The sequence below is a fragment of the Desulfovibrio sp. JY genome (assembly GCA_021730285.1).
Classification (GTDB): Bacteria; Desulfobacterota; Desulfovibrionia; order Desulfovibrionales; family Desulfovibrionaceae; genus Solidesulfovibrio.
Map to the genome: position 1 here is coordinate 4616286 of CP082962.1, position 56100 is coordinate 4672385.

At 61.7% G+C, this 56100-nt stretch carries 56 protein-coding genes and 1 tRNA gene (2 of these 57 running past the window's edge); 19 read left to right on the plus strand and 38 right to left on the minus strand.

What is annotated here, in order from left to right; translation table 11 throughout:
* The 15 genes from ftsZ to mraZ form a co-directional block, all read right to left on the minus strand.
* Positions 1–1126, minus strand: the 5' portion of a protein-coding gene (gene ftsZ / locus K9F62_20685; GenBank protein ID UJX41064.1) for a cell division protein FtsZ. 176 nt of this gene lie to the left of the window's left edge; only the first 1126 of its 1302 coding nucleotides appear in the window; the start codon lies at positions 1124–1126; the stop codon falls past the left edge of the window.
* 59 nt (positions 1127–1185) lie between these two features.
* Positions 1186–2412: a cell division protein FtsA gene (gene ftsA / locus K9F62_20690; protein UJX41065.1), complete on the minus strand. Its 1227-nt coding sequence runs from the start codon at positions 2410–2412 to the stop codon at positions 1186–1188.
* A gap of 213 nt (positions 2413–2625) precedes the next feature.
* On the minus strand, positions 2626–3567 hold the full coding sequence (locus tag K9F62_20695; GenBank protein ID UJX41066.1) for an FtsQ-type POTRA domain-containing protein: 942 nt from the start codon (positions 3565–3567) through the stop codon (positions 2626–2628).
* A complete protein-coding gene (murB, locus tag K9F62_20700; protein ID UJX41067.1) occupies positions 3564–4451 on the minus strand; it encodes a UDP-N-acetylmuramate dehydrogenase in 888 nt (295 codons plus the stop codon). Before murB ends, K9F62_20695 begins: the two co-directional genes overlap by 4 nt.
* Positions 4441–5814, minus strand: a complete 1374-nt coding sequence (gene murC, locus K9F62_20705) for a UDP-N-acetylmuramate--L-alanine ligase (protein UJX43272.1) — start codon at positions 5812–5814, stop codon at positions 4441–4443. The genes murB and murC overlap by 11 nt, the downstream gene beginning before the upstream one ends.
* Before the next feature lie 35 nt (positions 5815–5849).
* A complete protein-coding gene (gene murG / locus K9F62_20710; protein UJX41068.1) occupies positions 5850–6959 on the minus strand; it encodes an undecaprenyldiphospho-muramoylpentapeptide beta-N-acetylglucosaminyltransferase in 1110 nt (369 codons plus the stop codon).
* Positions 6956–8083: a putative lipid II flippase FtsW gene (gene ftsW / locus K9F62_20715; GenBank protein UJX41069.1), complete on the minus strand. Its 1128-nt coding sequence runs from the start codon at positions 8081–8083 to the stop codon at positions 6956–6958. Before ftsW ends, murG begins: the two co-directional genes overlap by 4 nt.
* Positions 8080–9405: a UDP-N-acetylmuramoyl-L-alanine--D-glutamate ligase gene (gene murD / locus K9F62_20720; GenBank protein UJX41070.1), complete on the minus strand. Its 1326-nt coding sequence runs from the start codon at positions 9403–9405 to the stop codon at positions 8080–8082. Before murD ends, ftsW begins: the two co-directional genes overlap by 4 nt.
* A gap of 10 nt (positions 9406–9415) precedes the next feature.
* Positions 9416–10492 carry a phospho-N-acetylmuramoyl-pentapeptide-transferase gene (gene mraY, locus K9F62_20725; GenBank protein UJX41071.1) on the minus strand — a complete coding sequence of 359 codons (1077 nt, stop codon included), beginning with the start codon at positions 10490–10492 and terminating at the stop codon, positions 9416–9418.
* Entirely contained in the window at positions 10489–11901 is a 1413-nt protein-coding gene (locus K9F62_20730; GenBank protein UJX41072.1) for a UDP-N-acetylmuramoyl-tripeptide--D-alanyl-D-alanine ligase, read from the minus strand. Before K9F62_20730 ends, mraY begins: the two co-directional genes overlap by 4 nt.
* Complete coding sequence (locus K9F62_20735) at positions 11892–13355, minus strand: UDP-N-acetylmuramoyl-L-alanyl-D-glutamate--2,6-diaminopimelate ligase (GenBank protein UJX41073.1); 1464 nt, start codon at positions 13353–13355, stop codon at positions 11892–11894. The genes K9F62_20730 and K9F62_20735 overlap by 10 nt, the downstream gene beginning before the upstream one ends.
* A 13-nt stretch (positions 13356–13368) precedes the next feature.
* A complete protein-coding gene (locus K9F62_20740; GenBank protein ID UJX41074.1) occupies positions 13369–15450 on the minus strand; it encodes a PASTA domain-containing protein in 2082 nt (693 codons plus the stop codon).
* A gap of 17 nt (positions 15451–15467) precedes the next feature.
* Positions 15468–15884 (minus strand): hypothetical protein, encoded by a 417-nt coding sequence (locus K9F62_20745; protein ID UJX41075.1) that lies wholly within the window; start codon positions 15882–15884, stop codon positions 15468–15470.
* Positions 15885–15894: 10 nt separating this feature from the next.
* On the minus strand, positions 15895–16875 hold the full coding sequence (gene rsmH / locus K9F62_20750; protein ID UJX41076.1) for a 16S rRNA (cytosine(1402)-N(4))-methyltransferase RsmH: 981 nt from the start codon (positions 16873–16875) through the stop codon (positions 15895–15897).
* Between the two features lie 9 nt (positions 16876–16884).
* A complete protein-coding gene (mraZ, locus tag K9F62_20755; protein UJX41077.1) occupies positions 16885–17343 on the minus strand; it encodes a division/cell wall cluster transcriptional repressor MraZ in 459 nt (152 codons plus the stop codon).
* A 392-nt stretch (positions 17344–17735) separates the two neighbouring features.
* Between mraZ and K9F62_20760 the strand changes: the two genes are divergently transcribed.
* Positions 17736–18749 (plus strand): HD domain-containing protein, encoded by a 1014-nt coding sequence (locus tag K9F62_20760; protein UJX41078.1) that lies wholly within the window; start codon positions 17736–17738, stop codon positions 18747–18749.
* Positions 18750–18951: 202 nt separating this feature from the next.
* Here K9F62_20760 and K9F62_20765 read toward each other — a convergent pair whose 3' ends face one another.
* Positions 18952–19428, minus strand: coding sequence for a CBS domain-containing protein (locus K9F62_20765; GenBank protein UJX41079.1), 477 nt, complete (start codon positions 19426–19428; stop codon positions 18952–18954).
* 169 nt (positions 19429–19597) lie between these two features.
* On the opposite strand from K9F62_20765, the gene K9F62_20770 reads away from it, so the two are divergent.
* Positions 19598–20617 (plus strand): class I SAM-dependent methyltransferase, encoded by a 1020-nt coding sequence (locus tag K9F62_20770; protein ID UJX41080.1) that lies wholly within the window; start codon positions 19598–19600, stop codon positions 20615–20617.
* Positions 20618–20700: 83 nt separating this feature from the next.
* Here the strand turns inward: K9F62_20770 and K9F62_20775 are convergent, their stop codons facing one another.
* A complete protein-coding gene (locus K9F62_20775) occupies positions 20701–21960 on the minus strand; it encodes an HD domain-containing protein (GenBank protein UJX41081.1) in 1260 nt (419 codons plus the stop codon).
* Between the two features lie 158 nt (positions 21961–22118).
* On the opposite strand from K9F62_20775, the gene rplM reads away from it, so the two are divergent.
* The 3 genes from rplM (at position 22119) to K9F62_20790 (ending at position 23575) form a co-directional block, all read left to right on the plus strand.
* Positions 22119–22547 carry a 50S ribosomal protein L13 gene (rplM, locus tag K9F62_20780; protein UJX41082.1) on the plus strand — a complete coding sequence of 143 codons (429 nt, stop codon included), beginning with the start codon at positions 22119–22121 and terminating at the stop codon, positions 22545–22547.
* Positions 22548–22568: 21 nt separating this feature from the next.
* The gene (rpsI, locus tag K9F62_20785) at positions 22569–22961 is read left to right on the plus strand and encodes a 30S ribosomal protein S9 (GenBank protein ID UJX41083.1); all 393 of its coding nucleotides are present in this window, start codon (positions 22569–22571) and stop codon (positions 22959–22961) included.
* 182 nt (positions 22962–23143) lie between these two features.
* Entirely contained in the window at positions 23144–23575 is a 432-nt protein-coding gene (locus tag K9F62_20790) for a C-GCAxxG-C-C family protein (protein ID UJX41084.1), read from the plus strand.
* 59 nt (positions 23576–23634) lie between these two features.
* On the opposite strand, the gene K9F62_20795 is transcribed toward K9F62_20790, so the two are convergent.
* On the minus strand, positions 23635–24522 hold the full coding sequence (locus K9F62_20795) for a LysR family transcriptional regulator (GenBank protein ID UJX41085.1): 888 nt from the start codon (positions 24520–24522) through the stop codon (positions 23635–23637).
* Between the two features lie 90 nt (positions 24523–24612).
* Here K9F62_20795 and K9F62_20800 point away from each other — a divergent pair, with 90 nt between their 5' ends.
* Both K9F62_20800 and K9F62_20805 read left to right on the plus strand, forming a co-directional pair.
* Complete coding sequence (locus K9F62_20800) at positions 24613–25170, plus strand: C-GCAxxG-C-C family protein (GenBank protein UJX41086.1); 558 nt, start codon at positions 24613–24615, stop codon at positions 25168–25170.
* Between the two features lie 82 nt (positions 25171–25252).
* The gene (locus tag K9F62_20805; protein UJX41087.1) at positions 25253–26554 is read left to right on the plus strand and encodes a radical SAM protein; all 1302 of its coding nucleotides are present in this window, start codon (positions 25253–25255) and stop codon (positions 26552–26554) included.
* Positions 26555–26933: 379 nt separating this feature from the next.
* On the opposite strand, the gene purM is transcribed toward K9F62_20805, so the two are convergent.
* Complete coding sequence (gene purM / locus K9F62_20810) at positions 26934–27998, minus strand: phosphoribosylformylglycinamidine cyclo-ligase (protein UJX41088.1); 1065 nt, start codon at positions 27996–27998, stop codon at positions 26934–26936.
* A gap of 102 nt (positions 27999–28100) precedes the next feature.
* On the opposite strand from purM, the gene K9F62_20815 reads away from it, so the two are divergent.
* From K9F62_20815 to K9F62_20830, 4 genes are all read left to right on the plus strand, one after another.
* Positions 28101–28604: a hypothetical protein gene (locus tag K9F62_20815; GenBank protein UJX41089.1), complete on the plus strand. Its 504-nt coding sequence runs from the start codon at positions 28101–28103 to the stop codon at positions 28602–28604.
* 23 nt (positions 28605–28627) lie between these two features.
* Positions 28628–29644, plus strand: coding sequence for an AmmeMemoRadiSam system radical SAM enzyme (gene amrS / locus K9F62_20820; protein UJX41090.1), 1017 nt, complete (start codon positions 28628–28630; stop codon positions 29642–29644).
* Positions 29645–29697: 53 nt separating this feature from the next.
* Positions 29698–29774 (plus strand) — tRNA-Pro (locus K9F62_20825).
* 1039 nt (positions 29775–30813) lie between these two features.
* Complete coding sequence (locus tag K9F62_20830) at positions 30814–31155, plus strand: hypothetical protein (GenBank protein ID UJX41091.1); 342 nt, start codon at positions 30814–30816, stop codon at positions 31153–31155.
* Between the two features lie 230 nt (positions 31156–31385).
* On the opposite strand, the gene K9F62_20835 is transcribed toward K9F62_20830, so the two are convergent.
* The 3 genes from K9F62_20835 to K9F62_20845 are packed head-to-tail and all read right to left on the minus strand — an operon-like array spanning position 31386 to position 32585.
* Positions 31386–31682 carry a hypothetical protein gene (locus tag K9F62_20835; GenBank protein UJX41092.1) on the minus strand — a complete coding sequence of 99 codons (297 nt, stop codon included), beginning with the start codon at positions 31680–31682 and terminating at the stop codon, positions 31386–31388.
* Complete coding sequence (locus tag K9F62_20840; GenBank protein UJX41093.1) at positions 31675–32385, minus strand: hypothetical protein; 711 nt, start codon at positions 32383–32385, stop codon at positions 31675–31677. Before K9F62_20840 ends, K9F62_20835 begins: the two co-directional genes overlap by 8 nt.
* Positions 32382–32585: a hypothetical protein gene (locus K9F62_20845; protein ID UJX41094.1), complete on the minus strand. Its 204-nt coding sequence runs from the start codon at positions 32583–32585 to the stop codon at positions 32382–32384. Before K9F62_20845 ends, K9F62_20840 begins: the two co-directional genes overlap by 4 nt.
* Positions 32586–32740: 155 nt before the next feature.
* On the opposite strand from K9F62_20845, the gene K9F62_20850 reads away from it, so the two are divergent.
* The 3 genes from K9F62_20850 to K9F62_20860 all read left to right on the plus strand — a co-directional run bounded on the left by K9F62_20850 (position 32741) and on the right by K9F62_20860 (position 35379).
* Positions 32741–32938, plus strand: a complete 198-nt coding sequence (locus K9F62_20850; protein UJX41095.1) for a helix-turn-helix transcriptional regulator — start codon at positions 32741–32743, stop codon at positions 32936–32938.
* Between the two features lie 537 nt (positions 32939–33475).
* Positions 33476–34591, plus strand: a complete 1116-nt coding sequence (locus K9F62_20855; protein UJX41096.1) for a site-specific integrase — start codon at positions 33476–33478, stop codon at positions 34589–34591.
* Complete coding sequence (locus K9F62_20860) at positions 34588–35379, plus strand: hypothetical protein (GenBank protein ID UJX41097.1); 792 nt, start codon at positions 34588–34590, stop codon at positions 35377–35379. The genes K9F62_20855 and K9F62_20860 overlap by 4 nt, the downstream gene beginning before the upstream one ends.
* 706 nt (positions 35380–36085) lie before the next feature.
* Here K9F62_20860 and K9F62_20865 read toward each other — a convergent pair.
* The 14 genes from K9F62_20865 to K9F62_20930 all read right to left on the minus strand — a co-directional run bounded on the left by K9F62_20865 (position 36086) and on the right by K9F62_20930 (position 45500).
* Positions 36086–36901, minus strand: a complete 816-nt coding sequence (locus K9F62_20865; protein UJX41098.1) for a Rha family transcriptional regulator — start codon at positions 36899–36901, stop codon at positions 36086–36088.
* A gap of 84 nt (positions 36902–36985) precedes the next feature.
* A complete protein-coding gene (locus K9F62_20870) occupies positions 36986–37186 on the minus strand; it encodes a hypothetical protein (protein UJX41099.1) in 201 nt (66 codons plus the stop codon).
* Complete coding sequence (locus K9F62_20875) at positions 37179–37319, minus strand: hypothetical protein (GenBank protein UJX41100.1); 141 nt, start codon at positions 37317–37319, stop codon at positions 37179–37181. Before K9F62_20875 ends, K9F62_20870 begins: the two co-directional genes overlap by 8 nt.
* Before the next feature lie 244 nt (positions 37320–37563).
* The gene (locus K9F62_20880) at positions 37564–38019 is read right to left on the minus strand and encodes a DUF5681 domain-containing protein (protein UJX43273.1); all 456 of its coding nucleotides are present in this window, start codon (positions 38017–38019) and stop codon (positions 37564–37566) included.
* Positions 38020–38027: 8 nt separating this feature from the next.
* On the minus strand, positions 38028–38504 hold the full coding sequence (locus K9F62_20885) for an ERCC4 domain-containing protein (protein ID UJX41101.1): 477 nt from the start codon (positions 38502–38504) through the stop codon (positions 38028–38030).
* Positions 38485–38664 (minus strand): hypothetical protein, encoded by a 180-nt coding sequence (locus K9F62_20890; GenBank protein ID UJX41102.1) that lies wholly within the window; start codon positions 38662–38664, stop codon positions 38485–38487. Before K9F62_20890 ends, K9F62_20885 begins: the two co-directional genes overlap by 20 nt.
* Entirely contained in the window at positions 38651–38884 is a 234-nt protein-coding gene (locus K9F62_20895) for a hypothetical protein (protein ID UJX41103.1), read from the minus strand. The genes K9F62_20890 and K9F62_20895 overlap by 14 nt, the downstream gene beginning before the upstream one ends.
* A complete protein-coding gene (locus K9F62_20900; GenBank protein ID UJX41104.1) occupies positions 38877–40157 on the minus strand; it encodes a zinc-binding protein in 1281 nt (426 codons plus the stop codon). The genes K9F62_20895 and K9F62_20900 overlap by 8 nt, the downstream gene beginning before the upstream one ends.
* Positions 40154–41761 carry a helicase RepA family protein gene (locus tag K9F62_20905; GenBank protein ID UJX41105.1) on the minus strand — a complete coding sequence of 536 codons (1608 nt, stop codon included), beginning with the start codon at positions 41759–41761 and terminating at the stop codon, positions 40154–40156. Before K9F62_20905 ends, K9F62_20900 begins: the two co-directional genes overlap by 4 nt.
* Before the next feature lie 389 nt (positions 41762–42150).
* Positions 42151–42351 (minus strand): AlpA family phage regulatory protein, encoded by a 201-nt coding sequence (locus K9F62_20910; GenBank protein ID UJX41106.1) that lies wholly within the window; start codon positions 42349–42351, stop codon positions 42151–42153.
* 173 nt (positions 42352–42524) lie between these two features.
* The gene (locus K9F62_20915; GenBank protein ID UJX41107.1) at positions 42525–43481 is read right to left on the minus strand and encodes a hypothetical protein; all 957 of its coding nucleotides are present in this window, start codon (positions 43479–43481) and stop codon (positions 42525–42527) included.
* Positions 43482–43558: 77 nt separating this feature from the next.
* On the minus strand, positions 43559–44035 hold the full coding sequence (locus tag K9F62_20920; protein UJX41108.1) for a type II toxin-antitoxin system HicB family antitoxin: 477 nt from the start codon (positions 44033–44035) through the stop codon (positions 43559–43561).
* A gap of 1 nt (position 44036) precedes the next feature.
* On the minus strand, positions 44037–44216 hold the full coding sequence (locus tag K9F62_20925; GenBank protein UJX41109.1) for a type II toxin-antitoxin system HicA family toxin: 180 nt from the start codon (positions 44214–44216) through the stop codon (positions 44037–44039).
* A gap of 63 nt (positions 44217–44279) precedes the next feature.
* Positions 44280–45500 (minus strand): tyrosine-type recombinase/integrase, encoded by a 1221-nt coding sequence (locus tag K9F62_20930; GenBank protein ID UJX41110.1) that lies wholly within the window; start codon positions 45498–45500, stop codon positions 44280–44282.
* A gap of 822 nt (positions 45501–46322) precedes the next feature.
* Here K9F62_20930 and K9F62_20935 point away from each other — a divergent pair.
* The 3 genes from K9F62_20935 to K9F62_20945 all read left to right on the plus strand — a co-directional run bounded on the left by K9F62_20935 (position 46323) and on the right by K9F62_20945 (position 50708).
* The gene (locus K9F62_20935; GenBank protein ID UJX41111.1) at positions 46323–46988 is read left to right on the plus strand and encodes a 4Fe-4S dicluster domain-containing protein; all 666 of its coding nucleotides are present in this window, start codon (positions 46323–46325) and stop codon (positions 46986–46988) included.
* A 25-nt stretch (positions 46989–47013) separates the two neighbouring features.
* Positions 47014–49161: an aldehyde:ferredoxin oxidoreductase gene (locus tag K9F62_20940; GenBank protein ID UJX41112.1), complete on the plus strand. Its 2148-nt coding sequence runs from the start codon at positions 47014–47016 to the stop codon at positions 49159–49161.
* 143 nt (positions 49162–49304) lie between these two features.
* A complete protein-coding gene (locus tag K9F62_20945) occupies positions 49305–50708 on the plus strand; it encodes a B12-binding domain-containing radical SAM protein (protein UJX41113.1) in 1404 nt (467 codons plus the stop codon).
* 102 nt (positions 50709–50810) lie between these two features.
* Here K9F62_20945 and K9F62_20950 read toward each other — a convergent pair whose 3' ends face one another.
* Entirely contained in the window at positions 50811–52955 is a 2145-nt protein-coding gene (locus K9F62_20950; GenBank protein ID UJX41114.1) for an aldehyde:ferredoxin oxidoreductase, read from the minus strand.
* A gap of 25 nt (positions 52956–52980) precedes the next feature.
* Positions 52981–53628 carry a 4Fe-4S dicluster domain-containing protein gene (locus K9F62_20955; protein UJX43274.1) on the minus strand — a complete coding sequence of 216 codons (648 nt, stop codon included), beginning with the start codon at positions 53626–53628 and terminating at the stop codon, positions 52981–52983.
* Between the two features lie 448 nt (positions 53629–54076).
* Here K9F62_20955 and K9F62_20960 point away from each other — a divergent pair, with 448 nt between their 5' ends.
* Complete coding sequence (locus tag K9F62_20960; GenBank protein UJX41115.1) at positions 54077–55219, plus strand: iron-containing alcohol dehydrogenase; 1143 nt, start codon at positions 54077–54079, stop codon at positions 55217–55219.
* On the plus strand, positions 55219–56100 hold the 5' portion of the coding sequence (locus tag K9F62_20965; protein ID UJX41116.1) for a PAS domain-containing protein. Its footprint extends 330 nt past the window's final position; the window shows 882 of its 1212 coding nt (coding positions 1–882); it begins with the start codon at positions 55219–55221; the stop codon falls past the right edge of the window. The genes K9F62_20960 and K9F62_20965 overlap by 1 nt, the downstream gene beginning before the upstream one ends.

The following is a 56100-nucleotide window of genomic DNA, read 5'->3' on the forward strand; positions in this document are numbered from 1 at the left end:
GGGTGGACAGCACGCGCACGCTGCGCGGGCTCTGGACGCCGCCGCCACCGCCGCCGCTGCCGGGGTTGGTGGGCGCGCCGCCGGAGGACTTTTGCCGCGCCAGCTGGGTGATGACCTCCACGGACTTTTGCTCGACGACCTTCTGCTGCGGCGTCGCGTCGCGCTGCATGGCGGACTCGATGCCGGTGGCGATGACGGTGATGCGCATCTCGTCGGTGGCGTCGGGATCGAAGACCGTGCCGAAAAAGACCTTGGCGTCCTCGTGGACGGCCTCGGTGACGGTGGAGGCGGCTTCGTCCACTTCCTCGATGGTCAGGTCCGGGCCGCAGGTGATGTTCATGAGCACGCCGCGGGCGCCGTCGATAGTGACGTCTTCCAAAAGCGGGCTGGTGATGGCCTTGAGCGCCGCCTCGCGGGCGCGGGATTCGCCGCGCGCGGTGCCGAATCCCATCATGGCCAGTCCCATTTCGCTCATAACGGCCTTGACGTCGGCGAAGTCGAGGTTGATCAACCCCGGGACCATGATGAGGTCGGAAATGCCCTTGACCGCGAAGTAGAGGATCTCGTCGGCCTTTTTGAGCATCTCGATGAAGGTGGCTTTTTTCGAGGCCAGCGAAAGCAGGCGGTCGTTGGGGATGGTGATGATGGAGTCCACCACGTCCCGAAGCGACTGAACGCCTTTTTCGGCCGAAAGCAGCCGTTTCTTGCCCTCGAAATAAAAAGGTTTGGTCACGACGGCCACGGTGAGCGCGCCGGCCTCCTTGGCCACCTGGGCCACGACCGGAGCCGCGCCGGTGCCGGTGCCGCCGCCCATGCCGGCGGTGACGAAGACCATGTCGCAATCGCCGATGGCCTCGCGAATGGCGTCGATGCTTTCCAGCGCCGCGTCGCGGCCGACGTCGGGGTTGGCTCCCGCGCCAAGACCCTTGGTCAGCTTCTCGCCGAGCTGGATGCGGTACTCCGCCTGGGACTTCTGCAAGGCCTGGATATCGGTGTTGGCCGTGATGAAGGTCACACCGGACATGGCCGAGCAGATCATGTTTTCAACGGCGTTGCCGCCGCCGCCGCCGCATCCGACGACCTTGATGCGGGCGTTCGACCCTTGTTCCAGTTCCAAGTATTCCATATCGATCTCCCCCTATCGAACTCCCTGGTTATCCCCCAGCATTACTTGCGCGGACGCGACTATTTCACGTCCACGAACCATTTCCGCATCCTCCCCAGAATGCGGTTGAACACATTCTCGTCGCGGATGCGGAAGCGCTGTTCCACGCCCTCCTTTTCCGCGCCGTACATGAGGAGCCCCACCGCCGTGGCGTACATGGGGCTGTTGACCACGTCCTTGAGGCCCCCGACCTTGTCGGGATAGCCGATGCGCGTGGGCAGGTTGAAAATCTGTTCTCCAAGCTCCTGGATGCCTTCGATCAGGGCCGTGCCGCCGGTCAGGACAACGCCCGCGCCGATCTGGCTCTTCATGCCCGAGCGGATGAGCTCCTGGTCCACCAGGGCCAGCATCTCCTCCACGCGGGGCTCGCAGATTTCGGCCAACACCTGCCGCGAGAGTCGGCGGGGCTCCCTCCCCCCGACGCTCATGACCTCGATGACCTCGTCCTTGGGCACCATCTCGGCCAGGGCGCAGCCGTATTTGATCTTGATCTTCTCGGCCGAGGCCATGGGCGTGCGCAGGCCAAAGGCGATGTCGTTGGTCAGATTGGTGCCGCCAAGGGCCAGCACGGCGGTGTGCTTGATGGAATCGTTGGCGAAGATGGCCAGATCCGTTGTGCCGCCGCCAAGGTCGACCAGGGCCACGCCGATTTCGCGCTCCTCGTTGGTGAGCACCGCCTTGGACGAGGCCAGGGACTCGAGCACGATGTCCGAGACGTCGAGCCCGGCCCGGTGGCACGAACGGATGATGTTCTGGGCGCTGGTGACGGCCCCGGTGACGATGTGCACCCGCACTTCCAGGCGCACGCCGGCCATGCCGAGCGGATCGGCGATGCCGCGCTGGTCGTCGACGATAAATTCCTGCGGCAGGATGTGGATGACCTCCCGGTCCAGCGGGATGGCCACGGCCTTGGCCGCGTCTATGACCCGTTCAATGTCGCGGGGACCGACTTCACCGCCCTTGACGGCAATGACCCCGTGACTGTTGAACCCCTTGATGTGACTGCCGGCGATGCCGGCATAAACCGAGCGGATTTCGCAACCCGCCATGAGTTCGGCCTCTTCCAGGGCCTTTTTGATGGACTGCACGGTCTGTTCGATATTGACGACCACACCCTTGCGCAGTCCGGTGGACGGACTTGTACCGATACCCACCACATCCACGCCTTCGGGCGAGAGTTCGCCGACGACCACGCAAATCTTGGTGGTGCCGATATCGAGCCCGACGATTAGTTCCGACCTGGCCATAAACCGCTCCCTGAACGTTTCCTTTCCTGACGTCGGCATGCCCAAGGGCTTTCTACGTCAAAAGCTCTTCAATTTCATGTCCAAAATCGCCTCTGACGCAATTTGGATTCCAACGCCGGCGTTGCCCGCTCCGCGCGCTCCCCATGTCGTGTCCTCGAAACGAGGCCGCATGATTTCCTTAATAAATACTTGCGTATTTTGAGGAACGCTCCCCTAGCCTTGCGGCGCATCCCCCGAATTGCCGCGTTTCTCCACCCAAACCTTGTCCCCCTCGGCCGTGATCTGCCCGACCGAGCCCAGCTCCCCCCGCCGGCGCAAGTCGGTCCAGACCAGATTCATCCGGGAAAGATTGCGATTCCATTGCTTGGAGCCCAGGCACAACAAAATCCCCGGGTCCATCAAACGAATTTCCAGTCCCCTGCCCCAACTGAGGCGCAACCAGGCGATCTGCCCGAAATCGAACGGCACCTGATGTTCGGCCACGGCCCGCCGCAAATCGGCCAGAAGGGCCAGATGCTTCTCCATGCCGGCCTCGACCTCGATCTGGGGCAGCGAAACGAATTGCCCGGGCTCGACCTTGTCGATGATGCGTCCACCTTCGTCGGCGTAATAGAGTGTTCCTTGATACTGCACAAGATAGGAAGGGCTTTTTTCCTTCACATCCACCAGAATCGTCCCGGGCAGCACCCGCTTGACGGTCACCGCGTCGATCCAGGGTTCATGGGCCAGATCGGCCCGCATACGGTCCATGGACAGCGACAGCACGTTGACTCCCGGCGTCAGTCCGGCCACCTCGCGGATGTGCTCCTCGGACAGGCGCGAACAACCGGTGACGGACACCTGCTGCAAGGCGAAGTAGTTGACCGTGGTCAGCCAGCGGTATCCGGCAAGCAGGGCCACGCTCACGGCCAGGACCAGAGCCGACATCAGGGCCATGGAAAAAACCCGGGTGCAAAGCCGGCCCATGCCGCCAAGGCTCACCGTGGGCATGTGCAGCGAGCACTCGCCGCGCACGTTGTTACGGTTGCGGTTACCCTTGGACTTCACCACACGGCTTTTGACCGTCACCCGTGGTGCAGCACCCGAATAGCCGTTGCGGCGACGCTTTGACGAGCCTCCCCCAAGTCCCGACAGCGCTCCTACCCTGACGTTCATGGCACGATCCTCACTTCCGGTTCCAGTTCCTGACCGCTTCGCGCCAAAACGGCCTTTCGGGCCGATTCGAGCAGCGAAAATGCCTCCCCCCCTGTTCCCCCACCACAATTTACCAAAAAATTGGCATGCTTATCCGAAAACGCCATATTCCCGAGCCGCTTTCCCTTAAATCCCGCTTCCGTCAGGAGCTGCCAAGCCGACGCCCCGGGCGGATTCTTGAACACGCAGCCGGCCGTGGCCGCGGTGATGGGCTGGCTGGCCTTTTTTTTGGTCAGGCAGGCCACCATGTCCCGGCGGATGTCGATCGGCTCGCGCGGCTCGCAGTCAATCTCCGCCGCCAGCACCAGGTAAAATCCGGCCACGCCCTTGGGCGAAAACCGGCGATACCCTGTGGAAAAGGCGTCCCGGTCAAGCCAGGCCACGCCCGTCTTCGGCGTCCACAGGCACACCCGGGCCAGCACATCGCCCATGGCCTCGCCGTAGGACCCGGCATTGCCGGCCACGGCCCCGCCCACGGTGCCGGGCACGCCGATAAGCCCGCCAAGTCCCGACAGGCCCTGGGTGGCCAGCCAGGCAACCAGCCGCTGGAGCTTGACCCCGGCCAAAACCCGCACCCGGACCTTGCCCGCGGCGCGATCCCGCAAGGTCTCGGGCTCGCCGCGAAGGCTGGCCGAAACCACGACCAGCGGCAACTCCCCGTCAGCGGCCAAAATGTTGCTGCCGCCGCCAAGGATCAGCGGCGTCCCACCGAGCCGGGCCAAGGCCTCGGCCAAGCCATGGGCGTCTTCCAAGTCGGTCAAAACGACCTCGGCCAGGGCACGGCCGCCCAGGCGCAACGTGGTGCGGGCCGCAAGAACCGGCCCGGGTTTCACCTCAAGCGCCACCACCCGCCTCCAGATAATGCACGCCCACCTGCCACACGCTGCCGGCCCCAAGCGTCAGCAGCAGGTCGCCGGGGCGCACGATGCCGGGCAGGGCTTCTTCCATGGCTGGAAAATCGCGGTAATACGACACGTTGGTCTTGCTCACCTGCCGGATGCCCTGGGCCAGGCTTTCGCCGCTCACACCCGGAATGGGCGCTTCGGAGGCCGGATAGATTTCGGTCAACAGCAGCTCGTCGGCGGCCTCGAAGCAGGTGCAGAAATCACCGAACAGCGCCTTGGTGCGCGAAAACCGGTGGGGTTGGAAGGCCACCACCAACCGGCGGTCCGGATAAACAGTCTTGGCCGTGGCCAGGGTGGCCCTGATCTCGGCCGGATGGTGGCCGTAGTCGTCCACCACCACCACGCCGTCGCGTTCGCCCTTGCGTTCGAAGCGCCGCCCCACCCCGCCGAACTTGGCCAGGGCGGCGGCGATGACCGGCAGCTCGATGCCGGCTTCCAGGGACAGGCCGATGGCTCCCAAGGCATTGAGCACATTGTGGCGGCCGGGATGGGCCAACCGCATTTCGCCGAGCTCCTTGCCGTCCAGGGTCACGGTGAAACGGCTGGCCGCCCCGGTTTCGAGGATCTTCCCCCGCAGCCGGGCCGGCGAGGTGACGCCGTAGGTGAGGATGGGACGGTTGACCCGGGGCAGGAGCCGGGCCACGCCCGGATCGTCGAGGCAGACCACGTTGACCCCGTAGAAGGGAATGCCGTTTAGAAAATCCACAAAGGCGTCGTCGATGGCGGCCAGGTTGGCGTAGTGGTCCAGGTGGTCGGCATCGACGTTGGTCACCACCGAGGCGATGGGCGACAGGCACAGAAACGAGCCGTCGGACTCGTCGGCCTCGGCGATGAGGTACTCGCCCTGGCCCAGGCGCGCCCCGGCCCCGTAGGCGTTTAGGCGACCGCCGATGATGACGGTCGGATCGTAGCCGGCCTCGGTGAAAATGGTGGCCAGAAGCGAGGTGGTGGTGGTCTTGCCGTGGGTGCCGGCCACGGCGATGCCGTTTCGCAGCCGCATGAGCTCGGCCAGCATTTCGGCCCTGGGGATGACCGGAATGCCGCGTTCGCGGGCCACGACCACCTCGGGGTTGTCATTGGTCACGGCCGTGGATTTGACCACCACGTCGGCGTCGCCGAGGTTTTCCCGGCCATGGCCGATGGCGATGTTGGCCCCGAGGCCGGCCAGGCGCTTGACGGTCGCGCCCATGGCCAGATCCGAGCCCGAGACCTCGTAGCCGAGGTTGATGAGCACTTCGGCGATGCCGCTCATGCCCGAACCGCCGATACCGATCATATGAATCTTGCGGACCTTGGTGCCCATGGCCCCGGCGCCGCAGTGGACGTGTTGCTGCATGGTCATTTGGCGCCTCCCTTGCGCCCGGCCAGATCGAGGAGCACGGCGGCGATGCGCGAAGCCGCGTCCGGCATGGCGGCGGCGGATGCGGCCGCGCCCATGCGGGCCAGCCTGTCCGGATCGCCGAGCAGCCCGGTCACCTCCGCCGCCAGGTCGCGGTTCGGGAGATCGGCCTGGGCAATGACCCCGGCCGCCCCGGCCCGGGCCAGAAACGCGGCGTTGACCGACTGATGGTCGTGGGTGGCAAAGGGAAAGGGAATGAGCAAGGAAGGCTTTCCCGCCGCCGTGACCTCGGCCAGTGTCGTGGCCCCGGCCCGGGCCAGGACCAGATCGGCCCAGGCGTAGGCCTCGGCCATGTCCTCGATGAAATTTTCGATGACCACCCCGCCGCGCTCCTCCCCCTGGGGGCGGTTGGCCAGGATGGCGGCCACGCGCTCGCCGACGCGGTCGAAATCGACCCGGCCGGCTTGCAGGCGCACCGACACGCCGGCGGCCAGCAGGCGCGGCAGGATGTCGATGACGGCGTCGTTGACGGCCCTGGCCCCCTGGCTGCCGCCAAGGACCAGCAGATGCCGCTCCCCCCCTTCCCGACGGGCTGCCTCGCCTGCCGCGATGCCGCCCCGGATGGGGTTGCCAAGCAGTTTCGTCTTTTGCGGCGGAAACACCCGCGCCTCATCCGGATAGGTGATGCAGACCGCGTCCACGAAGCGGCCGAGAATCTTGTTGGTCACGCCCGGGACACTGTTTTGCTCGTGGATGACCGTGGGCAGGCCGAGCAGTTTGGCCGCCGCCACGGGCACGAATCCGGCGTAGCCGCCAAAGCCCGCCACCACGTCCGGCCGCCACTGGCGCAGCACCCGTATGGCCATGCCAAAGGCCCTGGCCATCCACACCGGCGCGGCCAGGGCGCGAAGCCCCCGGCCGAAAACACCCTTGGCCGGCAGCCCGACAAAGGACAGCCCGGCCTGGGTGGCCAGCCGCCCTTCCGGGCCGGCCCCGCCGACAAAAAGGATGCCGACGTCCGGCCGTGCGGCCTGCAAGGCCTCGGCCACGGCCAGGGCCGGGAAAATATGGCCCCCGGTGCCGCCGGTGGTCAGCACGATGCGCGTCATGTCCTGGAGCTCCGGGAAAGGTTGAGCAGGATGCCGACGCAAATGAAGCAGGACAGCAGGTTGCTGCCGCCGTAGCTCAAAAAGGGCATGGCCACGCCCTTGGGCGGCACGCAGCCAAGCACCACGGCCAGGTTGAGGACAAACCCGAGCGCCAGCACCAGGGTCATGCCGTAGGCCGTAAAGCGGTCGCGCAGGTCGTCCTGGGCCAGGGCCACCCTGAAGGCGCGCCAGAGCAGGATGCCGATGCAGATAAACACGATGGAGATGCCGATGAAGCCGAGCTCCTCGCCGAGCACGGCCATGATGAAGTCGTTGTGGGCTTCGGGCAGGTAGAAGAGCTTCTGTTTGCCGGCCCCGAAACCAACGCCCGTGATGCCGCCCGAACCGAAGGCGTAGAAGGACTGCACGAGCTGATAGCCCACGTTTTGCGGGTCCTTGAAGGGATCGAGAAAGGCGAACCAGCGTTTGAAGCGGTAGGGCGAGGAGGCGATGAGCAGCCCCATGGCCCCGACGCCGAAGAGCATGGACACGGCGAGGTAGGTCAGGCGCGTGCCGCCGACCAGGCTCATGAGGAAAAAGAGCATGCCCAGAAAGACCGCGCCGCCGAAATCGGGCTGGAGCAGCAGGATGAGCCCGAGAAAGCCGGTGACGATGACCGGCGGGATGAACCCGACCGAAAACGAGCGCACCATCTGCTGCTTCTGGCTGAAAAAATAGGCCAGGTACATGACCAGCACCACCTTGGCCAGCTCCATGGGCTGCAAGGTGGCCGGCCCCAGATGCATCCAGCGGCGCGCGCCGCCGGCCCGGACCGAAAAAGGCGGCACCAGCGTCAGGATGAGCAGAAAGATGATGGCGAAAAGCCACAGATAGACCGGGCCGTGGAGCACCTTGCGCGGCATGTAGGCGCAGATGCACATGAGCCCGAAGCTGACCAGGGCGAAAAGCGCCTGACGCTGGAAAAAGAAGTAGCGGTTGCCGTTTAGGCGCTCGGCCATAACCCCGCTGGAGGAAAAGACCATGACCAGCCCAAGGCCCGCGAGCATGAGCGTCGCGCCCAGGAGCCACAAATCGAAGGCCCCGGTTTTGGCGTTTTCGGCCGTCGCCACGCGCAGTCTGCTCATGGCTTCTCCTTCGCCGCAGCAGGCGTCATGGGCAGTCCGGCGAAAATGTCCTGGAAATCCCGGCCCCGGGCCTTGTAGCCGTCGTAGAGGTCGAAGCTCGCCGTGGCCGGAGACAGCAGCACCACGTCGCCGTCCCTGGCCTCGGCGTAAAGACGCCTGACGGCCGGCCCGAGGGTGGGCTCATGAAAAAGCGGCACCTGCCCGGCCCAGGCGGCCTCGAACACCTCGCGCCCGGCCCCGAAAAGCCCGACAGCCGCGACGCGTTCTTTCAGCAGCGGCAAAAGCGCCGCCAGATCGCCGCCCTTGAACACGCCGCCGCACAGCAGCCGCACCGGCCGGTCGAAGCTTCTAAGCGCCGCCTCCATGGCCGCCACGGTGGTGGCCTTGGAGTCGTCCACGAAAAGCACCCCGCCCTTCTCGCCGATAATCTGCAACCGGTGCGGGGCCGGAGCGAAGCGCTCGAAAGCGACTTTCGCCGTCTCCTCGGTCACGCCGAAGGGCTGGGTCGCCAGAAAGGCGGCTTCCATGTTCTGCTGGTTGTGCGCGCCGGCAAGCCTTGGGCAGGCGAAGCGGCCGGTGGGTTCGAACCAGGTGACGTCGGCCCTGGTAAAGGAACGGCCGGCCAGGGTCTCGCGCATGTCCCGCGGCAGGATGGCCGTATCGCCCGGGCGCTGGGCGGCGAAAATATTGAGCTTGGCCGAGAGGTATTCTTCCAGGTCGGCGTGCCAGTCCAAGTGGTTGGGCGAGAAGTTGAGCAGCACCGCCACCTTGGGGCGGAAGGATTTGACGAGCTGGAGCTGGAAGCTCGAAACCTCGAGCACCACCACGTCGGCCGGATCGCCGGCCAGCACGTATTCGGACAGCGGCGTGCCGATGTTGCCGCCGGTAAAGACCTTGCGCCCGGCCGCCTCGAGCAGGTGGCTTACGAGCATGACGGTGGTGGTCTTGCCGTTGGAGCCGGTGACGGCGACGATGGGCTCGGTCACGAACCAGGAGGCCAGCTCCAGTTCGGAGAGCACCTGGGCGCCCGGACAGGCGGCCAGGCAGTCGGCCAGCCCCGCCGCCCGGATGCCGGGCGAGAGCACGACCATGTCCGCGCCGGCGAAATCGGCCGGCCCATGCTCCCCGACGCGCAGGTCGTAGCCGGCTTCCACGGCCTCGGCCCGGAAATCGTCGGCCACGGATTTGGAGTTTTTCTCCAGAAAACGCACGGTCGCGCCGAGGCGGGCAAGGAGCTTCGCCGCGGCGCGGCCCGAAGACCCGGCCCCGACGACGACGGCCGTGTGTCCGCGCAGTTGATCACTATGGAGCATGTCACGCATCGAAAATCGCCTACCGCAGTTTAAGGGTGGACAGCCCCACCAGGGCGAGCAGGATGGACAGTATCCAGAACCGGATGATGATCTTCGATTCCGGCACACCCATCAGCTCGAAGTGGTGATGCAGCGGAGCCATGCGGAAAATCCGCTTGCCGCCCGTCATCTTGAAGTAGCCCACCTGCAAAATGACCGAGACAGTCTCGGCCACGTACAATCCGCCGACCACCATGAGCAGGAGTTCCTGTTTGCACAGCACGGCGAGAAACCCGAGCGCCCCGCCGAGCGACAGCGACCCCACGTCGCCCATGAAAACCTGGGCCGGATAGGCGTTGAACCACAAAAAACCGAGCCCCGCCCCGACCATGGCCCCGCAAAAAACCGTGACCTCGCCCACACCGGAAACAGGCATGACTTGCAGGTAGCGCGCCATCTGGGCGTGGCCGGCCACGTAGACGAACAGCGCGAACATGGCGGCGTTGACGATCATGGGGCCGATGGCCAGGCCGTCCAGGCCGTCGGTCAGGTTGACGGCGTTGCTCGCCGCCACCATGACCAGCATGGCGAAGGGAAAATAGAAGAGCCCGAGGTCGGGGTTTACGTGCTTGAAAAAGGGCACGGCCAGCCGGGTGGAATATTCGGGATCGGACAGGAGCACGGCCGCGGCCAGTCCCGAAATAATCAGCTGCCCCAGGAGCTTGGCCTTGGGCGAAAGCCCCTTGTTGCGCTTTTTGACCACCTTGGCATGGTCGTCGATAAAGCCCAGGACGCCGAAGCCCAGGTACACGAAAATTGTCATCCAGACGTATTCGTTGGCCAGATCGCCCCAGAGCAGGACGCTGACCAGGATGCAAAAGGCGATGAGCAGTCCGCCCATGGTCGGGGTGCCGGCCTTGCGCTGGTGGGCGGCCACGTCCTCGTGGATGTACTGGCCGTACTTGAGGCGGGTCAGCCAGCGGATAAAGCGCGGTCCGAACACGATGGAAAGGACCAGGGAAGTGAGCAGCGCCGCGATCGACCGGAACGTGATGTAACGGAAGACGTTCAGGGCGCTTATATGCGCCGCCAGCGGCACCAGCAGGTAATAGATCATGCCTTGGGGTCCTTTTGGATGCTCTGGGTGAAGGCGGCCAGATACTCCTCCATACGCATGGACCGTGAACCTTTGAACAGGAATACACCGCCGCGCAGTTCCATGGTGGCCAGCATGTCGCAAAAGGCGCCCGGGGTGTCGGCCACGGCAAACCGGCCGGCATAACCGCCCCGAGTCAGCCCTTCGCCCACGGCGTCGGCATGGGCGCCGTGGTAAAATACGGCCTGGGCGCCGCTGGCCGCGGCGGCCTCGCCGAGCTTCGCGTGCTCGGCCTCGGCATGGACGCCCATCTCGCGCATCTCGCCAAGGACCAGCACCAGCGGCTTGCCCTGGGCGGCCTCCACGGCGGCGGCGATGGCCCGGCGCATGGACAGCGGATTGGCGTTATAGGTGTCGTCGATGATGGTGTAGCAGCCCTGCCGGCGGCAATAGAACCGCTGCTCGGGCATGACCGCCGTTTCGAGCCCGGCGGCGATCTGCTTTTCCCCGGCCCCGAGGATATGGGCGGCGGCGGCGGCGGCCAGGATGTTCTCGGCGAAATGGCCGCCGGTCAGCGGCGTTTCGACTTCCATCTCCAGCTCGCCGAGCTTGAGAAAAAACCGGCCCCGGCCCTCGGCCAGCGCGCCCAGATATTTGGCACGGTACGGCGCGGACTGCCCCTTGCCCTGCCCCTTGGTGGAAAGCCCCCGTACGCGCGGGAAAACGGCCAGGGCCGCCTCCCACAGTTCGGGATAGTCCATGGAGGCCAGGGCCACGCCACCAGGGCGCAGGTATTTGAAAAGCTTCGTCTTCTCGGCCGCGACACCAGCCACGTCGCCAAGGGCCTCCAGATGGGCCGGCCCGACATTGTGGATCACGGCCACGTCGGGCTCGGCGATGGCGGCCAGGGGCTCCATCTCGCCGGGCCGCGAGATGCCAAGTTCCATGACCCAATACGCGTCCTTGTCGGAGGCTTCGAGCATGGACAGCGGCAGGCCGATACGGTTGTTGTAATTCTTGTAGTTTTTCGCCGTAGGGCCAAGCTTGCCCAAAATGGCGGCAGTGAGCTCCTTGACCGTGGTCTTGCCGGCCGAGCCGGTCACGCCCACAAGCCTGGCCCCGACCTGCTTGCGCCAGGCCTGGGCGAGCATGCCCAGGGCGGCCACGGTGTCGCGCACCAACAGCACCGGCGTGCCGTCGGGCAACCCGGTAAGGGGCCTGTCGGCCAAAACGGCGGCAGCGCCCTTGCCCACGGCCTCGGCGGCGAAATTGTGGCCGTCGAAGCGTTCGCCGGGCACGCACACGAACAGGCAGCCGGGAATGACGGCCCGGCTGTCGATACGCACGGCCTCGATGATGGGATTGCCGCGTTCACCCACGTCGCCGACGGCCCTGGTGGCCGCGAGGATATCGGACAAGGTCATGCGCATCCGGTAAGCTCCCTGACCACGGCGGCGTCGGAAAACGGGTGCTTCACGTCGCCGATCTGCTGATAGGTTTCGTGTCCCTTGCCGGCGATCACCAGCACGTCCTCGTGTCGCATGGCGTCAAGGGCCAGGACGATGGCCCGACGCCGGTCGGGTTCGATGATGGCCTTGCGCGCTCCGGACAGCCCGGGCTTGGCGTCCGCGATAATGGCCAGCGGGTCCTCGTGCCGGGGATTGTCCGAGGTGAGGACAGCCACGTCGGCCCAGCGGGATACGGCTTCGGCCATGCGCGGACGCTTGGTGCGGTCGCGGTCGCCGCCGCAGCCGAACACGGCGAAAAGCCGGCCGGCGGTGAATTCCCTGGCCGCGCCGAGCACGTTTTCCAGGGCGTCCGGCGTGTGGGCGTAATCGACGAAAACGGTCAGCCCGGCGGGATTGGGAATGCGCTCGAGGCGTCCCGGCGCGCCGTGGCAATCGGCCAGGGCCCCGAAGGTCTCGTAGGGCAGGCCGAGGGTCAGGGCCGTGCCCATGGCGGCCAGAATGTTTGCGGCATTGTGCCGGCCGGGCATGGGCGAGACTACTTCGAAGGCCTCGTCGCCAAAGCAGGCGCCGAGATGCTGCCCATCACGGTCGTGGGAGCGGATGCCGCCGACGAGGAGCCGGGTGAAGCCAGCCGGGGCCTTGGTGAGGCCGTAGCCCAGGGCGGTCGGAAATTCCTTGAGCAGGCGCAGGCCGAAGGGATCGTCGTAGTTGAGCACCGCCGTGGCCGGGTCGGGCAGATACTCGCGAAAGAGCTTGGCCTTGGCCGCGAAATAGGTCTCCATGTCCTTGTGGTAGTCGAGGTGGTCCTGGGTCAGGTTGGTGAACACCCCGGCGGCGAAGGAAAGCCCGGCCAACCGATCCTGGTCCAGGGCATGGGAGGAAGCCTCCATGACGGCCAGATCGCAGCCGGCGGCGGCCATGGCGGCCAGATTCTCGTGGATGGTCAGGCAGTCCGGGGTGGTCAGCGAGGCGTTCCGGCTCACCCCCGGCCAGCGGTAGGCCACGGTGCCGAGCACGCCGACCTTCTTGCCGGCGGCCGTGGCCAGACGCTCGATCAGGTAGCTGACCGTGGTCTTGCCGTTGGTGCCGGTGACCGCCACCACGGGCATGGCCATGCGGTCGGTGCCAAAGCGGGCAGCGGCCAGGAGCCCCAGGGCCTTTCGCGGCTCGTCCACGGTGACAAGCGTTGCCGCGCTGCCGCCCGGAAGCGTGGTCCCCGGGCCGGCCACGATCACCGCCGCGCCACGGGCCAGGGCGTCGGGAATGAACCGCGCGCCATCGGCGGCCGTACCCGAGGCGGCCACGAACACACCGCCGGACGCGACCTTGGCGGAATGCCCGGCCACGGGAAGAGCCTCTTCGCGGACTTTGTCCAGCAACGCGTCCAGGGACGGATTGCGCGTATCTGCCATCATGCTCGCCTCACCATCAGGAGGGCCTGGAAAGCCACAACACGACTTCGTTTTTTTCGCCGGAGGGCCAGGGCGCGCCCGGAGCCGGACTCTGTTTCAAGACCACGAGCCCCTGGCCTTCGAGCCGTGGCACGATGCCCTTGCCAACCAGGATTTCCACCGCCTGTCGCAACGGCATGCCGGCAAAATTCGGCACGGATTGGACCGAAACCTGCTTGACGTCGCCGGCGGCCCCGCCGGCGATGGCCAAAATATCCTTGTCCGCCTTGCTCGGCTCCTTCACGGCCGGCGCGGCCGCAGCCTGCTCCTTGGCCGGGGACTGGCCCGACGTCTGGCCCGACGTCTGGTCAGGCGTCTGTTCCGGTATCTGGTCCGGTATCTGGGCCTTGGCCATCTGCACGGTCTCGGGCATGCGGCCAAGGTAGGACAGCATGCGCAAGGTCACGTTGCGCACGGCCGGCGCGGCGACGACCCCGCCGTAGTGACTCGGCTCGGGTTCGTCAATCATCACGATGAGGATATACTCCGGATGCATGGCCGGCACGAAGGAAACGTAGGACCCCAGGTACTTGTTGCCATAGCCGCCATGGGGTCCGGCTTTTTGGGCGGTGCCGGTCTTGCCGCCGGTCTCCAGGCCCGGAATCCGGGCCGTTTTTCCGGTGCCGTGCTCTTCCTGGACCACCTCGCGCATCATGGACTGGACGGTGCGGGCCACATCGGCGTCGAAAACGCGGTAGGGCGTGCGCTCGGGCCTTTCGTCGGGCGGGTCGGCCACGAGCTTGATCTGTTTGTACACGCCGTCGTTGGCCAAAATGAGGTAAGCCTGAGCCAGCTGGACCGGGGACACGGCAACGCCCTGGCCGAAAGAGGCCGTGGCCACGTCGATGGGCGACCAGGCCTTCGCCGGCCGCACGAGCCCCTTGGCCTCGCCGGTGATGCGAAGTCCGGTCGGGCGGCCGAAACCAAGCAGGTCGAAATAATGGTGCAGCCGCGTCGCGCCGAGCTGCAGGCCGATTTTGGCCGCGCCGATGTTGCTCGAGACGCGCACGATCATGTTGACCGGCAGCACACCGTAGGAGTGGGTATCCCGGATGGTCCTGTTGGCGAAGGAAAACCGGCCGTTTTCACAGTTGAAGGTGGAGGTGGGCTTGATCACGTGTTCCTGGAGGGCCGAGGCCACGAGCAGGGGCTTCATGGTGGAGCCGGGCTCGTAGACGTCCAGGGCGGCGTGGTCGCGGGCGATGCGCGGGCTGATGCCGCGCCCCACGTTGGGATTGAAAAAGGGATAGTTGGCCATGGCCAGGATTTCGCCCGTGGGCACGTGGACCACCAGACAGGTGCCGCCCTTGGCGTGGTTGTCGGTGACGGCCTTTTCCAGCTCCTCCTCGGCGAAGAACTGAATCTGCGAATCGATGGTCAGGCGCACGTCGTGGCCGTTGATGTCGGCCAGTTCCCGGCCCTGGGCATCGAAAAAGAAGCGCCGACCCGAGGCGTCGCGCTGGACCACGTATTTGGCCTGCCGGCCGGTCAGGCGGCTGTCGAAGGCCTTTTCCACGCCTTCGAGGCCCACATCGCCGACGCCCACAAACCCCATCACCTGGCTGGCCAGGTGCCCATTGGGGTAAAAACGCCCGTATTCCTTGGTGAAATAAACGCCGGCCAACTTGGCCTCGCGGATGCGGGCGGCAGTGCGGTCCCCGACCCGCCAGGAGAGATAGACCATGTTGGAGGAGCTGCGCAGCTTTTTTGCGATGCGCTGTTCCTTCATATGAAGCACCTTGGCCAGAAAGTCGGCGGTCTTATCGGGCTCGGTCACTTCCTTGGGCCGCACGAACACGGCCTCGAACTCCACGCTTTTGGCCAAGAGCCGGCCGCCCCGGTCGTAAATTTCGCCCCGGGCCCCCTTGTCCACCTCAGAGGCCAGATGCTGGCGCAGGGCCTTTTCGGCCAGCTCCGGACCGACCACGATCTGGAGGTAGCCGGCCCGGGACCACAAACCGAGCCAGGCCAACAGGAAAAAGACGCCCACGCAGGTGAGCTTGACCCGGCTCCAATCGCGCACGGTCTTCTGCTGGCGATCGACTTTCGGCTTGCGCATGCCCGGACCCGGCATCCCTAGGGTTTCCGCCCGGCCTTGCGGCCTTTGGTCTTGGACGGCGAGGTCTCGCCGCCGACTTTGGCCGGGGTCTTGGCCATGATCCGGCCGTCCTGATCCTCGGCCGTGGCCAAAAGCGGCGACGTCTCGACGGTCCCGGACGGGGACACGCGCCGAATCTGGCCGGGGCGGGCCGGGCCAAGTCCGTATTCCCGGGCGACCCCACGCAGCCGGGACGGCGTAATTAGCGTATTGCGCTCCACCTCGAGCTTGGCCGAAAGTGTTTCGACATCGTCGATTTGGCGCTGCATCTTGTTGAGTTCGTAGGCCAGGTCCACGCGCTCGATGTTGAGCCAGACCAGCCCCAGCCCGAAGACCAGGAGCAGGACGATGCTAAAGGCCATGGATATAGCCCATTCTTTCGATAATGCGCCCATCTCCCCTCCTTTATATCCCCGCTCCGGTCGCCTGTGCCGCATCGGGCAGCCGCACCGCCGCCCGCAGCTTGGCGCTTCTGGCCCGCGAATTGGCCGCGACCTCTTCCTCGCCGGCCATGACGGGCTTTTTGGTCAGGATGGCCAGACGCGCCTTGTGCCCGCACACGCAAACGACCTGTTCGCGCGGACACAGGCAGTCCGTGGCTTCCAGGCGAAAGGCCCGCTTGACCAGCCTATCCTCAAGGGAGTGGAAGGAAATCACGGCCACCCGCCCGCCCGTGGCGAGATACTCCGGAATGGCCTTGAGGAATGCCTCCAACTCCATAAGCTCGTCATTGACCGCCATGCGCAATGCCTGGAAGGTCCGAGTGGCCGGGTGCTGCCGGGCCATGGCCCGCCACTTGGCCGGATAGGCCGCCGCCACCACCTCGGCCAGTCGCCCGGTGGTGGTGATGGCCGTTTTTTCCCGTGCGGCCACGATGGCCCGGGCAATACGCCCGGCCTGGGGGTCTTCGCCGTAGTTGCGGATGATCTCCCGAAGTCGTGCAAACGAGGCCAGATTCACCAGCCCCTCGGCGCTCTCCCCGCCGTCCTCGGCCCCCATGCGCATGTCCAGGGGGCCGTCCGTCAAAAACCCGAAGCCGCGCTCCGGGTCGTCGAGCTGCAAAGAGGACATCCCTGCGTCCACCAATGCCGCGTCGACCTTCTCCCACCCCGCCTCGGCCAGGGCCGCCGGGAACCGGCTGTAACGGGTGCGCGTTAGCCGCACCCGGTCGCCGTAGGCGGCAAGTCTGCGCCCGGCCTCTTCCAGGGCCTCCCTGTCCCTGTCGAGTCCGAGCACTTGCGCCTGTCCCCCGGCAGCTTCGAGCATCCCCTTGATATGCCCGCCAAGCCCCGCCGTGGCGTCCAAAATTTTCAGCCCCGGCCTGATGCCAAGGTATTCGACCACTTCCTTGAGAAGCACCGGAATATGGGTCGCAGCGTGCTGCACAAGACCTCCCTAGAGCTTGAGCGTCACGCCCGAGGCGGCCAGATTGGCGAGGTCGGCGTCGAAACGCAGCCCCACCTGTCGCCGGCGGTCCTCGAAGGCGGCCTGATTCCAGATCTCGAACTTCTCTCCCACTCCGGCCAACACCAATTCCTTGTCCAACTGGGCGAAGGTGCGCAGGTACGGCGGAATGAGAATGCGCCCCTGCTTGTCCAGGCTCACTTCCATGGCCCCGGAAATGTAGAACCGCTCCAGGTCCCGAATCCTCGGGTCCAGCTTGTTGCCGGCCTGAAAGCTCGCTTCGACCTCCTCCCAGGCGGGCATGGGATACCCCGTGACGGCGCCATCGAAGTTGTTGGTGAGCATGATCCGGCCCTCGGGCATAAGGCGCAAGACCTCCTCCCGATACTCGGGAGGCAGCATCAGCCGACCCTTGGGGTCCAGGCTGCGATAGGAATGCCCTCTGAACACGGCGCCTCGCAGTGGCGGTTCACCACTTCTTACCACCTTTTCCCACATTTTCTGGCGCATTCACCCCGGAGTGTCAAGAAGAAACCACCCGTTCCACAAAAACCTGCCCGCCCTTTGCACCTCGATTTCAGGGACAAAGTGGTAAATATGTGGGAGGAAAACCGCTTTTTTACCGAAGAGAGTGGGATTTCAGGACATTAGGCGCCCAGCCGGCCAGGAAGGCCGACAGCCCGAAAATGCCGCCGGCGTGACCACCAGGATGCGGGCAAGTCTTGCCAGAAGGCCGGGCAGGCCGTAAGGGAACAAGAGCCTTGACGAAATCACCACCTGGCGGTTGTGGCAGGCCAGGGAAAACGGCCGACGACGGCACGAGCTATCTCTGGAAGGGCAGCATGCGCAGCAGGCCGAATCTCGATGTACCGGCGGGTCTGGAGGAGGAGTACTACCAGATCAACCCTGACATTCTTCAAAGCTTCAACAAGTTTCGCCCTCCCCTTTCCATCTACCGCTTCATAGAGAACGTCGGCCGCATCGCATCCTATTATAAGGTGGGGGAGCGCCTCTCCAAAGAGCAAACGGAAGAACTGGCCGAGCTCGTAGCCGCGGGCGTCATCTTCGTCTCCCGCGACGACCATCCCATCTACGTCAAGCACATCAGTTACCAGCTCGATCTGGTGCTGCTCGACAAGCATCTGACGGAATCCGAGATCGCGGACATCTTTCAGATCGCCCTGACCCGGCGGATGGAAGCCTTTTTCGACCAGCCGGTGCAGCTCGTCTACGACAAGGTGCGCGAGGACGTCCTGGTGCTGACCGAATACGTCTGGGAGGATTTCCACCGGGCCAGGGCCCTGGCCAAACGCGTGCACGGCGTGCATTCCCTGCCCAACCACGCGGTCAACTGCGGGCTGATGGGACTTTACCTCTTTCTTTCCGGGCAGTCGGAAAACTTCAAGGAGGCCAAGAACGCCCGTACGATCCTGGATCGGACCATTCTCGGCCTTTTCCTCCACGACCTGGGCATGACCCGGGTGCCGGCGATGATCCGCGACAAGACCAAGCCGCTGCTCCCCGACGAGATGCAGAAGATTCGCGGCCATACCATGGCCGGCTACGAGATGCTGGCGCGTCTCGACATCAAGTTTCCCGAGATGGAGCGGTGCGTCTCCGAGCACCACGAGCGACTCGACGGCTCGGGCTACCCGCAAAAGCTCGGCATGGGGGCCATTTCCGAAACCGGACTTCTGGCCGGAGTGGTGGATTCGTACTGCGCCATGCGCACCAAGCGGATCTATGCCCCGGCCATGGAACCGCTGACGGCGGCCAAGAAGCTCCTGGACGACGGGCGGCGCTACCCGGCCGATGTCGTCAAACGCCTGCTCGGCCTTTTGGCCGGCCCGAAATAGAGAAGACTGGGGGAAAACCTTTCTTGCAGAAAGGTTCTTCCCCCAGACCCCCTTTCCAAAGACTCTCAAAGGGGTGAATCGCCGACGTCACATCCTCACAAGTAAAAACTTTAGGAAGGGGAGAGCGCGAGAGGGGAGAACCCTTTTTAAAGGGTTTCCCCTCTCGCATCGCTTTCTCTCATCTTCTTCCCTCCCCTCTTCCTCAAAGGGGAGCGCATTCGCGGCGCATTTCCCGAAATATCTCGGCCAGGGGCACGAGTCCGAGCAGGCGTTCGCCCTCGATGACCACGGCGAAGCGGCTGTCGGCCTTGATCATGGCGTCGAGCACCAGATGCAGCGGATCGGCCGGGGCCACGACGGGAATGTCGCGGCGGGCGGCATCGAAGGCCTTGCGGGCCATGCAGTGGCGGCAGGCGTCGCGGTAGGTCTGCTCGAAATCGTCGTCGCCGAGGCTCGTGCGCAGGCTCGCTTCCAGGGCGCAGTCGTTTAAGTCCGAAAGCAGGGTGCGCAGGCTGACGATGCCGAGAAACCGGCCCTGGCGCAGGACCACGACGGCATCGAGGTCGGGCCGCGTTTCCAGGTGCGCCTGCAGCTTGTCGGCCACGGCGTCCAGGGACTCCCCGGCGTCGACGACAAGGACGTCCGCGCGCAAGGCGTCAAAGGCGCGTTTGCGTATCATGGTGTTCTCCGGTTTGATTATCTGTCGTCAGAGTAGCCTTATTTACCCTGATTTGACAAATAGTGCAGCGGCCGATGATTTTCCGAACCAATTCATTGACTTTCTCGATGGGGATATCATACACATGATACATCTTCACCACTAAAGCATTATGGACATAAAAAACAATATGTTTAACTTCTTCAATCTATTGTCGACAAAGTCCATTACAACAATAAATGAACGGCTTGCCTTGGCCTGTACAGGCTCCTCTTTGCAAGAAGGAAGCATCATAATAGAAGTTGGCAGCGCTTATGGTGGCTCAGCATATATATTTACTGAAACAGCCCCAACCAGTTCGCTCTATTGCATTGACATCGCCGATTCACTTGATGATTCGCTCATTGACAGGTCAAAATTGTCTTTTTTTAAAGGGACAGCCCCTGATTTTTTAAGATATCATCCTGACATTAATATTGATTTACTCTATATTGATGGCGACCATCGTTTTGATGGCGTCTTTTTGGACTTTATGACCCTTGCTCCGCGCGTCAGGGAGGGGGGACTCATTTTATTCCATGATGTGGACTCATTCCACCCAGGAGTCTATACCTTCGTTGAAACACTAAAACGAAATTGGCCAGCTTGCGCATTCCAGCAAATTGACAAACTTTGTATTTTTAAAAAAAGCGAGGATATCCCCCAAATCCCCATGGACGAATATACAACGACATTGGAATTCATGTCGTTATCTTTCAACAAAGAGAGCATGGGCCCGGAAGATCTTCTCAGCTTTACAAGCGCAGTTTTTAACAAAAACAGCATTTACATTGGCAAAGGGAAACGAGGCTTGCTCGGAAGCAAACTCTTAGGATTAAATTTTGATAGCTTTATCGATTCAGACCAAGTTACGAAACGGGATGGGAAGTATTTTGTTTTTAGCACCTTCTATCAGACTATCCGTCATTTCTTGATATCCAAAAAATGCATATCTCCTGAAAATATATTTTTCTTTGATGACTCTATTTTATCTTATTATATTTATAATGACATGTTCAAGAATGGAGGAGGCGTTATCGATACGCTCTACCCTTCCGAAATGGGCAGCAAGATATGCAAACAGTTTCTTTTATCCCAAATGGAACGGTCTCCAATTCAGAGAAATTGTTCCAATTTTCTTACCCACCTCGTAAACCATGACTTCCTGTAATTTTCACTCCCAATCCATACCGAGTTGGCCCCGTTGACCGCAACCATGCGTGAACGCCCCATGGTCCGGCCTGCCCGGCGGATCTAATCGAAATCGGCCAGAAGCGCCCCCACATGCACCCGGTTAAACAGCGTCGTGGCCGCGTACTTGTTGCGTAGCCGCCAGACCGCCTGCTGGAGCTGGTCGGAGGTGATGCCGTTTCGCAGCGCCGTATAGGCCTCGATGAAGGCGGCCAACGAATCGCAGACCTTGAGCAATTCCCCGTCCTTGGGATCGAAGGCGTCCAGGTTGCACGCGCCGCCGAGCTCCTCGGACGAGACACGCCGCGCCCTCCCCGCCTCGTCCCGCACGGACTCGTAGAACTCCGAACCCACCTCGATGCCGAGCAGATAGGCCAGCCGGTCGGCCAATCCGGCATAGCCGCCGCGCTTGAGCACCGAAAATACTCGGCGTTCCAGCTCCTCCCGCTCGTATTCCTTGATCATGCCGCCAAGCTGCACCACCGACTGCTTGACCGGGGAAATGATGTCGCGCGTGAGCAGTTCGGGCATGTCGTGGACCAGGCCGGCGAAAAAGTTGTTGAGCCGCCGGGCCGGGCAGGCGTCAACAGCCAGGCTGAAGAAATAGCCGTAGGCCGCGACCAGAAACATATGGCCGAGCACCGAGGTTTCCGGGATGCGCGGCGTCTGGGACCAGCGCGTCTGGAAACGCAACTGGCCGAGCAGCCGGCCGAAATGCCCAAGCGGCGTCTTCTGGCCCTCGAAAAGCCCGGCCGCGAGCTCCCTGACCCCATGCAGGTCGGCAAACCGGGCCAGGCCGTCGGTAAACGACGATTCGATCTCGAGCAGCTCGTCGTCCCAGGGATTGTCGCGCTTTATGAGGGAATACTCCCAGCCGCTGGCATACAGATGGGCCGCGTCCAGGATGCGCCGGGCCGGCACGTCCGACTCGGGCACGGCGAAATAGGTCGTCAGCCGCGACCAGAAATCCTCGCCCAATTCGCGCACGCGCGGTTCGAGCTGCTCCAGAACCCAGGCCGTGAGCTGTCGGTAATGCTCGGGTTTCGCCTTTATCTTATAGAAGACGGGGGGCTTGATGTCGGTGATGACGAGCCGGTAGAGGTATTCGAACAGGCCGCCCTCGACGATATCGAGCCCCAGGGTCAGCCGCTCGGGTTCGGACAGATGGGTGCTGTTGAGCTCGTAGAGCATCCAGGCCACCATCATCTTGTGGGCCTGCTTGTCGATCTCCACCAGTTCCATGCCACGGTGCTTGTCGTTCCACCGCTTCATGAACGAGCCGGCGAACAGCAGTTGGAGCAGACTTTTGCGGACGCTGACCATGAAGACTCCTTGGGATTTCGATCGTCGCGGACAGCCTAGCCCGGGGCTGATCCCAGGGCAAGCCGGCGCGGCCGCCGGGGAATGCGAAAAAAGGGTGTTGACAAACACAACCCGGCCGCTTACACAATTCGTCTTTCGAGCAACTCAGAGGAGCCGTCATGAAAACGTTTAGCCCGACGCCCAAAGATATCAACCGGAACTGGTTCGTGGTCGACGCCTCGGACAAGATTCTCGGCCGCTTGGCGTCCGCCGTGGCCGTGCGCCTGCGCGGTAAGCACAAGGCGGAATTTGCCCCCCATATGGACACCGGCGATTTTATTGTCGTGGTCAATGCCGCCAAGATCAAGACCACCGGCCGCAAGCTGGACAAGAAAATGTACTATCGCCATTCCGGCTGGATTGGCGGCCTCAAGGAAACCTCCCTGCGCGACATGCTGGCCAAAAAGCCCGAAGAGGTCATCCGCAAGGCCGTGCGGGGCATGCTGCCCAAGAATCGCCTTGGCCGGGCGATGCTGAAAAAACTCAAGGTTTACGCCGGCGAGGCCCATCCCCACGAGGCTCAGAAGCCCGAAACCCTCGACGTGTAAAACCGCCTGCGGAGATCAAGCATGAGTGACGAATTCTTTTACGGCACCGGCCGCCGCAAGTCCGCCGTGGCCCGGACCCGCCTCTACAAGGGCAACGGACGTATCCTGATCAACGACCGTCCCTTCGAGGAATATTTTCCCCGTCCCACCCTGGCCGCCATCGTGCGCCAGGCGCTGCTTCTGACCAAGCTCGACGGCCGCGTCGACGTGAAGGTCAATGTGGCCGGCGGCGGCATGACCGGCCAGGCCGAAGCCGTGCGCCACGGCATCTCCCGGGCGCTGTGCACGCTTGATCCCGAACTGCGCGGCGTGCTGAAGAAAGCCGGCCTGCTCACCCGCGATTCCCGCGAAAAGGAACGTAAAAAGTACGGCCAACGCGGCGCCCGCGCCAGGTTCCAGTACTCGAAGCGTTAATCGCGCGGCGATTACGAGACAATCCAAGGCGGAACCGCGAAAGCGGCTCCGCCTTTTGTCGTTGCCGCAGGTCCCCTCTTCCGGGGCGCTCCCCTCTCCGGCCCGAACGGTCCACCGGCCTCGCACGGTGGGCCTTCCGGATGGGGGCCCCCCACCCGCCCGCACCGGGCAAGGAGTAACGCATGACACGGCAGGAAGTCGAACAGACCGCCTTTTCGGCCATGTCCACGGGCTACAACTGCGCCGAGACGATCCTCCATATGGCCATTTCCCATTTCGGCCTTGCCGACGCGGGCGTGTCCACGCGCATCGCCACGTGTTTCGGCGGCGGCATCGGCCGTTCCCATGACGGGATGTGCGGCGCCCTTTCCGGCTCGATCATGGCGCTCGGGCTGGCCTACGGTCGCGATGCGGCCGATCAGCCGCCCCCTGTCGGACTGGATATGGCGGCGGATTTCCGGAAGCGTTTCATCGCACGGTTTGGTTCAAGTTGTTGCCGGGAACTGCTCGACCGGTTCGGACCGCAGCAAGGCTGGACCGCCTGCAAGCGCCTCGTGGCAGGTACCGCCGGCATGCTGCACGAAACCCTCATGGAGCAACGCCGGTCGCGCTAGCAAGGACGTCGGCTCTCCCTACCCCGGGGAGAGCCGCCCCTTCCTTTGGCGTCGTTCCCTCACGCCTCCGCCATCAGCCATTGCCGGCAGCAATCCATGAACACGGCAAGGGGCTGACTGATCCACTTGTCCTTGTGCCAGACCATGAGCACACCGGTTTCAAGCGGCTCCTCCCAGTCCAGGGCGGCCAGCCGTCCGGCTGCCAGTTCCGCGCGCACGGCGATCTCCGGCATGACCGTGATTCCCAGTCCCGCCATCACATAATGCCGTACGGCTTCCACGGAGCCGCATTCCACGACCGGCTGTTGCCGGCAGCCGGCCTCGGCCAGGAGACTCTCGAAAAGCCGCCGGTAGCTGCAATCCGAGGTGGCGAAAAGCAACGAGCCCTCCTCCAGAGCATCGGGGCCGACGCCTGAGCGTCCGGCGAGCGGGTCGTCCGTCGCGGCCACGACCACCAGCGACTCACTTCCCAGAAACGCGGCCTGCATATCCCGGTGCGGCATATCTGCGGCCATGACGAAAGCCACATCCGTCACGCCCCGCCGCAGGTCTTCGGTCAACCCGTCGAAAGCGCAGGGAATGAGCCGCAACCGCACGTCGGGGCAGCGAGCACGAAAATGGCCGAGCACGGTGGGCAATCGCCAAGTGCAAAGCGACTCCGGCATCCGCACCGTCAGCGCGCCGCAAGATGATTCGCCCGCGACCCAGGCCCGGGCCTCCTCTTCCAGATCCAGAAGCTTGCGGCCATATTCCAGGAGTCGCTTTCCGGCCTCGGTCAGCACGACCCGACGTCCGAGCCGATCGAAAAGCCGCACTCCAAGCTCGTTTTCCAAGGCCTGAACCCGCATGGACACCGTGGATTGGGCGGCGTGCACCACTTTGCCGGCCTGGTTGAAGTTGAGCAGAGAAGCCACGGCCACGAACGTCTTGATATCCCGCAGTTCCATAAGCATCCCTTCGGCTGGGCAGATCGTTTCGATCCAATAGAATCATTGGACGCGATTTCAAAAGAGATAAATAGAATAACCAGATCATAAATGACGGTCAAACCCGCCCAGCCAAGGATTCCCCTGGCGCGCATGACGGGGTGCGACCGCAAGGAGAACGCGATGACACGCAAGCAAACGCAACAGTACGCCTTTGACGCCATTTCCTCGGGATTCAACTGCGCCGAGACCTTGGTACGCACCGGCACCGCCAGCCTCGGCATCACCCCATCGGATTTACCGAGCCGTGTCGCCACCGGCTTTGGCGGAGGGCTCGCGCGTTCGAAAGCGGAACTTTGCGGCGCCCTGGCCGGGGGAACCATGGTGCTCGGGTTCGCCTATGGGCGCGACAACGCGGAAGCCTCTTCCGAAGCGGCCTGCGTCGCGGCGGCGGTGTTTCGGGAACGATTCATCGCGCTTCATGGATCGAGTTGTTGTGGGACGCTGCTCGAAACCTTCGGTGAGCAGGAAAACTGGTCGGCCTGCAAGCGCCTGGTTGCCGAAACCGCCGGTCTGCTCCATGATGTGATCACGGAGATGGCGGACGAAATTGACCGTCCGACCTTCCAGGCGGGTTCCCCTTCCCTTGGGGAAAGACAGCCCGTATAATACTGCTTTGCAACATCCTCCCGGGTGGTCCCCTGCCCCACAGGCGGCCACCCGGGTTTGCATTTCCTTCGGAGGAGCCGCAATGGCCGAGCACAAACCACGCCCCATGCTTGTCTTTGCCGACGAGACCGGCAATATCTACGATCATCCCGAACTGGAGATGCTGGTGCGACGGGGCGATCGGCTGGAGCCGCCGCGTCCGGACGAGCTGATCCCCCTGCCGCCGGAAAGCGAGCTTTTCCTGCTGCCCGGCCGGGACGCCCTGGGCTTCGATGCGGAGTCCGGGGAGATCGAGCGCCTGGACGAGCGGGCCGTGGCCGCGTTCGTCTGCCCGGGGCATACCCTTTCGGCCACGGCCGCCTATGCCGCCCAACCCAACGCGCCGGTGCTGCCGCTTTTCGCCTATGGCGCGGTGGGGTTTTCCGGGGATCGGTTCTTCGTGGCCGCGTCCAGGGTGGACAAAGACCAGCGGCAGGTCTTTTCCGGCATCCCCCAGGACCGCATCGTCAAGGGAGCCAAGGCGCTCCGGAAAAAATATCCCCAAAACAGGCTGATCGAGCATTTGAGCGGTTGCGCCCTGACATCCTGCTGCCCGGCGGCGCGCAACCTGGCCCTGGGCCGCTTCGAAGCCCCCCTGCCCACGGCCCGGGTGTGCAATGCCCGCTGCATCGGCTGCCTGTCGCTCCAGCCCCCGGATTCGGGCTTCCCCTCCACCCAGAACCGCATCGCCTTCGGCCCCGATCCGGCCGAGATCGTGGAAATCATGGCCGAGCACAGCCGCCACGAGCGCCGGCCGATCTATTCCTTCGGCCAGGGCTGCGAAGGCGAACCACTGACGGAAATCGAAGCCATCCGCGAGGCCGTGGCCCGATTCCGGGCGGCCGGCGGCCGGGGCACGGTCAACATCAACACCAACGCCAGCCTGCCGGATGCCGTGGAACGCTTCGCCGCGGCCGGGGGCTCGTCGATACGGGTCAGCCTGTCGAGCGCCGACCCGGCACTCTACGCGGCCTACTACCGCCCCAAGGGCTACGCATTCGCCGACGTGCGCGAGAGCATAGCCCGGGCCAAGGCCGGCGGGCTCTTCGTCTCGCTCAATTTCCTCTTCTTCCCCGGCGTCTCGGATACCGAAGCGGAACTGGCCCAGCTCGCGGAACTGATCACCACGTACAAGGTGGATTTCGTGCAGATGCGAAACCTCAACCTGGACCCGCAACTCTATATGAAGGTCGTGGCGGACAGCGGCGCGCTGACCAACCCGGCCAGACTCGCCTCCATGGGACTCAAAAACTTCCGCAAACGCCTGCGCAAAGCCTGCCCCTGGCTGGGGTTCGGCTATTTCAATCCGTATCAGGAGGAGAGGGGGAAGGGAGAAGGCGAATGAGGAACCGGGGGAGGGAACCCCTTTTTGAAAAAAGGGGTTCCCTCCCCCGGACCCCCACCCTCCCGAAAAACTTTAACGGGGGGCAAAGGAGGAAGAGTTTTTTTTAACGACTACGGGAAAATTTCTTCGTTCGCCCCGAAGGGGCGACGGCGTGGTGGCGGCGGAATTTGTCTGGGACGCGCTTGTCGCAAAGCGACATGCACCGTCCCGACAAATTCCGCCGCCATCTTCACTCTCCGACCTGCCGCCAGCCATCCCCGCCCCGTCCCGCCAAAGCACACCGGATGGGGGGTCCGGGGGGCCCGCGGCCTCCCGGCGGGGTGCAGGGGCAGAGCCCCTGCTGCGGGGCTAGGCAGCACCGTAGCAGGCCGGCCGGCCGCTACGCGCCCGCGTCGGGAAATTCGACGACCACCTGTTCGGCCTCGTCGCCGCCGCGAATCTCGATGCGGCCGATGATGCGGGCGTATTCGTGCAGGGCTTTGAGGCGCTGCATGACGTCGGGCGCGACTTCCGGGGCGACCACGAGCATGTAGCCGATGCCGCAGTTGAAAATCTGGAGCATCTCCGGCCAGCCCATGTGCCCCTGCTCGCGCAGCCAGTCGAAAACCGGCGGTACGTCCCAGGAGCCGAAACGGATATGGGCCGCGACGCCGTGGGGCAGCACCCGGTTGAGGTTGTCGTAGAAGCCGCCGCCGGTGATGTGGGCCATGCCCTTGATCTCGAAATCGCGCAGCAGGTTGAGCACGGTCTTGACGTAGATGCGGGTGGGCGCGCACAGCGCCTCGGCCACGGTCTTGCCGGATTCGGGCATGGGGTCGTCGCCACTCAGGCCCGAGGCGTCGAGGATCTTGCGGATCAGCGAATAGCCGTTGGAATGCGGCCCCGAGGATTCGATGCCGATGACCACGTCGCCGACGCCGATGCTCGAGCCGTCGACAATGGCGGCGTTGTCCACGATGCCGACGCAAAAGCCGGCCAGGTCGTACACGCCGTCGGGATAAAAGCCGGGCATCTCCGCCGTTTCGCCGCCCAGGAGCGCGCAGCAGGCTTCCTTGCAGCCCTCGGCGATGCCGGCCACAACCCGCTCGGCCAGATCGACCGAAAGCCGGCCCGTGGCGAAATAATCCAGAAAGAAAAGTGGCTTGGCGCCCTGGACGAGAATATCGTTGACACACATGGCCACAAGATCGATACCCACGGTATCGTGGCGGTCAAAGTCATGGGCGAGCTTGAGCTTGGTGCCGACGCCATCGGTGGAGGACACCAGCACGGGCTCCGAGTAGGCTTCGGAGTCGAGCTTGAAAAGCCCGCCGAACCCGCCGATATCGGACACGACACCCTTGCCGTACGTGCCGGCCACAATGGATTTGATGCGCGAGACCAGGGTATTGCCGGCTTCGATGTCAACGCCGGCGGCCTTGTAGGGAGCCGATCTGTCGGCCATGGGTTGCTCCTTGGAGGACTGCGAATGGAAACGATATTCCATAGTATCTTTGCGCCTCGAATTCAAGGGAAGCCTGGCCGGGTCCTTTGCCGGACGGGTGTCTTGGCCGCTGTTCTCACGCTTCTCGCCGCTTCTCCCCTGCCCTGCGCCCTGGCCGACGGCGGTTCGTCGGAGTACTCCGCCCCGCCGTCCACCTATGGCCCGCCGCCCGAACTGCCCCCGGGCTCGAACGTGGACGACGATCCGCCCCGCCGCGACATCCACATGGGGACCGTGGACCACATGCGCATGGGGCGCGACGACGAGGGCAATATCATTATGGAAGTGCGGCCGCGCCCGAAAGCGGCCCAACAACAGCCGCAGATGGGACCTATTTACGTGTACCCGCAGATCGGCGCGCCAGGTCCCTGGCGCGGACAGCCGGGTGTGGGCGGCCAGCCCGGCATGGGGCAGATGGGCGCTCCCGGCAACGGCGGGAATATGATGCGGCAAGGCGGACAGCCCGGCCAGACGGGGCAGCCCGGCCAGACCGGTCGCTACGGAGGCCAGACGTCTTTCCCGCAAAGCGGGCAAACCGAGGATGGGCAGACGAAACGCGGGTTTTAAACCTTCCGACCAAGGAGGGAATCATGCATCCGGCGCAATTGTGGAAACCGCTGCCCGACGGGCGCGTGTCGTGCCGGCTGTGCGCGCATTTTTGCCGCATCGCCGACGGCGACCGGGGCCTGTGCGGGGTGCGGGTCAACAAGGCGGGCGCGCTTTACACCCTGGCGTACGAACGGGTGGCGGCGGTGCATCTCGATCCGGTGGAGAAAAAACCGCTCTACCACTTTCAGCCGGGCAGCCTCGCCTTTTCCATCGGGACCATGGGCTGCAACCTGTCGTGCGCCTTCTGCCAGAATTATTCCCTGTCCCAGCCGCCGCGCCAGGGTCGCCCGGTGACCGGCGAACGAACCACGCCGGAGGCTCTTGTGGCAGCGGCCAAGGCATCGGGCGCGTCCTCGATCGCCTACACCTATTCCGAGCCCACGGTCTTTTTCGAGCTCATGCGCGACACGGCGGCCCTGGCCCACGAGGCGGGGCTTAAAAACATCATGGTGTCCAACGGGTTCCAGAGCGCCAAATGCCTCGAAGCCCTGGACGGGCTCATCGACGCGGCCAACATCGACCTCAAGGCCATGAACGCGGATTTCTACGAGCGCGTATGCGGGGCTAGGCTTCGCCCCGTGCTGCAAAACCTCGCGCACATGCGCAGCCTCGGCTGGTGGCTGGAGGTGACGACCCTGCTCATTCCCGGGGCCAACGACGCCGATGCGGAGCTTCGGGAACTGGCCGGGTTCCTGGTCAAGGAACTGGGGCCGGACACGCCGTGGCACATCTCGCGTTTCCATCCGGATTTCGGCATGCGCGACACGCCGCCGACGCCGCTTTCCCGGCTGGAGCGGGCCTTTGCCATCGGTCGCGAGGCCGGGTTGCGCTACGTCTATGTAGGCAATGTGGCCAATGAGGCGCATAGCGGCACGATCTGCCCGGCCTGCGGAACGGTCGTGCTGACGCGATCGGGCATGGGGCTGCGGGACACGCGCCTCACGCAGGGACACTGCGCGTCCTGCGGCGCGGCGATCGCCGGGGTCGGGCTGCCATAGGCCCCACCGGCTTGCCATGGGGTCGCAGTTGCAGTAAGCATTGCGCCTCCGTTCGGGGCGTGGCGCAGACTGGTAGCGCGCCTGCTTTGGGAGCAGGATGCCGGGTGTTCAAATCACCTCGCCCCGACCATAGATTTCAAGGGCTTGCGATTATTTCGCAGGCCCTTTTTTCGTGTAAAATTTTTCAGGGTACAATCTGGGGTACAAAAAGTGAGCCCGTTGGGCTTGTGCCCTTGAACGACTTTCACCCCTCCGCCCCCGCTTGCCCTGGAAGCCCAATTGTCTTCCCCATCCCTGAAGATTAGATTAAAAAAATAAGCGCAAAATAAAGCTTTTGACCTTTCAGCCACAGCTGTTCTGAGGTATCCCCGGAAATTGTTTTACTGGAACAAGGAGTGCAGACCATGGCAACAACCCGAGACCATCAGAACACCGTCGTCCTATTGAAAAACAATGCCCGTGTTCAAGGACACCCAACACTGACTATAACATCTGTCGATGTTAATAATGAAACATGCACAAGACTAAATCAACCTCAACACCATTACCAAAGCGCGAACAATTCGAATCAACATGAACTTCCAAAAGCTTGTAAGGCCATGGAAAATGAGATGCTTGATCCGCGAGATACTTTGTCAGGCCCTCCAAGCAAACAGGGAATAATTACAGTTACGTATTACTTATAAACTATTTTACCTTCCTCACATCCAAAGCATAACGGATACGGAGCCCAGCCCCATGCCCACTACAGGAGCGATTAGTCTGGTTTCGCCTTGTACGCTCCCGCCAGGGATGCTGCCCGTCTACCATGCTCCGCGACCTGACGCGCGAACAGCCGGGGGCCAAACTTAAAGAGGATTCGTCGCAAAGTCCTAGCGGCTAGGCCGTTGAAAAATAGCGGAGTGGGACGAACGGGGTGGGAGGAGATTATCTTGGCCTTTCCTGATGACGTTGTCATTGGCATGCTTATCGTTCTAGTCTTCCATGGCATCCTTATTTACAAGACCAATCGCTTTCACGGTAGGGAGGCATGATCAACTTCGTATCGCCTAGTCCAGGGCTTAGGAGACCAAAACTTTATACTTCTTTTACATGGAAGAATATGAATTAATAAAGGACCGCGAGCGCCAGAGGATTGTGGGTCTTTATACTACTTATCAGGAGCAAATATGTTTAAAGTATTATTATGTACAACTACTTTCATCTTATTATTAAGCATTTCACCATATGCTGGAGAAAATATTTTCGTATATGACTCTGGAAATGATCTATTTGAAAGCATGAAAGATGGATACGGAAGCCCGAAAAAGAATTACGCCATGGGCTATGTGATCGGAGTAACTGACACCCTACAAGGAATTGTTCTCAACATAAATCCAGGGGTAACTAAAATTCAAATATTCGACGTAGTGTTCAATTACTTAAAAGAAAACCCCCAAGAAAGACACGAAAATGCCAGAACTATTGTACTGAAATCTCTTATAAAAGCCTTTGGGAAGAAGGGCTCCTAAGCAGCATGGGCTTCTACACTACCCAATGTAGCCACTGTGACCAATGCAACGCAAAATCTGGCATGCCGATTATTACGGTTCAAGCTTCGCGCCCTGACAACCGGGTAACAGAAAGAATCCTGCCCCTTGATCTCTAGATCGCCCTGTCAAATTTCCGTCGTTGCATGGCCAAATCAAAACGCGGCCCACCTCCGAAGAAGCAGGCCGCCCATAGTCCTGTTGCCTCAAACTTACGTTTGGCCGTGGCCTCCCATCTGGTCCAGGTCGATGACTCGCTCTCCATCGCCGGCACCGAAGAACTTCCTCAGTTCATCAAAATCGGCGTCTGTCCCCTCCAGGTCTACGTTCAGGGTGTGGATGATGTGGCCGAGGCCCTTGGCACTCGTCCCGTCCATGGTCATCCTGCGGCACGCCTTGAGGACGTCCCCGAGGAATGCCAGCCCGGCCTGGCAGTTCTCAACATCGTTCTGAATGTCGCTTAGGTGGAGCGACAACGTGCGCATGCGGTTGATGGCGGGATTACTCATGACACGCCTCCCGCACTGCCGGCACGATCCGCCCATCCCCGACCGTCCCCCACAGGCAAAACGGGTCCGCGCCCACCTCGTCAGCCCAAGGGATACCCTTTTCCGCGTGACAGACCGGCACATACTGGCACGGGTCCGTGGTCAACGGTTCAATAGGCTCGCGGCGCTTCTCCTTCTCCAGGATGGCTTTGCAGGCGATGGCGGTTTCCTCGATCTCGGCCAAGTGCCCCTCGGCTCCGGGCAACAGGGGCATTTCCTTGCCGGGATAAAGCACGTCCCAGGCGTGACAGTCGGCGCGGTGCTCGGCCAGTCGGTAGACCCGACGCTTGATATCCGCAGGCGTGGCGTCCATGTCCATGCGGAAATAGGTCATGGCGTCCATCTGGATCACGTGCGCGATCTCGTGCCACGTCAGGAAGCGATACACATCTTCGGCAGGGACAGCGCCAAGGTCGAGGATGCCCGTCTTGTTCCCGGCGAAGGCGTCCAGGTCGATGACGTTGGACAGGGCGATGCACGACCGCTCATCGCAAGCTTTTCCCCCCAGGTGGATGACAAGGCCACGCGCCCACGGACTGACGTAGCCCCAATAGCCCTCCATTTTTTCCACTCGCTCCACGATGATCGGCTTGCCGGCGAAAGTCCGGGTCAGGGCATCCAGCTCTCGAAACAGTGTCGGGGTCAGGTAGGTGAAGCGGCTCATAACGCCACATCCACCATGCCCGGCAGGATGGGGAGAATCGGCGCACAGGGTTCCACGGGCAGCGAGGCAGGCCCGTCGCCGAAAAATGAACGGGAATGCCCGCAGAGGGCCTTCAGAAGCGCCCAGGCGTGGACCTCGGCCAGGGTGTAGGGTTGGGATTGAACGCGGGACAGGGACAAGGTAAGCGGATGCTCAGCCATGGTTCTACCTCCAGAGGGTAGGGTTGTGGTCAGGCCCCGGTAGGATGTTGGCGCATCCTGCCGGGCTGTTTTTTTGTTGCCGTCTCAATTGTGTTAATTCATCATCACTAACAAGGTCAACTGAATGTGTTAGCAAATCATCACAAGGAGGCCATATGCTCTCAAGTAACTTGGAAAAATTGATGTCTGAAAAAGAATGGACCGTTCGGGCTTTGGCCGAGGCCACGCGACTTGCACCCCAGACCATCATGCGCGCCCGGGGGGATATGATCGGCCGGTGCACACTCGACACCCTGGCCACCATCGCCGTGGCGCTCGGGGTCAGGACGAAGGACTTGTACGAGGAGGAGTGACCTGGCAGGGGATATGCTCCCTACGCTACCAGCTTCTTAGGGACACGTCGGCTTGCCAGGGGAGGTTTCTTAAATGCTTCAGGGTCAGCCATGAAAGCGTCAAGCACCGAGCGGGCGTAGCGATTGCGTTTCAGTCCAAACTTGGGGACCACATCCCCCCGGAGTAACTCAGCAAAATGCTCGTGGCTTTTGTACCCACAGTATTCCGCCGCCTTGGCTAGGGTGAAGAATGGGCCTTGAACGTCCATAGCGCTTCCTGTCTTTTCTACTGGTTCGCCAACAGGCAACAGCCGGGCTCTTGCTTCCCTATCCGAAGGGCGCTACCGGATGCCATGGGCAAAGAAAAATTGCCGGCGAATGCCATGACTCTGGGGGATCTTGTTGCCGAATTTGGCCGGCCAATCCAGGACACGGTCTTTGCTGAATATCTTGGGATAGATGTGCGGACCATTCGCAGGAATGCAGGCAAATGGGGAGGCATTAAGGTCGCACGCGGCCACTTCATGTTCTTTGAATTCCGAGTCAAGGAGGTGCTTAATGCCAAGCTTACTCCGCAGAAACGGGACGAAGCGATGGTGTGGTGCCGTGATGGTCAACGGCCAGCGCTCCAGTCATTGGCTCCCGGACGCCTCAAAGGACAGCGAAAGAGCCGCGGCAGCCTGGGAGGCGGCAGAGAAGGTCCGCCTAAAAAATCTACAGGCAGGCGTTCAGACGATCCCCTTGGTTTCCTGGACAGTCCTCCGTCTGGCGACTGAAGCCGGATTGCATTCCAAAGTTAGGGATTCCGCGCGAACGTATGCCGAGAAATACAGAGTCCTTAAACGCTTCGTCCTAAGCATCGGACCAGATACACTGCTTGAGGCTGTTGATGTTGATGCCGCTGAAACCTTTTTGAACAAACAGGCAGAAACGCGAGGCGGGAATGCGGCAAATAAAGACCGTAAGAATCTGACCTGGGCCTGGAATTGGGCAAAGAAGCGGTTTCGGCGCCAAGGCTTTCCCGGTGGAGAAAACCCTTTCCAGGCGGTTCAACGATACGCAGAAAATCGGTGTGATCGCTATGTCCCTACCCCCGAGGACTTTGCCAAGGTTCTGGCCCGGCAGACCGGACAAGACCGGACCATGCTTTTGGCCGCTCTCCATCTGGCTGCCCGCAAAGGGGAGCTTTTCCGACTGAACTGGGATGACGTTGACTTCTCCGGCTGCAAGGTGCGGCTGACATCCAGAAAGACCCGGTCAGGATCATGGAAGCAGGATTGGCTTCCCATGACCCCCGAACTCAAAGCCTCCATGCAAGAGCTTCGCGACACAAGGGCCAATGCCGAAGGTCCTGTATTTCAAGCCCTTGGGGCCTTCGCCTTCGACCGCCAATATGCAGGGGAAGCGTTTAGCAAACGGAACCATTGGCTGAAACGTGAGTGCGCCCGGGCAGGAGTGAAGGAGTTCGGCCTTCATGCCGTCCGCCATCTCTCTGCCGTGATGCTGTATCATGCGGGAAAATCCGTGGCGACAATCCAGGCCATGTTACGCCACGAGAATGCCGGGACCACAGAAGTTTACCTCAAGCGTCTTGGCCTGGACCCGGGGAAGCTAAGAGAAGCCATTGAAGATGTATTCTCAAGAGGGAAAATCTCAACTCCGGGAGCATTATGAAGCGGATCACCCTGACCTTGGCGGTTCTGTCCCTGTCAGTATCGGCCTTCGCCCAAATCAACCATCCCATGACTGTGATCACTCCAACTAGCTTTGGAGGAGGCATACAAAACTATTGCCCTGTCGAAGCCAAAATGCTTACCATCCGATCTCTATCACAGAGCACGAAGACCGAACAACTATCAGGTGCAATAATGAGCATAAGTGACTACACAAATTTAGGCATACTACTAGCCACACTGATTGCCGCAATTGTCGCCGGGCTATATACGTATTTTACATACAAAATGCTAGACACAATGAAAAAGCAATATATAGACACAAATAAGCCAAAAATGCATGTTACCATAGAAACAGATACGAAATCTTCTATGTTTTACCTCGTGATTAGAAATATAGGCAATGGAATTGCAAGCGATGTTTTATTTTCAATAGATAAAGATTTTTATGCATTTTCAAACAAGAGAGATGATCACAACATAAAAACATATCGTCCATTTTCAAATATGATGGCATACATGCCGCCAGGCGACGAGTATGTATACTATCTAGACCAAGCATGGAATATCGTCAGCGACGATAAACATTCTGCCGAAGGCAAAAAACCAATCAATCCCCATACTTTTAATGTTTCAGTTTCATATATATACAATGACATAAACTGCATAGAGTCATATACAATTGATCTTAGAAATTACATTAAAACTACAAAATCTCCAAGCCGACTAATCAGAGAATTTGAAAAATTAAATGCGCAGATGGAAGAGTTGGTTAAAAAAATCAAGTGAGCTTCCCCGCAACACTCCTCTCAACAGAGTACTATGCAGTTATTATTTCTCATAGTTGACTTTTGTCACTCCCCTCCCCTAGGGACCATGCCCAATGAACAAAAGAAAGGGCCGAGTCACCCCGGCCCCGCGATCCTCATCCCGGCTTCACGTTGCTGGGCCTATTCGTCAGCGGCATTCCCCGCGCCGGCGGATGCCCTCAGCCCTGCCCCATAAAAGAGCATAGCGCCCCTCCCTTCCGAAGCCGTCCGCCAGGAAGACGGCTCATCTCCCCCGGGAACAAAAGGCGCTAAGAAAAATCGCGCCTGCCATGTCCCCAGCGCATGTCCTTCAGGGGGAGTGCCTCTGGCATGGCGAGGTGCCTCGCGACACCTTCAGGCGCGATACGAACTGACCTGTCGTGTCCCCAGCGCAGTTCCTGAGGGAAGGCCTCTGGCACGTCGGAATCTCTTTCGAGACTCTCAGGCGCGGTCCGCAATTTCGCAATAGCACGCCGCTCGGCAGGGTCAAGGGGGGTGCCGAAGGCCGAGCGCGAGAAGCCGTCCAGAAGGCCCATACGGCCTTATCCCCCTTTTGTCGGACCGTTGGCCAAGTTGTCGTTTGCGTCGCTTCTGTGGGGCTCCTGAAGCGAAATTCCCAGGCAAAAAGAAAGGGCCGAGTTTCCCCGGCCCGTCGTTTTTAACTTCTGCCCTTGCTTTGCCCGCCATCATGCATTCCCCACCCGGCGTTCGATCAGCGGGAGCCATACCATCCTGGAAGGCCGAGGCCTGGGGGTGCTGGCCACCAACGGTGAAGCCATCCCCAGCGGCACGACAGGCGACGGCTTGAACATCCGGGCCAGGGCCTCAACGAACTTCCGCGCCTGCTCGAATATGACCTTGTACGGCACGCCCCTGTCCATCTGGTCGTCCATCTCCAGGGCAAGGCGTTCCTCCACGGTGGCAAGGTCACGAAGTTGGCGGGCGTCCAAGTGGTCACGGATGGTATGGCGAAGCTGGCGCTCGACTACCGGGGGCAGGCTGAAAAAGACGCGGTAGACCATGCGCGTGATGTTCATGAAGTAGCGGTCGGCATGGGCGCTTCCCTGGGCCCGGGCGTAGACCACGAAGTCGGCCAGGACGGTGGCCAGTTCGCGACGAGCTGTCTTTCCCTCCTGCCGGGCTGTTTGCCATTCCAGCAGGGTTCGGCGTTCAGCATGTCGCAGGGCGCAACGGGCAGCATCCCGATACCGCTTAAAGGCCTTTGTCAGGTCCAGCTTGAGGGCCACAACCTCGGGCGTATTCCTGGTCAGCGTCAGCAAGAAAACGGCTTGGTCCTCGTTGAGGTAGGCATACTTTTGGGGCATCCCTTTGCGGCCGGTTTGTGCGATTTCAAATCGCACTATTCCGAGCTCTTCCAGCTTGTCTTGGAACTTCGTCACAAGCCGGAAGGTGGACCTGTGATCCACTCCCATGCGCTTGGCGATCAGGCGCGAGTCCACCCGGGGCTCTTGGTCGATCAGGTTGATTTCGATTTTGCCCATGGTTTCTCCTTACCCACGGCAGGGGATCGAGTCTAGCCCGGCCCCTGGCGCCCATTCCTCTCCCGCCAACATCGGGATTGTCGCTCACAGATCAGCCGGCAATGGGTCCGGCTCGGGCACGCCTGATATGAAGCAGTTGATTTTGCTGGGATGCTCCCCGGGATGGGCCATAAGCCACTCGGCCCTCGCTTCTTCCGGGGTTGCCCCCATGGGGACGAACACCAACGGGATTTCGCCAGTCGCCATGTGTTCGAGCTTGGCAACGCGCTTTTGCAACTCACGCATTCTCTTTCTCCCTGAACATTTTCACAAACAGAAAAGGTGACAACCCGGAATAGTTGCGCATGTCGGGATGCTCGGTGAAATACTCCTCCCTCGCTTCTTCCTTGCTTTGGCCCGGGTATACCGGAACGATCATGCATGTTTCTTCTATGCTGTCGGCCTCGAGCCGCTTCACACGTGATTCAAGGTTTCGCATGACGTAACCTATGAGAACAGGAACGGAAGACCGCTCTTCTCGCTCCGTGCTTCTGGATGTTTTGCGTAAAACTCGGCAACACACTCGTCGTCTGTTTGTCCTGGCCGTGGTTCGAGGCACAGGCAGTAAGTACATGGTGCATTGTCTTCCAAATTCTTGACCCTTGTTTTCAGATTTCTTGCGATCATTTACCCTTGAACTCCTCAAGTTTTGAAATTCGTTCCTCAAGCTCTGATGTCTCAAGCGCACGACGATGCATTTCCACCAGCCCGGCCACTGCCTGGGCTTCTGCAGGCGTCAACTTTCCCTTGCCCACAGCTTCCAGCAGGGCGCTTGTCACGGTTGGGATGTCAGCAGCACTCTCGATGGCCGGCAGCGTCACCTTGATGGGACCGTCCTTGCGCGGCGGGCACAGCCGGTCGAGGATCGCCCGCAGAACCGGACCATCGCCAGACAGGGCCAATTCAAGGGCCTTGTTGACGACTTCCTCCGCCTTGCCGTCGATAAGGGCTTGTGCGGCCATGGTGGCACGGGAGCGGCAACCTTTGGGCTTGCCTGCCGGATTCCCCGACTGGCCGGGCTCGAAGCGTTTCCCTGCTCCTCGCTGCTTTGGCTGCTTTTTCAGAGGACTTTCAGCCATAATATCCTTCATGCCGCTTTCCCCTTTGCCGGGGCCTGGGATTTCGCGACAGACGCATAACGTCGTGCAATCGTTCGTTGAAAATGGCGCAGGAACGAGAAAGTGAATCGCTCGGCACCACGCCGATCCTGAGCGAAGTAGAACGTCAGCTTGTATCTGCACATGAAAGCCACCACGGATTCATAGGCGGCCTTCGGATTGAGGGCGGATCGGTATTCACCGAGGGCCAGGGCGGACATGGGCGATTCGACCACCACGGCAGCGGACTCGAAGCCGCGCAGCCGCTCAAGCTCGCGCTCAAACCTCGGACGTTCCCTTCCGAGACATTGCACAAGGTCGGGCAGGCTTTTACGCTCCACGGCTACCAGAGGTTCCAGCCCGACAAGAGAGTAGTCCCCGGCCGTCAACGTCCCCTGCATGACCTCCGCGCCGTAGCCCTCGAATGGGAAAGGGGCCTGCTCCCGACTATCCACGACGATCTTCATACCGCCCCCAGCGCTTGGGCCCGTTGTTCGACTTCTTGGCGTTCAGTGCGCGTTCCATGTGCTCAAGTTCCCGGATGGCCTCGGCCTCAAGCTCGGCTTCAGTCTTGGGCGGCATGTGGACCTGGCGGCCCTGCTGCATGGTGGAATTACGCGACGTCATCTTCGAACCTCCCGCACAGAGCTTTGATGGTGGCCATGCCGTTGCGGCAGGCGCTTTGAACCCGCTGAGACTCCTCAGTGCTCAAAGGCCGTCCGGTCAGGCTGGCGTGCCAAACGGTCGTCATGGCCTCGGCCAGGGCGAAGTAGGCTTCTTGGCCCATTTCCAGGTTGGCCATGGTGGACAGGAAGAGCTTGCGAGCGGTCAGGGTGTCGCTATCCATGCTGCGCCTCCTGGGTGGGCAATTCGCCCATGTGTTGTTCGAGAAAAGGGAGAGCATCCGCGAAAAGGCTTTTCGCGTAGCCAACAAGATCGGGATGGGGATTGGCCGGGTAGACAAGACGCAGCCGGCCGCCAGCCATGACCACGCGCAGGGCATGGTGTTGAGCAAGGTCGCACAGGTCGAATGCCGCCCACCAGCCGTCAAAGTCCGGGTGGTCGATGTCAGGAGCGCCCGGCAGCCAAGAAAGGCCAGTGGCATCGACCTGAGGAAGCCCGGCCTCGATCCAGGCTCTGACCATGCCCGGCTCGGCCATCAGGTCGCCCGGGTCTTTCCCATGTGGCGTCGGCCACCTGACGGCCCGGGGGTAATGCTCTCGCCACCACGGCCAAGCGGTCGCACCTGCTTCGTCGGCGTCGGTCGCCACCAGAATCAACGACGCGGCGGTCAACAGCGCATGGGCCTCGGCATCGGGTTTGGCCTTGGCCGTCCTCAAGGCGATGGCGGTCACAAAGTCGCGGGCCGCCTGAGCACACAAAACGGCGTCCAGTTCGCCTTCAAGAAGAATGCAGGGCTTACCCTTGCCCGGAGCCAGGACCATGGGCAGCTTCCCACCACCTGAGACTGCGCAGTATTTCGGCAACTCGTCTTCGGGCGCCCACGCAGCCCGGCGGATTTTGACGGCGGCCACCTGGCCGGCGCGCAAGGTCGGAATGACCAGACCAGACGGAAGCCAGACACGTCTGGGCTTTCCCGTTTTGGGGTTGATCTCTTCGGGCAACCCCCAAGCGGCGCGGTCCTCATAGCGGTCGCGGTCGTTCCAGCCGATCCGTAGCGCGGCGCACGTCTTGGCGGTCAGGCCTCGGCCTCGAGCGTAATCGAGCCCAGGACCACCAGCGGCCAGAGCGGCGGCGCAACGGTCAATGAACTGACCGGCGCGAGCGATCCAGGTTGCACCAGGCAGAACGGAGGCCTTCGGCTCCCAGATGGTAGCCTTACGAGCGTGGCTCGCCTCGGTGGATTTTGGTTCTGTGCCCAGAAGCCGGCATGCCTCGACGTAACCCACACCGCCGTGCTCCATGATGAACGCTATGGCATCGCCCGACTTGCCGCAGCCACGGCACATAAACTTCCCGCCGGTCGCACCGCTTGGGTGATCGGGCCAGACGCGGAAACGATCCTCGCCGCCGCACCAAGGGCAAGGGCCGGCGTACTCGCCGCCGCTTGTCGCGGAGACGTATTTCAACCCGGCAGGAATGAGGTCCAGGAGGTTCATGACCGGGCCTCCTCTTTCTGGGTTTCGGCATCCAATGAGGCTATGAGGGGAAATGCCGGACAGGCATTTTCCCCCTCTTTAGAGGGAGAGGCTGTCCGGCTGTCCGGCACTGTGATTTCAATAGGTTGCGTGCCGGACGGGCCTTCTGTCCGGCATTTACGCTGTCCGGCATTTTTTTCTTTAGATGACAGTGTGTTAATGCCGGACGGCGTTTTTTGTCCGGTGCTGTCCGCCATTTCCTGTCCGGCATTCTGTCCGGCATTCTCGACCGTTCTCAATTGGCTAGAATCAATTTGACCTGCATGCAGAGTCGTGCACAAGAAGTTGTGAAGGCTCCCATTCCCACTACGCCGCCGAACCTCAAACAGCTCCCCGTCCAGAATCGCGGCGGCGGCCGCAGCCCTGACAGCCGTCTTTGTCGCCCCGGAAATGTCCTCCTTCCATCTTGCCGGGAAAACGTCGCCCAGGGCTTTGACGGTCAAGGCCGGCTCACCCTCAACCTCTCGTCGCCGAACCTCGGCCGTGATCCTTTCCACAAGCTGGGCCTCCAGGGCCTTGTCCTCTTCGGATCGTTCGGGCTCGATATGGCGTAGCGTTCCGTCGTGGTCGCGGCGCAGGTAGAAGACTTCGCCCAAAGGGGCGTCATTGGCCTTGCAGACCTTCCCGGCGAGGTACTGGCCATCGGCTGCCTTGCTGTCCACGCCCTCGACCCTGGCCGTCTTGCCGGGCAAAGAAACCAGGTTCAGTTGCCACCGCGCCGCAGCGGAAAAACCGGACGCGCCGCGCATGGCGTCCTGGTGAAGGGCGGCTTGAAGATCCATGGAGCCGTCCTTTTTCTTGGCACCACCCTTCGTGGTATGGGCGCAGCACAGGACCGCCGCGCCCGTCTCCTGGGCGAGACGTTCAAGCAGGGAGCAAAAAGTGGTGGCGGCCGAGTTGTCGTTTTCGTTTTGTCCGAAAAGACGGGATTGCGGGTCCAGGATGACCAGGGCCAAGCTAGGGATGGACTTCGCCAAGGTCAGGAGCTCGAAGAAGTTCCGAGAGGGTTGGGCATCGCCGCCGGCAACCTCGATAAGTCGCAGGTCCTGGCCGGCGGCCGGGATGGTAATGAAGTTGGCCCGGAAATCGGCTTCTGCAGGATGAGGGAGAACGGTGACGCGTCGGCCATCAGACTCGGCGTGTCTGGGACAGAAGGCCCGGAACATGCGGCGGACCCGACGCCAGAGGACGCGGCGGTCTTCCTCACAGAAGACAGCGAGCACTTTGCCTTTCCTGGCCGGCCGCAGTGCTTCCCCTAAAAAGCCCGTATGGCCCGTGGCTACAGCCGCACCTATCTGGAGCAGAAAACGGCTTTTTCCGGTTCCCTGGGCCCCTGCGACATAGCCGACAACCCCGGCAAGAAGAGAATCAGCCAAAACCCAATCCAGGGGTGGCGGCTCTTCGTCCAGGAACCGGCCGGTGTCGAACTGGGACAGGTCCAGGCGCGCGAAGAAACCATGATACTTCTCGTCGTCCTGGCCTGTGCCTTGCCGGGCGGACTCTTCTTGGGCGACACGGCTTTCGACCTGGCGTCGGATTTCCTCGCGGTCGGGAGGGGCGCTCATGCCCGAGTTCCTGCCCTTTCGCGCAAGGACTCCGCTTGGGCCTCAAGCCGATCCACCACCCTTGACGCCCACCGCCAGCGGGGCCAACCCAGGAAGGCGACAAACCCAATGAGGAGGTCACGGACCCAAAGGATTACGGCCAAGCGTAGGGCGCTCATGACGCAACCCTCTGCAGTCGCCGCATCTCCTCCAGGAGGATCGCGTTTTTCTCGCGAAGCCGGATGATCTTTTTGAGGTTCCGGTCAAATTGCCGCAGGGCGCGCCACAGTTTGGGCGAACTTGTATTGACGACCGGGGCCGGTACGGACATGGAGAAGACGTCATCATTTTCCACGCTCTTTTTGCAGGACCCGCCCTGGCCGGCGGGTCTTTGCATTTCAACAGGGGGATTACTGAACATACCCCACCCCCTCGGCCTTCCGGGACTCCACCCACGCCAAGACTTCGGCCTCAATCCAGCCAACAGCGGACTTGGACAACTTGATTCGCTTCGGAAATTGTCCGGCCATCTCAAGGCGACGGTAGGTCGAGGGCGAAAGGCCGGTGACCTCAGTGACCCAGGGTTTTCTGCGGATTCGCACTTGCTGCATGATTTTGCTCCTCGACGCGCACTCGTGGCACGTCATGGACAAAACATGCTCTGCCCAAGTACTTGGGCAGCAAGGCCCAAACCTTGGGCAAAACCTTGGGCAAGTGGGGGGGTGACCTTGGGCAAAAGAAAGCCCGCGTGACGCGGGCGCTGATTTGAGGCGGGGAGTCGAGACTATTTCTTCCCCCGGAGTCTCCTTCCTTGTGAGTTTTTAGCCTTCCACGACACACTTGTGCCGGGCCGAGCGGGAAGAAGTTCACCTAAGGCAGCATCAGATAAACCAGGGAAGTCTTTATCTACTCGGGCGGCAAGTTCGCGAAGTTCTTGCACTCCTTCCTCCCGCAACCGGGCGATTAAAACTTCTGGAGCACCCCCGCCAGCCGTTGCCGGGAGCGTTGCTTTCTCATTCATTGCAGCCTCGCCCACAAGCGTGTTCTGGGCCACTTCCTGGACTTTGCCCCCGCACTGTTCAGACTTCCGTCGTAATTCTTTAAGTTCTAATACTTCTTTCTCCCTCTTCCGCATCTCGCGAAGAGTTTTCACCTCTTGTTCAATTCTATCTAGAGTGAATGATGTATTCTGAGGGTCATTTGGGAATATAGCCGCAGGAACCGGCAGCTTGTGGCTGCTGAGAAAACGGCGAAGGCTCGCGACTTTTATGCAAGATGATTTAAAATCATTGCAGTCGTGTTGATATGAATAATCCCATCTTGGGGGAGGGGTCCACGGGCACCCTTCAAGGGAAGCCAACCCCTTGGCGATCCATCGGTCAATCAATGCTCGATGTGCCAGTATCGTTGAAAAAGTACCATCATCGAGAAATGCCTCATGGACAAATTCTTTATGCGAATAATACCGATCATTGCGTATAATTCGTTCAACTTCTTGACATGTTAAATATTCTTCTAAATCGTATATCCTGTCACCCCTCATCCATGTATCAATCTGTGTAATCAAAGAGTTTATCTTAAATTTTTCAGACATCTCTTTTATAGAAACAATTTCTGCCATCACATCTTCTTTGTTTCCCTCTAAATTGTCTTCAAACGATCTCTTTAGCGCATTGAATCTTGACCCCCACCTATCTTCAAGGAGTATTTTCTTGTGCTCTAAATCAAGGCTATCTTCCATTTCAAGCCCTCCACGACTTGTCCTCCATAAAAACCCCGGCCAGGACTAGGCCGAGGAAATGCATAGCCCTGCCCGGGTTATCCCCAGACGCGCTCTTTGCCTCGATTCCCGAAGAACCCTGGATAGATCGGTGAAGGCTCCACTCGCACCTGGACGCGGTAGCCGAGGCATTCAAGGGCCATTTCCAGGTGATCCCACTTGCTCCGGTGGTAGAGGTCCAGCAACCGGCGGACGGACTTCGGATCGGTATGCAACCGGGCTGCCATCTTCAATTGGCTGACGCCCTGATCCTTCATGGCCTGATAGATGGCCAGCTTGACCACGGCCATGGGCGGCAGTTCGATGACTGGTTGCCCTGCCGCGGGCTCGCTCGGGCTGGGAATATCCTCGCCGTCGTCCATAATGGCGCACAGCATGGTCATGGCGGCGTCAAGCGCCATATCCAGTGCCTCGGCTTCGTCCTGGCCGAAAGTGACGGTCCCGGGGATGTCGGGCACCTCGGCAAGAATGGTCGCGTTGTCATCCGGGGTCAGCACGACAGGATAGCGCAGCATTTTAAAGCTCCTTGGGATCAATGCCCAACTGCTTGCACAGCATTTTGATGAAGACCGGGCCGAGGTCCGCGTCTCCGTGGACAGGGAGTGGGGCTTTCTTGCCGCCATGGCGAAGCAGGCAATGGCCGCCTTTACCCCGGGCCGGCTCGACCACCACGCCGAGGGCGACTAGTCGTCGCAACAGTTCGCGCCCCTTCATGGCAAACAGGTAGGGCAGAAATGCCCGATAGTCAATGTCATGGGGCTACTCTCCTTCGGCTTTTCTTCCGGGAAAGGAGACCACCTTGCCCGGCACCCTGGCCTCAATCCCAAGGATGCGGCAAAGCCGGCGCTCCCAGGCCAGTAGCGCGGCCCGCTTCTCCTGATTGTAGTGATGCCGGTTGTAGATTTTGAGCACGCCTTGGAGTTGGTGGCCGAGGACCTTTTCGGCCGTCACGTCGTCTATGCCAATCTCGGCAAGCTTGGTACGCACCGTGCGGCGCAGGTCGTGGGGCGTGAACGGGTCCTTGATGCCCAATTCGGGAAGATGGCGCTGCAACCCGCTCGAAAGCGTCATCGGAACGATATGGCCCTTCGTGTTCTTGCCAGACGCCGAAGTGAACACGAAGCCCGACCCATCGTCGTACTGGCGGGCCTCCTCCAGGATTTCCAGGGCAAGGGGCGTCAGGGGGACACGGTGTGCCCTCCCCTCCTTCATGCGCTCGGGCGGTAGGCCCCACCAATCCTCCTCGATTTCATTCCACGGCAGGCCGGTGACTTCCCCGGACCGCTGCCCGGTCACGAGGATGAACTTCAAGGCCAGCTTCGTTGTCGGGTAGCTGTCCAGCTTGTCCAGGCCGTGCCAGAAAAGGCGTATCTCCTCATCGGTCAGGACGCGCTCACGGGGCTTCTCGCTCGGCCGCCTGATCCGCGTTGCCGGGCTGTCTTCGATAATGCCGCGCTCGGCAGCAAAGGCGAACATGCGGACCAAGACGCCAAGCAAGCGATTGGCAGTGATAGGCGCACGCTCCCGCACATCATCGAGAAGCACCACGATGTCCCGGCGCTTGAGGTCTACCACCTTGCGATGCCCCCAGGCAGGAATAGCGTCCTTCTCCACAAGACGGCGACGCTCAGCGGCGGTTTTGCATTGCTTCAACTCCCGGTCCCAGAATTCTTCAAGAAGGTCGGCAAAGGTCGGAGCCGCCTTCCGCGCCCGCTTGGCGTCCAGGGCCTTTGCCCCAGGATCAACCCCACGCTCCACATCCGCCAGGGCCTTGCCGTGAAGCTCCCGGGCCTCGGCCAGCGACACGACCGGATATTTCCCCAATGTCATCCGCCTGGGGATGCCCTCGAAATTGTACCGAAACACCCATGCCTTCACCCCGGAGGGAAACACCCTCACATAGAGCCCTTTCCCGTCACCAACTTCAAAACGCTTCTCCTGGGGTACAAGGCGCTTAATCTGAAGGTCTGTAAGTCCCATGGATAATTACCTCTGCTTTCTCTCGCTGGGGTACAAGCTGGGGTACAAAAAGTGGTCGCATAAGGGTGAAAAACCCTGCACACTCTTGAACAGAGTTTTAGGTGTTTTCCATGGACTGTCAATGGGTTACTATTCATCCTGAAACAGACTGAAAAGCCCTGAAATGGCTACGAATATGCTTTGGGAGCAGGATGCCGGGTGTTCAAATCACCTCGCCCCGACCATATTTCAACGGCTTGCATGGCATTCCAGGCAGGCCGTTTTCATTTGTCCCACGTCTTTGTCCCCAACCTCCCCCGATGTTGACGACCGCCCCGCCTGTAGGGCGACCCGTAGATTTGTTCACAACGACGTTTAGTTCTGAAGGTCGCGGTACGCCGGGCCAGGCCAGTCGCCAGCACTCCGAAAGCCACGGCGTGGCCCACATGGTGAAGCTGCGCTGATCCTTGAGGTCGCCGGGCATACGCCCTTGGATCACACCGCTTGAAGGTCTGAACGGTTTCTGCAGCGAGCTCATTTGACTCACGAAAAAACGACTCCCCGGGTCACTCCGACCCGATTCCACAATCACCAAAGTTCTCTTTCAGGCTTCCCGGGGAGTTGCGGACCCTTTTTATGTCAGGCGCGACATAATTCAATCGCCAGCAACTTTGGAATGTTATCGTCACACGATCGAAGGGAGGTAAGCTTTGCGGCCGCGTGAACCGCACCCCTGGCCTTCCTCTTGCTCAATAGGGGCCAAGTTCTGATCCCAAATGTGCATCCGGGCTGGCAGGTCGCTGTCAGCCTGAGGCGATGCACCCTTTTCGTAAGGAGGCCCCCATGAGCGAAAATGCGACCACAACCCTGCCTGAAACAGCGGAAACGCGTCTTCCCGACGAGCACCGGGAAGAGGCACAGCCACCCGAGAAGAAGTTACTCCTCAGCCGCAGAAAGATGCTCGGTTTTCTGGGCATTCAGGTAGCCGCCAGCGCGCTGGCCATCACCAATGCCGTGGCCGCGCCCAAGAACTTCAAGCCGGGGTGCACCAACCGAGGCATCACCCCGGCCCAACTGCCCAATGCCCGGGCCTGGCTCGTCACGGACCCGACCACCTGCGTCGGCTGCCGGAGCTGCGAGATCGTCTGCTCCCTGTCGCACGACGACACCTGTCAGCCGGCCATCGCCCGCATCCACACCCTGTACGATCCCATGCACTCCCTGAGCAAACTCTGCTCCATGACCGAGGCGTGCAAGCAGTGCAACATGGCCGACTGCTACCTGGCCTGCCAGTACGACGCCCTGGTTCTGGACCAAAAGACCGGCGCCCGGGTCATCGATCCGAAGAAATGCCAGGGATGCGGCGAATGTTTCGATGCCTGCCCGTGGAACATGGTGGCCTACAACGAGGCCAAGGGCATCTACTCCAAGTGCGACCTGTGCGGCGGCGACCCGTTATGCGTGAAGTATTGCCCGGCCGACGCGATCAAGTACGTTGAATTGGGATAACCCCCCTTTGCAAGGAGCAGCTACGATGTATGGATGGGCTGGAAAGATATTGCGGGTGGACCTGAGCAACGGTTCCATCACCACGGAAGAGACCAAGAAGTACCTGGACTACACAGGGGGCCTCGGCTTCGGCTACAAGATCATCTTTGACGAGGCGCCCAAGGCGGGCCCCTTTGACCCGGAAAACCGGCTGGTCTTCGCCGTGGGTCCCCTGACCGGCACTTTGGCGCCCGGCACCTCACGGCCGGAAGTCATCAGCATTTCGCCGCACTCCTTCACGACGAAGTCCAAGCACTCCTTGGCGTCACGGAGCAACTTCGGCGGTTACTGGGGCGCGGAGCTGAAGTTTGCGGGCTACGACGCGATCATCGTCCAGGGCAAATCCCCCAAGCCGGTCTACATCAACATCAACAACGACAAGGTGACCATCGAGGACGCCGCGGCAGTGTGGGGCCTGGACGGCCTGGCCGCCCAGGAAGCCATCAAGAACGAACGGAAGGATCAAGATATCCAGATCGCCACCATCGGTCCCGCGGGCGAAAGGATGGTCCGCATCGCGCCCATCATCCACCGCCTCGGCAACGTGGCCAGACAAGGCGGCTTCGGGGCCGTCATGGGCTCCAAGAACCTCAAGGCCATTGCCGTGCGGGGCACCAATGGCGTCGAGGTGGCGGACAAGAAGGGCCTGATCGACTACGTCAAGAGTGTCCGCGAGTTCCAGCCGGCCCCCCTGGGCGCCACCCCGCTGTCCAAAGGTCCCCTGAGTTGGACCGGGAAGCATCTGGATCCGAAAGACATCAAGCATCAGGCCCAGCGCTTCAACCAGACCGAGAGCAATGCGCCCTGGCTGAACAAATACCACCTCAAGACCCAGTCCTGTTACTCCTGTCCCCAGGGCTGCTACACGTACATGAAGGTGCCCAAGATGGGCATTGGCGCGGTGAGCTGCACCCAGTGGTTCTACGCCTGGATGGGGAACAAGGACGAGGGCACCTTCCAGGCCAGCCAACTGGTCAACAAGCTGGGGCTGGACTCTTTCGAGATGTTCCCCATGATCCAGTTCATCTGGCACCTGCAGGACGAAAAAGTGGATGGCAAAAGCGTGCTCCGGCACATGTACGACCAGAAGCTGGTCAGCAAGAAGAACCTCGAGGTCCTGGAGGCCGCCCATTACCCTCGCGATGGCGGGAACCTGGGCTCCGCCGGCCTGGAGGGCATGTTGACGTTGATGGCCTATCGTGAGGATTTCATAGGCGACGCCCTGGGCGAGGGCTTCCGCCGGGCCATGGACATCATCTCGGACGAGTTTACGAAGCGCAAGATGCCCGAGGTCGCCAAGGCGGTCATGAAGTTCATAAAAATGGAAGGCATCATGGGCGGCGTTGTCGGCGGCAACGGCGGCTGGGGCATGTCCGCCCACTACGATCCCAGGACCTTCGGCTACTACTGGGCCGTGAACTTCGCCATGGAGAACAGCGATCCCATGCGCCACTCCATGACCAACCTGCTCGAATGGACAGGACTTGCCTTTGACCAGGCCATGCCCGTGGCCATCAAGCACTGGGGGAAGGACGTCGCGGAAAACGGGCTGAACGACATCCGCCGCAGCCGCGACATCCCCCTGACCTGGAACGGCGAAAAGTCGGCCAAGGCCTGCGCCTCGCTGAGCCAGTTCATTCATTATCGGGGCTGTATCAAGGACAGCATGACGGGCTGTGACTGGGTCTATCCCGTCATGGTCAGCGGCCGCGAAGACCGGGGCTATACCGGAGACACCTCGGTGGAGTACAAGCTCCTGGGGCTTGTCACCGGCGAAAAGATGACCCAGGACAGGCTCAACGAGCAGGCCGCCAGAACCTGGACGCTGCAACGGCTCCTGACGGTCCTGGAGTGGAACGACGGCAAGCCCGTGAACATGCGCGAGGAGCACGACCAGATCCCGGACCACTTCTTCGCGCCGACGGATACCCGGCTCCTGCCCACCTTCCCCCCGTCCGACCCGCCGCACCCGCCCCTGGTTCGCGAGAACTTCGAGGCCACCAAGACAGAGTACTACAAGCTCATGGGCTGGGACGTGGAAACCGGACTGCCGACCCGCAGCCTGCTCAAGAAGCTGCGCATGGACGACGTGCTCGCCTCCTTCGAGGCCCAGGCGTTCCAGTTGCCCGCCTAGTCGCCCATGATTCTTGAGCAACGCCGCCGGCCCTCGGGAACAGTGGCCCCCGACCGCCTGGAGACGCCAACCCTCCAGGCGGTCGGGACCACGCAAAACACAGGGTGGGTCGCGGCGACGCGGCCCGCCTGCCTGCTTGCATCATGAAAAAGATCATCCTCCTGACTCCTCCCGCGCTGCGGCTCATGAATCCGGTCACCTTCAGCGCGGACCTGCTGCCGCCAAAGACCTGGGTTCCCCTGGGCATCGCCTCCCTGGCCTCGTCCCTGCGCGCCTGCGGCTTCGACGTGGCGTTCCACGACCTGCACGACGACGACTGGCCCCTGGTCGAGGCCAGGCTGTCCGAAAGCGCCCCCGGCCTGGTGGGCATCAGCTGCTTCACCTTCGGCCGGGTCAACGCCATGCGCCTGGCCGCGCTGTCCAAAAGCCTCTTCCCGGAGGTGCCGGTGGTCATGGGCGGCCCCCACGCCACCTTCTTCCCGGACCAGGTGCTCGCTTCCGGCAACGTGGACGTGGTGGTCCTCGGCGAAGGAGAGATCACCATCGTGGAACTGGCCCAACGCCTGGGCCAGGGCAGGGACCTGAACGACGTCCGGGGCATCGCCTTTCGCAGCAACGGCCACGTGCGCCTGACCCCGGCCCGGGAGAGCGTCACCGACCTGGACGTGTTCCCCTTCCCGGCCTACGACGCCTTCGATCTGGCCGAATACAAGTCTCCGGAAATTCCGGAGCAATACCTGCCGCTTACGGGAACCCACGTCATGACCTCCAGGGGCTGCCCGTTCCACTGCGAATTCTGCTCGGTGAACAAGTTTTTCAGCGGCAAGTGGGCCGTCCGCTCGCCCGGCAACGTGGCCGACGAGCTGGAGAAGCTGGTGGCCGAGCGCGGGGTGCGGCACGTGTATTTTTCGGACGACCTGTTCTCCCTGAACCACCAGCGGACCATCGGCATCTGCCGGGAGATCCTGGACCGGAAGCTGGACCTCGTCTGGATGGCCGAGACCCGGGTGGACTGCGTCGACGAGGAGATGCTGGCCTGGATGCGCAAGGCCGGGTGCTACCGGGTCTACTACGGCGTGGAGTCCGGCAGCCCGCGCATCCTGAAGTCCATCAACAAAGGCTTCACCACGGAGCACGTGCGCCGGGCCTTCCGCATGACGCACCGGGCGGGCATGGAGCCCAGCTGTTTTCTCATGGTCGGCAACCCCGGCGAGACCCCGGACACCATCGACGAGACCATCGAGCTCATTCGGGAGATCCGGCCGGCCACGTCCCCCATCGTCGGCATCACCACCATCCTGCCGGGGACCAGGCAGTACGAACTGTCCAAGCGGCAGGGGCTCATCAGCGACGACTATTGGCGGTCGGACGAAGCGCCCCCGCTCTATACCGGCGAATACGACGTGGACGACCTGATCCAGCTGCAAATCCAGCTGACCCGGGGGATCTGCCCCGAGGTCTACGAGCAGATGTGCGCCATCGGCCTGGACGACGACTATTTCCGCCTGAGGCGCCTGCTGGGGAACCGGCATGACCGCAAGGTCTGAGCGCGGTTGCGGGCAGCGAAAAAATATGGGGCCCTGGGAGGAGTTGCCCAGGGCCCCGGGTTTTGACATCCCTGCCGGGAATCGCAGGAATGCTGGGACCTTTTATGCGGGCAGCTCGAAGCCCTTGGACTCGAAAGCCACGGCAACGTCCTTCATGCCCAGTTTCTCCAGGGTGGCGCGGCGGGGCAGGCCGGTTTCCGGATCCCAGCCCATGTACGTGTAGTAGATGGTCTTGGTCGCCTCGAAGTTCTTGCGATCCAGGGGCGGATGGGGCACCTCGGCCTCGGGATAGACCGGAAGCACCCTCCCCTCCACCGGGGCGAAGAAGTGTTCGGGCAACTGGTCGTGTTCCTTGCGCAGGTTCACGGGTTTGCCGCCGCCCCATTCCAGGGCCGTCAGCAGCCGGTGCATGTTCCAGATGCGCGCCGCACGCTCGTTGAGCCTGTCCTGGGTCATCTTCTCGCCGGTGACCAGTTCGAACATCTTGTATTCCACGGACACGTCGCCGGTATACGCCCTGTCCTTGCGGCCGCTGGTCATGATGGGGAAAACCCAGTCGCAGGCCGAGATGCTGTCCTTGATGCAGCCGCGCAGGTGGATGAAGCGGGTGATCGTGGCGTTGGCCGTGGCCGACTTGTCCCCGTTCCAGGTCAGCGGCGCGTCCCGGTCGCGCTTCAGGTCGCTTAAGCCGTTGACGGCCACCTCCTCGCCCCAGATGGTCTTGGCCACGGGCAGGGCCTGCTCGAAGCTGAGCCCGGTCCATTCCAGCAGGTTGGTCATGGCGTGGCGGTTGGGATCGCGGTTTTCCATGGCGAAGTTCACGGCCCAGTAGTAGCCGAAGGTTCTGGGATCGTAGTGGGCGGACATGCCCCAGCCGCCGTTGCCGCCGACCACGCCGCCCATGATACCTTCCATGTTTTCGAAGCGCATGACCGCCTTGGCCGCGGCGGGCAGGCCCAGGGAGTCGAACTTGGCGGCGACGATGTCCATGGCCCGGCGGAAGCCCTCGGCCAGGGCGTCGCCCAGAAACCCCTGGCGATAGGCGATCATGTTCATGAGGGTGACCAGGCCGTCCGCGCCGAGCTCGCCCTTGGGCGGATAGTGGCCCCTGGCCAGGCCGGCGGCGATTTCGGCCGTGACCAGCTTCTTGTCCTGCAGGTGCTGAAGCAGGCTCTTGCCGTCCACGGTCTCGTCCTGAAGGAACCAGACGAACTGGATCATGGGGAACATCTCGAAGGTGTCCACCCCCAGCTTGTTGGCCAGCTGGTTGGCCAGAAACGTGGCCTTGTCCCGGTTGCCGATCCAGGAATAAAACCACTGGGTGCAGCTCACCGCGCCGCCGCCCATGCCCGGCACGTTCATATAGGCGTAGCAGCCTTGCGGGCAGGCGTAGCAGGACTGCGGTTTGACGTGGTATGCCTCAAGCCAGGGCGCGCAGCTCTTGGTCTGGTCGAAGCGCAGGGCCTGCTTGTTGATGTTTTTGGGATCGATGTACTTTTCCGTCCAGCTCAACGGACCATGGGACAGGGGCGTGGACCCCAGCGGCCCGGGCTGGAACTCGCGCACGCTTTTGACGTATTTGACCAGCCCGTCCTTGTCGGCCACCTTGACCCCGCCCGTGCCGCGCACGGCGATGGCCTTGAGGTTTTTCGACCCCATCACCGCCCCGAATCCGCCTTGGCCGGCGGCGTTGCCGATGCGGTGGATCACCGGGGAGATGCGCACCAGCTTTTCGCCCGAGGGGCCGATGATCGCGATCTGCACCTTTTCATCGCCGAGCTTTGCCTTGATGGCGTCCTGGGCCGTAAAGGTGTCCTTGCCCCAGATGAAGGCCGCGTCATCCACGGTGACCTTGTCGTCGGCGATGTTGATGAAGACGGGCTTTGGCGCCTTGCCCTGGATGATGACGGCGTCGTAGCCGGCGAATTTGAGTTCCGCGCCCCAATAGCCGCCGAAACCGCTTCGGGAGACGAGCGGGTGCTTGGACTGGGGGGCATAGACGTGGGGCGAGACGCCGATGACCTCCGAGCGGCCGGTGGAGGGGGCCAGGGTTCCGGTCAGGGGGCCGACGGCGAAGACCAGCCGGCTGTCGGGACTGAAGGGATCGGCCAGGGGGGCCTCGTCGAAAATGACCTTGTAGCCGATGCCGATTCCCCCGGTATAGTCGAGATACTTGGCGGTCTCTTCCTTGGTGACCTTGCCGTTGCCGAGATCGACGCGCAGTATTGTTCCGGTCCATCCATTCATGATCGAGGCTCCTGCTGGGTAGTGTTCAACGCAGATCGACAAAGGTCAGGGCGTCGGCCGGGCAGTATTTGACGCATTGCGGATCGCCGCCGCACAAGTCGCACTTGGTGAAGATGTTTTTTTCCTTGTTCTCCACGATCATATCCCAGGGACAGGCGGCCATGCATTCGCCGCAGCCCGTGCACTTTTCGGGATCGATGACGCGGGCCCCGGTTTTGGGGTCCAGGGTCAGGGCATCGTAGCCGCAGGCCAGATAACAGTCGGCCATGTTGCACTGGCGGCAGACGTCGGCCATGACGACCAGCTTGGACAGCCTCTTGGTCGGATCGTAGTCCGTGTGGATGCGGCTTAAGGCCGGCTGGCACACGCCGTCATGCCCCAGGGAGCAGACGATCTCGCAGGTGCGGCAGCCCACGCATTGGGTGGGGTTTGTGGTCAGCCAGGCCTTGGAGTTGGGGAGCTGGTCCGGTGTGATGCCGCGATTGTAATGTTTCGGATTGAAATTTTTCGGCGCGGCCAGGACGTTGACGGCAACCGATCCGGCAACGACCTGCAACCCCAGAACCTTGAGCAATTTTCTGCGGCTTATGCCGCCTTCCTGCGGTGGCGTTGTTTCCGTGGCTGCGTCTGTTTGCGTCTCGCAACATGCCGTCTCCGGCGACGGACGCTGCAATAACTTGAAGATGTTCCTCCGCACGATGGCCTCCTGTGGCGTTTAGGCGTGTTGCATGCGTTTGTTGCATTGCCAAGAGCAAAAAGGAGGCCAGGAATAGGGCTTTTTCCACCCCGACGGCCGTGACCGCCGCGGCGCGGGAGGAGCCCCGCATGATCATTGGTTATTTTTAGCATGTAAAAAGAGACGGAAATGCGCCCACGGCAGTGACGGTCACGGCAGAATCAAAGATGCGTGTAAATCGGGTCACACTGACCCGAATGGCCAAATCGGAGCGGGTCAATGTGATATGATTGCCCGGCATTGACAGAAATGGGGTGAACAACTAGGCAAGATAAAAAGGATTCTCTAACGAGCGCCCGACGTCGTCGCTGCCTGGCCGCAGGCTGTCCGCGACGGCGGACGGGCAGGCGCGGACAGCCGCTTCAAGACCGGGAGCGCGATAACCATGGCCATTCACAAGTTCACCATTCCGGAAATCATTTTCGGCCGCGGCAGCTTCGACTATGCCGGCGTGTGCGCCAAACAGCTCGGGGCCTCGAAGATTTTCGTCGTGTCCGATCCGGGGGTGGAGGCGGCCGGCTGGGTGGACAGGCTTATGGATATCCTCAAGCGCGAGGGCCTGGAGTCCGTCTATTGTAACGACGTGGCCCAAAATCCCAAGGACTATCAGATCAAGAAGGGGGTGGCGCTGTACCGCCAAAGCGGCGCGGATGTGGTTCTGGCCCTGGGCGGGGGCAGCGTCATGGACGCGGCCAAGGGCATCGCCCTGGTGGCCAGCAACGGCGGGGAAATCAAGGACTACGAGGGGGCCAACCAGGTCAAGGATCCCCTGCCGCCCATGGTCTTCATCCCCTCGACCATGGGCAGCGAATCCAACATTTCCCAGTTCGCGGTGGTCACCGACGTGGCGCGGCGCATCAAGATGACCATCATCAGCCGGACCCTGGTCCCCAATATCTCCATCACCGATCCGAACCTGCTCGGCACGCTGAGCCGCGAACTGCTCCTGGCCCCCCTGTTCGACGCCCTGGCCCATGCGGTGGAGTCCTACCTGTCGCCCCTGGCCAATCCCCTGACCGAGGTGCAAAGCTTAAAGGGGCTCGACCTGCTCTGGCGTCACAGCCGGCCGGCCCTGGCGACCCTGTCCCTCGATGAGCTGGAGCAACTGACCGTGGCCGGACTGTCCTCCGGCATCGCCTTCACCAACGCCAGCGTGGGGTTGGGACACGCCCTGGCCCATGCCCTTGGCGGCATGTACGACGTGGTGCACGGCGTTTCCCACGCCCTGCTCCTGCCGAGCGTCATGCGGTACAATCAGCCGGAATGCGAGGCGAAGATGGCCGTGATTGGGCGCATCCTCCTCGGCGAGCGCCTGGAGAGCGACGCGGCCACGGCCGAGGCCGGCATAGCGGCCCTGGAGCGGTTCCGCGAGGAAATCGGCCTGCCGACCCGGTTGCGCGAGGTTCTGCCCGACAACACCATGCTGCCCAAGATGAGCCGCAACGCCGCCAACGACATCTGCCTGCTCACCAATCCCCGGCCGGCCGCCTGGAAGGACATCCTCAACATCTACTATGGAGCATGGTGATGACGCGCAACGCCAAGCTCGCGGACATCAGCGGCATCGAAACCGTCAAGCTGGGCTTTTTCAAGGAGGTCCAGCGCAAGATCCGCGAACTCGAGGCCTCCAACCAGGAACTGGAACAGAAGCGCCGGGACATTCAAACCATCCTGGACGGCATCCCCGACGTCATGGCCGTGATTTCCCAGGATAAAAAGATACTGTCGGTCAACAAGTCCTTTGACGACACCTATCCGGGGCTCGCGCCGGCAGGCCTGACCTGCCACAAGATCTTCAAGGGCCAGGATGCGCCCTGCTCGCCGTGCTCCATCGATCTGGCCATGGAAAGCCCGACCCGGGTTTCGCGCAGCTTGCAGATTTTAAACCGCAACGGCGAAAACCGGCAAATCGAGTGCACGGCCTCGGTGATGTGCGGCAGCGAAAACAAGCCGGACCGGATATTGCTGCTGCAGCGCGACGTCACCCTGGAAAAGCAGTTTCAGGCCAAATATTTCCTGGCCGAACGCATGGCCACGGTGGGCGTTTTGGCCGAGGGCGTGGCTCACGAGATCAACAACCCCCTCACCAGCATCAGCGGTTTCGCCGAGACACTGGTCCTGCGTCTGGCGGAACTGGAGGCCCTGGTTCCCGAAAGCGAGGAGGCGTCGGCCATTCTCGAGGACTTTCACGAGTTTCTGGACACCATTGTCATGGAATGCAGCCGCTGCTCGGGCATTGTCCAAAACCTCCTGACCTTTGGCCACCGGGAGGTCAGGAGGCTGACCACCGTCAACCTCAATGACCTCGTGGCCAATTGCCTCAAGCTGCTCGGCCCAAGGCTCAGCCGGCTGCCCAGGGACATCATCGCCCTGGAGATGGGGGGGGAGGACGATCCCGTGGTGCTTGGC

Excerpts from the sequence above, each read along its gene's own strand:
- ftsA (UJX41065.1), bottom strand. The coding sequence starts at position 2,412 with ATGGCCAGGTCGGAACTAATCGTCGGGCTCGATATCGGCACCACCAAG.
- K9F62_20695 (UJX41066.1), bottom strand. The coding sequence starts at position 3,567 with ATGAACGTCAGGGTAGGAGCGCTGTCGGGACTTGGGGGAGGCTCGTCA.
- murC (UJX43272.1), bottom strand. The coding sequence starts at position 5,814 with ATGGGCACCAAGGTCCGCAAGATTCATATGATCGGTATCGGCGGTTCG.
- murG (UJX41068.1), bottom strand. The coding sequence starts at position 6,959 with ATGACGCGCATCGTGCTGACCACCGGCGGCACCGGGGGCCATATTTTC.
- ftsW (UJX41069.1), bottom strand. The coding sequence starts at position 8,083 with ATGAGCAGACTGCGCGTGGCGACGGCCGAAAACGCCAAAACCGGGGCC.
- murD (UJX41070.1), bottom strand. The coding sequence starts at position 9,405 with ATGCGTGACATGCTCCATAGTGATCAACTGCGCGGACACACGGCCGTC.
- mraY (UJX41071.1), bottom strand. The coding sequence starts at position 10,492 with ATGATCTATTACCTGCTGGTGCCGCTGGCGGCGCATATAAGCGCCCTG.
- K9F62_20730 (UJX41072.1), bottom strand. The coding sequence starts at position 11,901 with ATGCGCATGACCTTGTCCGATATCCTCGCGGCCACCAGGGCCGTCGGC.
- K9F62_20735 (UJX41073.1), bottom strand. The coding sequence starts at position 13,355 with ATGATGGCAGATACGCGCAATCCGTCCCTGGACGCGTTGCTGGACAAA.
- K9F62_20740 (UJX41074.1), bottom strand. The coding sequence starts at position 15,450 with ATGCGCAAGCCGAAAGTCGATCGCCAGCAGAAGACCGTGCGCGATTGG.
- K9F62_20745 (UJX41075.1), bottom strand. The coding sequence starts at position 15,884 with ATGGGCGCATTATCGAAAGAATGGGCTATATCCATGGCCTTTAGCATC.
- K9F62_20760 (UJX41078.1), top strand. The coding sequence starts at position 17,736 with ATGCGCAGCAGGCCGAATCTCGATGTACCGGCGGGTCTGGAGGAGGAG.
- K9F62_20765 (UJX41079.1), bottom strand. The coding sequence starts at position 19,428 with ATGATACGCAAACGCGCCTTTGACGCCTTGCGCGCGGACGTCCTTGTC.
- K9F62_20770 (UJX41080.1), top strand. The coding sequence starts at position 19,598 with ATGTTTAACTTCTTCAATCTATTGTCGACAAAGTCCATTACAACAATA.
- K9F62_20775 (UJX41081.1), bottom strand. The coding sequence starts at position 21,960 with ATGGTCAGCGTCCGCAAAAGTCTGCTCCAACTGCTGTTCGCCGGCTCG.
- rplM (UJX41082.1), top strand. The coding sequence starts at position 22,119 with ATGAAAACGTTTAGCCCGACGCCCAAAGATATCAACCGGAACTGGTTC.
- rpsI (UJX41083.1), top strand. The coding sequence starts at position 22,569 with ATGAGTGACGAATTCTTTTACGGCACCGGCCGCCGCAAGTCCGCCGTG.
- K9F62_20790 (UJX41084.1), top strand. The coding sequence starts at position 23,144 with ATGACACGGCAGGAAGTCGAACAGACCGCCTTTTCGGCCATGTCCACG.
- K9F62_20795 (UJX41085.1), bottom strand. The coding sequence starts at position 24,522 with ATGGAACTGCGGGATATCAAGACGTTCGTGGCCGTGGCTTCTCTGCTC.
- K9F62_20800 (UJX41086.1), top strand. The coding sequence starts at position 24,613 with ATGACGGTCAAACCCGCCCAGCCAAGGATTCCCCTGGCGCGCATGACG.
- K9F62_20805 (UJX41087.1), top strand. The coding sequence starts at position 25,253 with ATGGCCGAGCACAAACCACGCCCCATGCTTGTCTTTGCCGACGAGACC.
- purM (UJX41088.1), bottom strand. The coding sequence starts at position 27,998 with ATGGCCGACAGATCGGCTCCCTACAAGGCCGCCGGCGTTGACATCGAA.
- amrS (UJX41090.1), top strand. The coding sequence starts at position 28,628 with ATGCATCCGGCGCAATTGTGGAAACCGCTGCCCGACGGGCGCGTGTCG.
- K9F62_20830 (UJX41091.1), top strand. The coding sequence starts at position 30,814 with ATGTTTAAAGTATTATTATGTACAACTACTTTCATCTTATTATTAAGC.
- K9F62_20835 (UJX41092.1), bottom strand. The coding sequence starts at position 31,682 with ATGAGTAATCCCGCCATCAACCGCATGCGCACGTTGTCGCTCCACCTA.
- K9F62_20840 (UJX41093.1), bottom strand. The coding sequence starts at position 32,385 with ATGAGCCGCTTCACCTACCTGACCCCGACACTGTTTCGAGAGCTGGAT.
- K9F62_20845 (UJX41094.1), bottom strand. The coding sequence starts at position 32,585 with ATGGCTGAGCATCCGCTTACCTTGTCCCTGTCCCGCGTTCAATCCCAA.
- K9F62_20850 (UJX41095.1), top strand. The coding sequence starts at position 32,741 with ATGCTCTCAAGTAACTTGGAAAAATTGATGTCTGAAAAAGAATGGACC.
- K9F62_20855 (UJX41096.1), top strand. The coding sequence starts at position 33,476 with ATGCCAAGCTTACTCCGCAGAAACGGGACGAAGCGATGGTGTGGTGCC.
- K9F62_20860 (UJX41097.1), top strand. The coding sequence starts at position 34,588 with ATGAAGCGGATCACCCTGACCTTGGCGGTTCTGTCCCTGTCAGTATCG.
- K9F62_20865 (UJX41098.1), bottom strand. The coding sequence starts at position 36,901 with ATGGGCAAAATCGAAATCAACCTGATCGACCAAGAGCCCCGGGTGGAC.
- K9F62_20870 (UJX41099.1), bottom strand. The coding sequence starts at position 37,186 with ATGCGTGAGTTGCAAAAGCGCGTTGCCAAGCTCGAACACATGGCGACT.
- K9F62_20875 (UJX41100.1), bottom strand. The coding sequence starts at position 37,319 with ATGATCGTTCCGGTATACCCGGGCCAAAGCAAGGAAGAAGCGAGGGAG.
- K9F62_20880 (UJX43273.1), bottom strand. The coding sequence starts at position 38,019 with ATGGCTGAAAGTCCTCTGAAAAAGCAGCCAAAGCAGCGAGGAGCAGGG.
- K9F62_20885 (UJX41101.1), bottom strand. The coding sequence starts at position 38,504 with ATGAAGATCGTCGTGGATAGTCGGGAGCAGGCCCCTTTCCCATTCGAG.
- K9F62_20890 (UJX41102.1), bottom strand. The coding sequence starts at position 38,664 with ATGACGTCGCGTAATTCCACCATGCAGCAGGGCCGCCAGGTCCACATG.
- K9F62_20895 (UJX41103.1), bottom strand. The coding sequence starts at position 38,884 with ATGGATAGCGACACCCTGACCGCTCGCAAGCTCTTCCTGTCCACCATG.
- K9F62_20900 (UJX41104.1), bottom strand. The coding sequence starts at position 40,157 with ATGAACCTCCTGGACCTCATTCCTGCCGGGTTGAAATACGTCTCCGCG.
- K9F62_20905 (UJX41105.1), bottom strand. The coding sequence starts at position 41,761 with ATGAGCGCCCCTCCCGACCGCGAGGAAATCCGACGCCAGGTCGAAAGC.
- K9F62_20910 (UJX41106.1), bottom strand. The coding sequence starts at position 42,351 with ATGCAGCAAGTGCGAATCCGCAGAAAACCCTGGGTCACTGAGGTCACC.
- K9F62_20915 (UJX41107.1), bottom strand. The coding sequence starts at position 43,481 with ATGGAAGATAGCCTTGATTTAGAGCACAAGAAAATACTCCTTGAAGAT.
- K9F62_20920 (UJX41108.1), bottom strand. The coding sequence starts at position 44,035 with ATGCTGCGCTATCCTGTCGTGCTGACCCCGGATGACAACGCGACCATT.
- K9F62_20930 (UJX41110.1), bottom strand. The coding sequence starts at position 45,500 with ATGGGACTTACAGACCTTCAGATTAAGCGCCTTGTACCCCAGGAGAAG.
- K9F62_20935 (UJX41111.1), top strand. The coding sequence starts at position 46,323 with ATGAGCGAAAATGCGACCACAACCCTGCCTGAAACAGCGGAAACGCGT.
- K9F62_20940 (UJX41112.1), top strand. The coding sequence starts at position 47,014 with ATGTATGGATGGGCTGGAAAGATATTGCGGGTGGACCTGAGCAACGGT.
- K9F62_20945 (UJX41113.1), top strand. The coding sequence starts at position 49,305 with ATGAAAAAGATCATCCTCCTGACTCCTCCCGCGCTGCGGCTCATGAAT.
- K9F62_20950 (UJX41114.1), bottom strand. The coding sequence starts at position 52,955 with ATGAATGGATGGACCGGAACAATACTGCGCGTCGATCTCGGCAACGGC.
- K9F62_20960 (UJX41115.1), top strand. The coding sequence starts at position 54,077 with ATGGCCATTCACAAGTTCACCATTCCGGAAATCATTTTCGGCCGCGGC.